This window comes from Vibrio sp. PID23_8 (assembly GCF_003584965.1).
Classification (GTDB): Bacteria; Pseudomonadota; Gammaproteobacteria; order Enterobacterales; family Vibrionaceae; genus Vibrio.
Window position 1 is genome coordinate 115,343 of record NZ_LIXE01000001.1, and the last position, 57,671, is coordinate 173,013.

Below are 57,671 nucleotides of genomic sequence, written 5' to 3' on the forward strand. Positions count from 1 at the left end.
AAAAGGGGCGCACTGATGGAACCCTGCTCGACGAAGTTGAATATAAAAACCTTGGGGAATTTTATTGGCGGAGTGTTTAGTGCGAATTCGATACGGCAAAGGGTTTGAAAAAAGCTTTTCACCCGTTTCATAACTTTGCTTAGCATGTTGGTTAATAGAGGTAACCCCAACAAGAAGCGATACGCCTAGGGTTAAACCAAGCCAAACAAGAATAATTTGTAGTGGGTAGCGACGGTAGTGACCGAGTAGTGCCTTAACTACGGGCCATAACATGTAGCTGCCCTCCTTGAAGACGAATTCGACCTTCCATGTGCTCTGCTACTTTTTCACTGTGTGTGACGAGTAACAGCGTACAATCAAGTTGGCGCGCTAGACTGGTGAGCAAGCGCATTACCGCTTCCGCATTGCGTTCATCAAGACTGCCCGTCGGTTCATCAGCCAATAGAATTTTAGGTTCCATATAAAGCGCACGTGCAATAGCAGCGCGTTGCTGCTGTCCACCAGAGACCTCTTCAGGATAGCGACCTAAAAGCGGCATAAGATCGAGTGCGGATAAAATTTGACGCCACAAACCCTTATCTTCTGGTAAACCTTTGAGTTGACGGCAAAAACGAATATTGTCAGCAATATTCAGAGTAGGTAATAGATTGAACTGTTGGAAGATATTACCAATATTGTTGCGACGGTAGAGTGTTCTTAGGCGTTCTGGTGCACTGTGCATCGCAAAATTGGAGTACTGAATTTCACCGGAATCCGCGGTATCAAGCCCCGCAATCAAATTAAGCAACGTACTTTTTCCGGAGCCACTCTCTCCCATTAACGCAACTTGTTCACCTTGTTGCAATGTCAATTCTGCCCCTTGTAGTACAGGATGAAATTCCCCCCCGTCTACATAGCCTTTACATAGGTCTGACAGTTTTAACATTGATTTTGCCGCTCAAATGGTGTTTAAATTCGGAGTCAGAATCTACACTAAAATACCGTTAGTAGGAAGTATTTTGAATAGTAGATCACACTATGGGACGTCTAATGCAACTTATCCCGCACAACCTATCAATCTTCAATCAAATTCCTCATCCATTTTTTACTTAGCATACGGCTCAAAGACAACCCCCACTTCACAATTTCTTCCGTCAAAAAAAGTAGGTAAACCCACTGCGGTTCAAACCCAAGTTGAATGGCAGCGAACGCCGTAAGCGGAATACTGATAACCCATTGTGCAAAAAGATCTTGATACAAGCAGTACTTTACATCACCACCTGCGCGCAATACACCAACGATCGCCATCATAGGTACAGAGCGAAGGACCACACCAAACGCGAGAATCACAATAAACTGCTCTGCCAATTTTCGTGTTTCATTGGTAAGGGCACTAAATGCATCTAGGATAAGTTGATTAGTGATCAGCAATACCGTCGCAACCACAACAGCAATGAGTACGTTTAAAATCACCGTTGCCCAAGCTTGATAATAGACTTGGGTGAAGTTCTTCGCACCAAGTTGGTTCCCCACAAGTACCGCTGCGGCATTTGACGTCCCTATCATCATTGCCAAAGCTATCGATTCTACCGGTGTCATCACAGACAGTGCCGCCAATCCTTGCACACCAGCCTGTCCCATAATTGCGTGATAAACAAACAAGCCCCCCGCCCAAGCAAGAAAGTTAAAGGTGGTTGGCAAAGATAACTTCAAGAAACGAGCAATCTTATCCAAAACAAGGCTAGCCCTTATATCAACCAAGCCAAAGGCGACGATATGTTTTCTTCGCCAAAGGAAACTAAACAAAAAAATGACTTCAATCGCTGCGCTGATCACCGTTGCAATGGCTGCGCCTATAATCCCCATCGCAGGAAAACCAAATTTACCGAAAATCAGTACCCAATTAAGCAGGATGTTAGAAAAGATACCAATACCACTGAAGAAGGTACTTAGACCTGGTTGATGCATGGCGCGTAAACCTACCGCCATGCTCGCGACACAAGCAACCCCAAACATACTCACCGACGAGATAACTAAGTAGTCCGCGCCTAGACGTATGACTTGCTCTGAGTCTGTCGTGAGCCTCATGATGGGCTTAGGAAAAAGCACAAACATAACCACCGTTAATGCAGCAAATACCATTGAAATCATCCACGTCAGCGACGTACTTTGCCTTACACCAACTTTGTTTCCCGCTCCCCAGTATTGCGCTGTTAACAGTGCGCCACCGGTTGTTACGCCAAGGAGCATAATGGTCGTAACAAAGGTCGCCCTTGCTGCCACACCAACCGCAGCGATTTCAGCTTCTCCAAGTTGCCCTAGCATCAGTACATCCACCAAGCCTCGGCTAGAGAACATCATACTTTGTAAAGTAATGGGAAGAGCAATGACGAACAATCGACGTAAAAACGATTTATCGGCGTGAATAAACAATTGTGAGAAAAAAGACATCCTCGCTCCAACGACAACCTATTGATAGAAATGGAAAAGTGCACCATGATTATACTCTGTGATGAATAATCCACCAGCAATACAAGGATTCAAAATGAAAAAGGTGTTGGTACTTGGCGCTTCAGGGTACATTGGATCTCAACTGCTTCCGTTACTGCTTGATAAAGGTTACACCGTCACGGCAGCGGCGCGTCATATTGATTATTTGAAGGCCAGAACGCAACCGCATCCAAATCTCACGATCACTTACTTTGATTTAGCCGACATAGATACAACACTGTCACTCGTTAACAACTTTGATCTGGTGTATTTTTTAGTTCATGGTATGGCTCAAGGGCATGATTTCGTCGAATATGAAGTGAATCTCGCAGAAAACTTTAAACAAGCACTAGAGAAAAACCATATAGGGCACGTCATTTATTTGAGTGCTATCCAGCCACGAACCGGAAACTCACCACATCTTGCTGCTCGTAAAGCTACGGGAAAAATCATTCGCCAAACGGGCGTACCCATAACGGAATTGCGTGCTGGTGTGATCATCGGGCCAGGATCAGCAGCCTTCGAGATCATGAGAGACTTTGTTTACAACCTTCCAGTGCTGATCACACCAAAATGGGTGGATTCCAAAGCCAACCCAATTGCCCTGCCCAATCTCAATCACTACTTGCTTGAATTAGCGGAAGTCACCCCGACCAAAAGCGAGATCTACGAGGTTGGCGGTCCTGATACATTAAGTTATCGTGAGCAATTTGAAGTCATTTCTAAGATCACCAAGAAACCTTACCGACTTTGGTCAACGCCACTGCTAACACCCAACATGGCCTCATATTGGTTAGCCATTGTGACATCAGTTCCCGCAAGTATTGGTAAAGCGCTACTTGCAGGTTTGGAGCACGATTACATTGCTGATGCCAAACCCATACACGAACGATTCCCACAAAAGCTGATCAGCTATAAACAGTCCGTCACAGACACCATCGCAGCAGAAGGGACTTTTGTCCGCAGTAACGTTTGGGGATTTGAGCCAGCAGCGCTGAATCGTTGGCAACCAGGGTATGGCTACTACCCAAAACAAGCTGGAACAAGTATCAAGACCAAAGCTTCCGCTGCGTCCTTATGGGAAGTCGCGCAAAAGATCGGTAGCAAAGAGAAAGGCTATTACTTTGCCAATGTCTTGTGGCGCACACGTGAATGGCTCGATATCTTTTTTGGTGGAGGAAAACCAATTCGAGTATCGCCTCCCGGGCCGGAGTTGAAAGTCGGTGATTTTATTGATTCCTGGAAAGTTATTCGATGTGAAGAGAATCACTTTCTTTCTTTATTCTTCGGCATGAAAGGTCCTGGCCTTGGTCGTTTAGAAATAACCATCAAAGACGACGGAATCCAGAGGGAATTAGACATCAGAGCCTGGTGGCACCCACAAGGTTTTTTGGGGCTGCTTTATTGGTTTGCCATGATGCCAGCTCACCTATTTATCTTCAAAGGCATGGTGAGAGCGATGGTCAAGGAAGCCGAAAGATCAGCTAGTCTTGAGTAGGAAGCTTATGTGCAATCCCTGCATGGCAATCAATGCACGATTGATTTCTACTTTCCATCATTTCATGCCGACGAGCAACAGTGCGGCTTTGTTTTTCAAAATCCATCCGTTCGATAGAGTGGCAATATCGACATTGCTTTGACTTGTTGCCCACATACTCGGCTGTTACCACCTCAGCTAAACGGGGTCGGTGCTCTTCTTCAAAATTTTCGAGTGTAATATCACCCATCAACTTATGGTAAATATCCGCCGTAGCGCGAATTTTTAACCCAAGCTTCGCCAAAAATTCTCGTGGCACATGGCAGTCGCTGCACGTCGCTGCGACTACCCCCTTTGCATTGTTAAAATGGGATGATTGTTGATACTCCTCTACGATGGTATCCATGCCAATATGGCAGCGATAGCAGAATGCATTGCTATTTGTGTATTGCATACCAACATGGAAACTCATCACTGCCCCAACACCAATCACAAAAGCCAATATGCCCCCTATCGGCACACCTAGCATCCATTTTTTGTTGGGTTTTCGCCATAGACTCATGTCCAGTCATCTCCAACTTAGTTTAACGGAAGCTGGCATAATATTCGGAGAGTGCCCGCAAGTCCTCTGAACTCAAACTCTTAATCGCATCATCCATTTGTTTGTCAACCGAGCGCTTTCCCTGATTAAATTGCTGCAATGTTGTTAAAAGGTAACCTTTTTGCTGACCAGCTAAGATGGAGGCTTCATCGAACGGGTCACTCCCTCCTTCAGCATGGCAATTTTCACAGCTTTTAAGGTGAACAGCTTTCCCTTTTGCCGCGAGCGCTGCGTCAAACGGTTGGTCAGCACGGACAAACTCGATGCTAGAATAATGCTTAGCAATATTCTCTATCTGTGCTTCAGTTAGGGATTTCACAACGCCAACCATGTCACCTTTTTGGCTAGTATCTCCATAAACAAAATTCACTGTGGCAGCTGGCCTACCCTCTAAATATCTCAACATTTGATCAACGTGATTAAACTCTGGTATCCCCGCAATAGAGGGAATATTAGTATTAGAGCTCACACCTTTAGGTCCGTGACAAGATTCACATTGATTTTTAATAATTAAATCTTCGGTAGATGCCCAGCCCCAAGAAATAGACATCAAACTTAAAAGTGATATGGTAAATATATTTAAAAGAAACTTTGAAATGAGAATCATTAATTCATCCCTCCGTAAAACCATCTTTGATAAAGTCTTATCATTAATTCCAACGAAAAATCAGATTTTTATACCCACAGTGACGGTTAATTCCTTGCCGCATGACTAAAGAGGTATTACAGCGCGTACACCACGTTTATATGCTTCCTGACTCTACACATCGTGCAACACACCAGTCAAACCTCTATTCCTGCGAGTATCTTACGGTTGACCGTGCATCGATAGCCGAATCAAAACAATAAAAACATTTGTCATTCCGACAACGTGGGCAGAATAAACTTTATAAAAGTGGTGAGATTCTTTGTTTGTGAATTTTAGCGTAGTTCAAATAAATCTAATTTTTTAGTTTTCACGCTAAACACTCCTTTATAACATTTAAAGGTTAAGTCGCTGTTTTATTTATTCATTGTTACAAAATCAACCATTTACCATAATAAAAGTGCGTATTATTTTTTAACATTTATCTTTACGTCTATACTCATACCAGACCAGTAAGTTTCAATTCCTTGGAAATGAGTGGATATACGGACATCTAAACTCGGTCTCGATAAAGGATAAATAACTTAATCAGTAGGTTATATATAGCAAACTTCATCAAAGCTAACTCAATCCCACTTACTTTAAGGAAGAATCGAGAGAGGCCATGAACTGTTTCAAGTCGACTATTATTGTCATCTTAGGGTCACTACTTATCGCTTGCGGACCAGACAGCAAGAATGACCAAAATACCCCTCCTCCTAACTTGGGTGATTTTCGCGTTAATATCCAACCACCTAGATTAGTTTCTCTTGATAGCGGTGAAACGAAACTCGTCATCGACTTCTCTATATATGATGGCAGTGGGCAGTCGTACCGCTTTGATGAAAATAGAGAATTTCGCATCGCCTTATTAAAAGCGATGCCTTCTCGCGAGAATATTGAAGATACAACCGATCCCGCATTCGCATTTAACGGACGTCATGGCAACACGTATTGGAAGAGCTTTCATCACTCGAGCAACACTCCCACTAATCGCGCAAGCATGGAAAGTGTTTGGGATGGTCATTTGCTAGAAACGGATGAGGGATATCGATACACCTTTGCCATAGCAGATCTGTTTAAAATTCAGGATCCTTATCCTAGCGACTCAGTAAATAACAGTGGTTATATCGCATGGGATGAAGATACGTTACACCGAATTGTTATGGCGTATGGCGACAAAGAACTTGGATTCACTCACACTTACGAGTGGATACCGAGTGGGAACACCAGCCCATCAGTCTCACGAAACGTGATTGAGAAAGGGAAGTGTGAAAGTTGTCATATGGAAGAGCCGCTTTTCCATAGCCCCGGCTATCGCTCCATTGACAATAATATTGCCGTATGTACCGCTTGCCACAATGACAGCAACCCAGGTGCGGCACCAGCCAGACGTCCGTTAGCTGCAATCATTCATCAGTATCATGGCAACGTATTTAAACTTGGTAGCGATAGAGGTGACAGCACCACTTACAAGCAGCCCATCGATGAAAACGATATGCTGGTTACCGATATTAATGGACTCATTGTTGAAGACAATCCGTTCCCTCAAGATGCTCGAAACTGTACCACTTGCCATTCTACTGACATTACACTGGCATCAGATGCGAATAATTGGTTTGAGCACCCTAGCCAAGTGGCCTGTGAAACTTGCCATTTATATCGAGATCGGGGCGCACATGACAACCAAGTTGGTAATGTATGGCTACGCAATGGCGAACCACAAAATACTTGTTCCGGCTGCCATCGCCCTTATGAGCGAGACGACGAGGGCAACCCAATTGTTGGAGAGGATGCGGAGCGGAGTGCAAAAACCGTCCATCTTACTCGTCTAGATAATCTCGCTACCGCAAGAAACTCTTTAGTGATTGATATAAAACACGCCAGGTTCACTGACAATCAGTTTGAAATTGAACTGAAGGTCTCGAAAGATGGTCTTGGAATAACATCAATCGCTGAGCTTTCCCCTTACATCAATGAACCTGGTCACTTAAACCTATTGCTCAACTGGGATAACGGAGATGGTCCCGTACTTGCGAACAACAGTTTAAACCTTGCTGATGATGGTCAAACAGGTGATGGTTGTATTGCCCAAGGTGAAGGATTATTTCTGTGCCATAAGAATTTTAGCGACACACTGTTACAGCCTAATGCCACCTCCATTCTTACTGTCAACATCGCTGACGCTCCACTTTGTGCGGATAGAAAGAGCGGAGAGCTTGCCGACTGCCACATCTTCGAGGGCATCGACCTGATTAACTCGCCTTTTGTTATTGCCTCGAACAATGCAACCGCGTCTTTTGATATCGGAGGCATCGTGAAACAACATAGTATCCCTGTGGGTGCCGAACTCGTATTATGCAATGACTGTCATAAGGAGCTCTCCATTCATTTATTCGGCCAACATCCTCATGCAGCGACGGACTTCCAACAGTGTAAGAACTGCCACAACTCTGAGCGCTCCGCCTTTTTCTCAGGCATGGCAGCCGATCTCAAATACCATGTTCATTCATTCCATGCGTTTGGCTCTCGACGTACAGGGAACGCCCCATACCCTGGTACAATAAACAATTGTGAAGCCTGCCATAGTCAGTCGCAATACAACTTACCAAGCCAGAACAATCCTCGTCCTTCCTTGGCCAGTGGTCAATACTTTAGCCCAGCATTAGTCGCTTGTGGCGCATGTCACCTCGAATCATCACTGGCAAACGCGGACCCTGATACCATCGCAGGAGACTCGGCTTTAAACCATATGCTAAATCATGGAGCCATTTGGGGCGCAGCAACAGCACCTGAGGCCACGGGGACCGAACAATGCGCAACATGCCACGCAATAGGGCAATCACAAGGAGTGGATAAAGTTCACCGTGTTTATGACTACCGCTGATTAAGGCATTGATAATAAAAACGATGTTTAAAATGAAGAAAAGGATTCTTATGAAAACAATGATTCAGCGGTGGTTTTTGGCTGGCATACTTTGCATCGGATTTACCTTTACGGTGTATTCAAACGACACGACAAAATCTGAAACCACAACGTTGAGCCAAGAAGAAATCGAACAGATATTAGATACTAAGTTTTCTGAAGGAAAATACTCTCGTCGTGGGCCAGATGGTTGTTTACGTTGCCATGATGACACATCAGATAAACCAGCCACGGGAATTTTTGACAACATCCATGGTAAGGCTGCCAATATTCATGGCCCAATCAGTGACAAGCAATGTGAAGCTTGTCATGGACCTGCCAACAACCATGAGCGCAATCCACGTAAAGGACAGGCTCGTGAACCCATGATCACATTTGGTCCCGATTCTCCTGTTCCGGCGGAAAAGCAAAATAGCGTTTGTTTGTCATGCCACCAAGATGCAGATCGCACGACTTGGCACAGCAGTGAACATGCTTTCGAAGGGCTCACCTGCTCGAGTTGCCACCAATTGCACCAAAAAGACGACCCCATGATGTTCGCTGAGCTTCAAGCAGAGAAATGTACCGATTGTCATCCAAAAACAAAATCCGATATCCACAAGCGCACGAGCCATCCTATCCTCGATGGTGTGATGACATGTTCCAGCTGCCACAACCCTCACCAAACACTGAACGACTACAGTTTGAAATGGTCATCCATCAATGATTCTTGTTACGAATGTCACGCAGAAAAACGAGGCCCCTTCTTATGGGAGCACGAGCCCGTTGTCGAGGACTGCACGACCTGCCATAAACCTCACGGTTCGATAAACAAAGCGCTTCTTAACAGGCGCTTACCGATGCTGTGCCAAGAGTGTCATCGCATTCCGCACGCGAATGTTTCCATACCTGAAAATGACCTTAGAGTTCGTGGTGGAAGTTGTCTCAACTGTCACAATCAAGTACATGGTTCCAACCATCCACGTGGCCAAGCGCTAAGCTATTAAGGAGGGAAGTATGAGATCAACACAACTCTATGTAGTCATTTCTTGCATTCTCACCTTGCAAGTACAGGCGAATGATTATGCACTTCAAAACAGCATGCCCGCTGACAAAACTCGTTGGAACTGCAGTGAATGCAGCAGCATTGGACAATGGGAAGGCGACGCTAGCATTGGTGCTGGATTTTTAGACAACGGTGGTTCTTCAAGGTTTTATAATTGGATCCCGCCTCTTTACGGAACCACGAACGATAATAGACATTTTAACGCGAGCCTAAACGTTAATATGGCACAGTATCAAGATAATGGTTTCTTCCAACGTTTTATTGTTGAAGATCTTGGCTTACAACGCTTTTTGCTGCAATGGGAGGTCGGGCAATTTGACGGTTTTCAACTGCTTATCAGTTATCGTGAGACCCCCTACTTTTGGAATCGTTCATCTTTAAGTGCCTATAACGGTACTGACAACACACTAATAAGTGGCGAGCTATCTCAGTATGAGAATGAGGTAAAGCGTGAAACTCTTAAGCTAGAGCTCGAATATACGCCACATACGCCATGGAAGCCTTATGTATCGATGAAACATGAACGTAAGGAAGGAACTCTATCGCTCTATTCACCAAACATTCCGAATCTCATCAGTGCCCCTGGTTTTATCCCCAAAACAATCGACAATGAAACGCTAAATACACAAGCCGGTGTCAGCTACATAGAAGATAATTGGCTTATTGATATCGCCTATCGTGGTTCATTCTTTCGTAATGATCAGTCCGCACTCTATTACGGTAGCGCCAATAATCCATATGCAAACCACCTTGCCTATGAACCTGATAATGACTTCCATCAGTTCGCCATATCCGGCAACTATCGAATGGAACAGCACACCATAAGTGGACGTGTACTCTGGTCTCAAGCCACTTCAGAAGGTGGGCTAAACCCTTTCCCTCAATCCCCCGTCAACTCAGATACATTTCATGGTGAGATGAATTCGCTTCTAGTGAACGCGGATTACCATAACAAGCTCTCACGTCAGACCGCATTAGCGTTATCTGCAAATTATCTAGATAAAGACGATAAGTCAGACCGAAATACCCTCATTGGCTTCACGCGTGAAGAATATGACCGCACCAAAACAAAACTAGAGGCCAAACTCGACCATCACTTCAATCCTGATGTCAGTGTGAATGCCGGGTACCGTTATAAACAAGATAAACGCGAATACGCCGACAGAAAACGAACTGATGAGCATCGATTTTCTCTCGGTTCACAGTATCGCCCTGACGCCCCGTGGTATATTGGAGGTCAAATTTCCTATTCTCAGCGAGATGGGTCTGACTGGTTACCTTCTAGTTATGATTCCCCCAACTTACGACAGTACTACTTAGCGGACAGAGAGCGCCTGGAGGTTCGAGGAGGCGGCTATTACGACATAAATGACAATATTCAGCTCGTCGCTGAAGTCTGGTATGCCAATGACGATTATCCTAAGCCTGATATTGGCCTTAGCGAAGGCGAGGATTACGGCTATGACGTCAGCGTCAACTTCTACCTATCCGATGGGGTAAGCGGCCATGTCTTTTACAACCAGCAAACCATCAGTACTGAGCAACAACTCGCTAACTCTGACGTGGTAGGGTGGGACCGTTACACAACTAAGTTGAAAGACGACATTGCCACTATTGGCTTCGGGATCAGCAAAGATCGGCTTCTTGATGAAAAGCTATCACTCTCTTTTGATTACAGTTATAACCAAGGAAAAGGCAAATCTTCAGTCTCATCAGATGGGTATCAATACCCAGATAACGAGTCCACCTCGTACCGATATGAGTTTAGTGGAGACTATGAAATGACAGAGAATCAGAGCGTTGAATTTAACATCCGCTATGAGGATTATTCAGAAGAAGATTATCTCTTCAATGATGAGGCAGCCAATATGAGCGAAGTTCTGCAAAGCTATGAAGGCTTCTACGGCTCTGTATATTGGAAATACCGCTTTTAGCTTCGTCATTGCATAAACAAAACATCAGGCTTAGATATACAAAGTAAGTGACCTCAAGATGCTGAATTCAGTACACCTGAGGTTACTGAATATATCACCTGATGTTTTCAGAACGAGGGAATTAAGCTTGGAAATTCAGAGGAATTTCAGCCAACTGATTACCTTCGTTCCCTGGGTAGATCAGGTACTCACCGTGGTACTTCACTAACGATTTGTAATCCGTCACCTTATGAACCATAAAGCCGGCTTTAGCCGCTTTCTCAACAAAATCCGCATGATTGCCACGAACAAACCAACTCATAGGCTTCACTAAGCGTTCGCCATCAAAGCAGCTGTCACATTGATCAGCGCACAATGCCAATGAGTTTTGACCTTCGGTAAAGATTTGTACCTTACCGAAACCAATCAACGGCTCGGATGTTGACACTTCCCAGCCTTCTTGTTCCATATAATCAAGAAACGCGTCGATTTCTGAATCTTTAATCACCCTCGCCTCTTTTCCCTGAGGGAAGCTCTGGGCGTAGTATGCAGCAATACGTTTGAAGATAAACAACAACCCTGCGTCGTTACCTTTTGAACGACCCGCTTTTTGCCAACGAGTTAAGTCATCAACAACACTGCGATCAAATTGTTGGGATTTCAATGCTTTTGTTACCCAACGAACCAAGTATAGATTGTTCGCTATTGGCGCATTCGCCAGTTTACCCGAACGATGTTCCTGCTCAAGTTCGCTCAGAGCAGCATTAACCAATTTTTGAATTTCTGTGGTGTAATTAGACATTACGCCTTTCTTCCTAAAGTCCAATAAAACAGTGCAGATAGCACTGAACAAGCAAACATTACGATGATCATTGGCCATGCCACGCCATCAGGCAGCGAGGCAACGAATACCCCAATTAGGGATCCCGTCCCAAAGCGCAGCGTCCCCGCTAAAGAAGAAGCTGTCCCCGCCATACTTGGGTAACCACTTAATAATAGCGCCATTGAGTTACTACCAATGGTTGACAGTGTGCCAATAAACATCACGACAAATGGCACCATACCCCATAGGCCTAGATTCAATAGCCAACCTACAAACAGTCCAATGCCTGCGCTCAGTTGCATCAAGAGCCCAAAACGAAGCATAGCGTGTGATCCAACCTTTTTCACCAAGCGACCGTTGATGCTCGTCATGATGATCATCGCAATAATATTTAGGCCAAACAGATAGCCAAAATGGTTAGGTTGAACCCCATATAAATCAATGTAGACAAACGAGCCAGCCGTCAAGAAAGCAAACATCCCGGAGAATGAAAACGCCCCTGATAGCATTAATCCTAATGCCTCTGGGTTTGAGCATAAACGCGCATAGTTACGAATCGTGGTTCCAAATCTAAGCGACTGTCGATTTTCCGGTGTTAATGTCTCTGGAATCCTCCATAGCACTAACAAAATAACAATCACCGCGGAAATCGCGAGTACCCAAAAAATTGAGCGCCACCCAAACCATACCGCAAGGTAGCCGCCAATCATTGGGGCAACAAGTGGGGCAATGGTAATCACTAAAGTGACGAAAGACATCGCACGCGCAAAGTCTTCACGATCAAACATATCACGAACGATCGCTTGAATAATAACTGCCGCTGCGGCCCCTGCAAAACCTTGAGCCATGCGCACATAAGTTAACGCATCAATGCCGTTCGTGGTTGCACTGACAACCGCTGCCAACCCAAAAAAGAACACGCCAAAAATAAGAACTGGGCGTCGACCATAGCTATCAGCCAAGGGGCCATGAATCAGCTGGCCTAACGCAAAACCAGCAGTATAAGCCGTTAACGTAATTTGCACCGCGCCAGCCGCTACCCCCAAATCTTTGGCGATAGTTGGCATTGCTGGCAAATACATGTCGATGGCTAACGGTGTCAACGCACCAATGGCACCGAGTACAAGGAATAATAAAAAGCTAATTTGAGACTGGGGAGTACTAAGGGCTTTCTCGGTCATTGTTTACCTCTTGTTGTGGTCCTCCCACCAATATTCTGCATTGATTGAGACTGATTGCTGCTTTCGCCAAAACCACTGATTAGCCGCTATTTAGACACCGAGCAGTATTGGCAGGAACCACCAGTTTGAGGAGATTCCGACCAAAAATCCAGTTCTTATTCGGAACTAAAACCATTTCCTGTAAAAATGATCATTTCCAAACAGAATCAATTTCTTCTTGCGTCAGGTAACGGTAGTCCCCTGGTTCTAAGGTGTCATCCAATTGTATTGCACCAATCCGTTCACGATGTAATTGCTCAACTTTATTGCCTAAAGCGGCAAACATACGTTTAACTTGATGGTACTTACCTTCCACGATGGTCAGCAGCACTTCGTTTTCTGCTTCGTTAACAATTTCGAGATGCGCAGGCAATGTGGCTTCCCGCTCATTACGCAGTTCAATACCCTCAGCAAACTTTTCTACGTAATCTGGCTGAATCGCGTCAGCGAGCCAAACTCGATAGGTTTTTTCACACTTGTGTTTTGGAGACGTAATGCGGTGAGACCATTGACCATCATCGGTGATTAATACCAAACCTGTCGTGTCCACATCTAAGCGGCCTGCAAAATGCAAATTTTCAACCTTTGGCTCATCAAGCAGCACAAATGCGGTTGGGTTGTAGCCATCTTCGTGTGAACAAACAAAATCCGCAGGTTTGTACAGCATGATGAAACGAGGCCCAGGCATGCCAACTTCACGCCCCTCCCACTCAACCACACTGCCTTCTGACACTTTAAACGCGCCACTTTTTTGTACTTCGCCATCAACGGTGACAAGGCCACTTTTGATGATCTTTGTTGCCTGCTTGCGAGTCGCACCCAGACCATCACACAAATATTTATCTAAACGCATGAATACCTCATTGAATTATACCCAAATGACTTCTTTACCAGCCTATTGAGCCCAAGTCAGCCCGAGAATGGCGCATTCAAAAGTCACTTGGGTATAAAAGTCAGGTATTATAGCCATCCTAATAAAAATAGTTGAGCAATTTCACAGAATTTCATGTACATCCTTCGCCCTTATCAAGCCGACTCTGTAAAAGCGGTCATTCACTATTTTCGTAAGCACTCAACACCCGCAGTGATTGTCTTGCCAACTGGCGCGGGTAAAAGCTTGGTTATCGCAGAACTGGCAAGGCTGGCTAAAGGCCGTGTGCTGGTGCTCGCTCACGTAAAAGAGCTGGTGGAACAAAACCATGCCAAATACGAAGGGTATGGGTTAAAAGGATCGATATTCTCCGCCGGCTTGGGTCGAAAAGAGACCGACCAACAAGTGGTGTTTGCCTCCGTTCAATCTGTGGTGAGAAACTTAGATTCATTTAAAAATCAGTTTTCGTTGCTCGTCATTGATGAATGCCATCGCGTGCCAGATGAAAAAACCAGCAGCTATCAAAAAGTGATCTCTCACCTAAGAGAACTCAACCCAGGCATTAAAGTTTTGGGTTTAACCGCAACGCCCTACCGCTTAGGCATGGGCTGGATATACCAGTATCACACCCGTGGACAAGTTCGGACTGAAGAGTCACGCTTTTTCCGTGACTGTATCTTCGAACTCCCTATTCGTTATTTGCTAGACGAAAACTTCTTAACGCCAGCACGTATGATGGACGCCCCGGTCTTATCTTATGACTTCTCACAATTAAAACCAGCCAATACCGGGCGATACAAAGAAGCCGAAATGGACATGGTGATAGACAAAGCCAAACGTGCCACGCCACAAATCGTTGAGCAAATCATTCAATACGCCAAAGAACGTAAAGGTGTCATGGTATTTGCCGCCACCGTTCGCCATGCGCAAGAAATCCATGGCTTACTGCCTGAAGGCGAAACCGCTATTGTCATTGGTGACACGCCTACACCTGAGCGCGATGCAATCATTCAGTCGTTCAAAAATCGTGAGATAAAATACCTCGTCAACGTGTCTGTTCTTACCACCGGATTCGATGCACCTCATGTGGATTTGATCGCAATTTTGCGCCCAACGGAATCCGTCAGCTTATATCAACAAATTGTTGGCCGTGGCTTACGGTTATCTGAGGGTAAAACAGAGTGTTTGGTGCTTGACTATGCAGGTAACAGCTACGACTTGTACCAGCCAGAGGTCGGCGACCCGAAACCCGACTCGAACAGCGAAATCATCACCATTCCTTGCCCCGCTTGTGGCTTCAATAATAACTTTTGGGGCAAGCTAGACAGTAATGGTTTCTTATTGGAGCACTTTGGCCGACGCTGTCAGGGCTACTTCGAAGACGATGAAACCGGAGAGCGTGAGCATTGTGGTTACCGCTTTCGTGCCAAATACTGCGGTGAATGCGGCGCGGATAACGACATCGCAGCGCGTATTTGCCATGAATGCGACGCGACGCTCGTCGACCCTGATAAAAAACTTAAAGAAGCATTAAACCTTAAAGACGCGCTTATCTTTGAGTGCACAGAAATGGACTTATCGGTATTCAAATCCAGTGATGGTAAATCGCAACTGAAAGTGACGTATTCTGGTGAGACATATCAAGGCGAAGGTAATGCATTAGTGCATGAGTTCTGGTCATTGAATACCAAAAAGCAGAAGCAAACCTTCAAAGACCAGTTCGTCCGCCCTCATCTAGCCGACAAACATCGTCCTTTTGAAGAAGCATCACCAACCAAGGTTGTGGCGAATCAACATCGCTTCCGTTTGCCCCAGTTTGTTATCGCTCGAAAATCAGGACGCTTTTGGAAATTGCGGGATAGGATTTTCGAAGACGAGTTAAAGTAGCCGAGCGCTCATTAATTCACTCTCTGTTCATGTACAGCTCGATATAATCATTACAATTCATTGAAAAAGGCTTTGCTATGTCGACCTCCGCCACTCCGCGTAAACTTTTCGTGCTGCTAAGTTTAGTGCCGCTGTTATTATCAGCGCCAAGCTTCGCGTCTCACCATGACCATCATGACAATAAAGATAGTCATGCCATCGTTTGTGACGTTGAGAAACCGGGAACACGCATTGAATTCGCTGAAGATCAGGATGAAGTCTACCGTGCGGTTCAGAACGGCTATATTCGTCCCTTTTCCGATATGTATACCGCAGTGGAGAATGATCTCTATGGGCGTATTATTAAAGTTGAACTTGAAGAAGATGACGACGAATGGATTTACGAACTGAAAATTTTGTTCAACGATAGTGTCATAAAAGTTGAATACGATGCGGCCACGCTTGAAATGCTCGAAATTAAGGGGCGTAACTTCAACAAAGCATTAAAGCCACAATAACCAGACACAATAAGAAGAATTAGCATGAAAATACTTGTTGTCGAAGATGAACCTCGTCTAGGTGAACAAATCGTTGAAACACTAGAAAACAGCGGATGGGTGCCAGAGCTTTCCCAAGATGGTATCGATGCCCTTTATCGCGCCACTTCTGAAGAGTGGGATGCGATAGTACTCGATCTTGGCCTTCCAAAACTTGATGGTTTAACGGTACTGAAAGGTATACGAGATGAAAACATTAATACCCCTGTCGTTATTCTAAGTGCACGAGACACACTTTCCCAGCGTGTAGAAGGTTTGAATGCAGGCGCAGATGATTATCTGACCAAGCCATTTGAAATGGTTGAGTTGACTGCACGCCTTCGCGCTCAACTACGCCGAGCATCGGGCAATACATCGCCGGTCATGCATGTTGGCGACTTAAGCTTAGATACCCGTTCATCCAAAGTACTATGGCAAGGGCAGCCGATAAGTTTGACAGCACTAGAATACAAAGTCGTGGCGTATTTTATGCACAACCCCGAGAAAGTTATTTCTCGTACTGAACTTGTCGAGCACATTTATAAACAAGATTTCGACCGAGATTCCAACACGATCGAAGTGTTTATTGGCCGCATTCGAAAAAAAATTGCACCCAAAATCATTAAGACCGTCCGTGGTTTAGGATACCAACTTAATGCCGGGTAGGAATAAACTCCCACTGCACACACTTAAGCGACTAAGTATTAAAAGTCGCTTAGTGCTCGCCGCTGTGGTGTGGTTAACCGCGATGATCCTAGCTGCGGGGGTGACTATCCCAACTCAGGTATACCATTACATGGTGGATGAAACTCGCGCGCAGTTGAATATATTCATGGATGAGATAGCCGCACAATTAGAAGTCGACAATGACGGTAAGCTCTCTCTCACTTCTCAGCTGTCCGATCCACGCTTTAACCGCCCTTATAGTGGTTTATATTGGAGTGCATCCACAGAAAGCAGCCTAGAACGTTCACGTTCTCTTTGGGACAAGAAGATTGAATACAAGGGATTGGACAAAGATGCCTTTGGCGCACGAGATGAAAAGCTCATCACGTTGAAGAAGACCCTTTATCTACCCGATTATGACGGTCCCATTGATGTCATCATCGGCATCGACGAAGAGCCAATCGAAGGCACAATTCAATCTTTGACCGGACGACTGTGGATCATATTAGGCTTGCTATTTGCTGGCGTACTTGCGGTTATCTTGCTGCAAATTGCCTGGTCATTAAGTCCGCTTACCAAGCTGCAAAGAGAGCTCGGAGAGCTTAAATCAGGTCACAAAAAAGGCTTAGAAGAAGAATACCCAAAAGAAATTTCACCGCTGATCACTGACCTCAACGCCCTGCTATTTCACTACCAAGAACTCTTAGAGCGAGCTCGAAATCATGCTGGGAATTTATCTCATGCGCTAAAAACGCCGCTCTCGGTTTTGAAAAACGAAGTGCAGAACTTAACGCCTGAAGAGCAAAATCGCTTAAATGCGCCAATTTCCCAGATTCAGCAACACATCGACTATCACTTAGGCCGCGCTCGTATGGCAGGCTCGATGAATATTCTCTCAGTAAAATCAAACCCGTCTGAACGGGTAGATGCCATCTCAATGGCGTTTGATAAAGTCTATGCTCATCGTGAGATCTCTTTGATCAACGAATTAGATTCTGAGTTGAGTGTCGCGGTAGAAAAAACCGACTTAGACGAAATGGTCGGTAATCTACTAGAAAATAGCTACAAATGGGCAAACTGTATTATTCGCGTTCACGCTACGCAAGATAAAAACAACATTTACATCATGATTGAAGACGATGGTCCAGGCATTCCACGGGAGCAACTTAATCAGGTAACGAAAAGAGGCTATAGGCTCGATGAAACCAGCCCAGGTTCTGGCCTTGGGTTAAACATCGTCAGTGAAATGGCACACAGCTATCGCGGTCAATTAAGCCTCGAGGAAAGCAAAATGGGTGGTTTAAAAGCGACGCTGATACTGCAGCGAAGCCGTGCTTAACGGGCAGCAAAAAAGGTTAAAATCAGCACAAAATGAGCAAACTTTCATCCAACTTAAAAAAACAGAAGGTTCCCCCCAAAAGAGTGGCGTTTTTTTATTGGTTTATAGACAATTTTTGTTGCTGAATACAGAACTGGATGCTAGTATCCGCGCTCGCTTGAACAGTTACTGATTCAAGCTTTACCACGAACACAAGGTCGCATTGTGTCGTGAAATTTTATTTTTTACTAATTTGAGAGTAAATACTATGAAATTCGAAGCAGTAGTACGTACTGAACTAGGTAAAGGTGCGAGCCGCCGCCTACGTCACGCTGGCAAATTCCCTGCAGTTGTATACGGCGGTGAAGAAGCAGCAGTTGCTATCGTTCTTAACCACGACGACATCGTTAACCAAATGGACAAGCCAGCGTTCTACGAAAGCATCGTTCTAGTTATCGACGGCGCTGAAGTTAAAGTTAAGCCACAAGACGTTCAACGTCACGCTTACAAGCCAAAAGTTGAGCACATGGACTTCATCCGTATCTAATTCCCTACCAAGGAATTAACGGATAAAATCCAAACCTTTTGCATACAAGATTATCGGACTTACCAGCCGAGATATCTAAAAAATTTCAAAACCCCGGAGACTTACCACCTCCGGGGTTTTACTATTTAAGGCGTTCTGAAATCACTTGTTTAGCCCATCCAAAAGCTTGCAAGCAACTGTAAATCCACGATTACCCCAACTTTAAGCAAGCATGTTGCTTATACTCCTTATCTCTTAACACCGTAGGTAGAAAAATCTTAACCGATTATTTCACTTAAGCGATACGAAACCAAATCGATCAATCCTTCGTCAAACTCGAGTGTAAAGCTCATAAATCAAACACCGACTCACAAGTCAATATACTATTAACCAAACTGATCACGTTTCATATTGAAATGGACTTTGGATAAATTCTAAATACCGTTTTTATTTATCGACATCGCCTGCACGCTTGTCTTTTGCATTTTCAATAATTTTGCAATCAAGGTGTATAAGTTTACAGTTCCAAGCTATAACGCTGGAGGTGGCGATGGTTACCCTAAACTTGATGTCGTTGATACAGGCAACGTAGACGCGGCAGTTCTAAAAGATGACTTAGAATCCTTACAGACCATTGCAGTTGCTAACTATGGGCCTCAAGGTGAGATCGTATACACCAATACGGATGTTCCAAATTTCGGCGGCTGTAAAATCAATACTCCACAATAATATTTTATTGATTAAATAACACTCTTAAGTTCAAACCGGAGCATCAACGCTCCGGTTTTTTGTATTTAAAAATCGCTTATAGATTCACATTTTTAGCATCGGTAAGCTAAATAGCTGAAAATAAACTACCTAAAAAAGGAGGAAAAAAAATATTCATTGGTACTGTTGACGACCTTATGCCGGGCTTCTATGTTTGATAAAGCCTTTCCAACACACAGATGAGTTGCTTGGTGTTTAAGCTTGTATTTTAGCAATTCTACCAGTGATTCAAAGAAAGGTGGTGGCGTTACAAACACTGCTCTGAAACAATTTGTCTTCCAGACTTCAAACAATGGCGATGCACCTCCAAGTGTACGTCGATGAGCAGCTATCTGAGCGCCAATGTGTTCAAACTGCTGCCATCGAGTTCTGGAGGTCAAAAATGAAACGAGCCAGCAAAAGCTACAGACTGCAAATGATTAAGGAAGTGGTTACACGCAGAGAGCGTGAAGCGTGTACTGACCCTATGGCAAAGTATATCCATCAATTGATGGATGAACGCCCCAGCAATAAATTGGATGTTGAACAAAACCACCGATTTGCCGGTTGCCACTTCGACGAACAAGCAGGAGGTTGGGTAAGTGATGACCTTTGGTCAATGAAATAGCAGCTTAAGTCAGCGTTTTCCCGACTTCATTGACATCGCCAATTGAGTCGGGAATCACTCCGTTAATACCGCTCTAATCATCAGACTAAAATAAATCCTGTTGTGGCGAAGACGTTTCTTCAGGTAACACAGGCTTCGTTTTTCCTGCTAATAACTTTCTTCTATATCTTTGTCGGCATAGCTTTATGACATGCAACTGCTGCGCAGAAGTAAGGCTCAGCCAGTTGAAGCGCTCATCTCTATTACGCATGCACCCATGACAATACCCTTTCTCGTCAGAGCTACAAACCCCAACACAAGGGCTTGGGATAGAAAAAAATTCCAGTTGCTCCATGCTAAAACCGTTCTATAGTTAACAAATAAACATTCAACCGATTATCGTTGACTGAGTGTCGGAAATATTGTGCCATATTCAGTCGATATCATTTCGGGGATGAGATCTCTGGTATAAAATACGCCGTGTCAACACGCATACGAAACTATAACCGTATACTGACAAAATTTGTATTTTATCTCCTATACTTATCACGCTTTCTAAAACGGAGTCTATAATATGAAGCTTAGCCTAAAAACGTTAGTTGCAGCAATCTCACTTCCAATTCTAATGACCGCATGCGCTAACAATGGTGATGACTATGTGAAAGAGATTACAGTTCAAGACTTACAGAATCACAACTGGGAATTAGTACAAGTTGATGGCGAGAATATCGCGATTGAAGATGCTGAATTTGCGCCTCGTCTAGAGTTAGGAGAAAACCTAACGGCTAATGGTAATGCCGGCTGTAATGAGTTCTTTGGCCAGGCTGAGTTGAAAGACAATCAACTGCGCATCGAAAAAATGGGCATGACCATGAAGATGTGTATTGACGATCAAATGAATGTCGAGCGAGTGATGACCGACACATTAGCTCAGTGGAGCGACATTACTCTAACTAAAGAAAACCTAGTACTAAAAACGGCTGATCACGAACTGACGTTCGTTCTTAGTGACTGGTTAAACTAAGTCAAATGACGAATTGAAAAAGCAGCTAACCTAGCTGCTTTTTTTATGCTTCAATTAAATGCCCCACTTTTCTAATAAGCGTCGCGACGCTCTCTGCCTCAAGTTTTCTCATGACATTCGAACGATGCACCTCAATTGTGCGTAAAGAGACACACAACTGATTTGCCATCTCTTGGTTTTTCATTCCTTTTACGACCAAATCGAGCACTTCCCTTTCTCGCTTAGTTAAATTTTGTAGCACGTACTTAGCGCGCAACTTATCAAGGTTACCCATTGACTTTGCCATTGCTAACTCGATTGCAGAAACTAGCGCATTGCCATCGACGGGTTTTTGAAAGAAATCTAATGCCCCCCCCTTTAATGCTTCTACCGCCATCGGGATATCCCCGTGCCCCGTTAAGTAAATGACACTGACCGGGCTAAATTGCTCATCCATGATTTGGTGGACATCTTGGCCGCGCATTTCTGGCATGCGACTATCAAGCAATACACAACCAGCAGACGCCAACTCTGCGTCCGCCAAAAAATCCATGCCGTTTGAATAGACTTTTACTTCATAACCATAGCTTTCAAGCATAAATGCCATGGACTCTAATACGGACTCTTCGTCATCAACAATATAGAGTGGACAAAGATTACGACTCATGACAAGCCTCCTGATACGGTAAAACGATGGTCACCTGACAGCCTGTTGGCTCAATTGACCGGAAACGAATACTACCTTGATGGGCATCAATAACATCACGGCAAATTGCCAACCCCAATCCAAGGCCATTTTCTTTGGTGGTATAGAACGCCTGATCAAGGGGGATCTCCTGCCCCTGAATGCCGATACCATTATCAGTAACATCGATAATGACCATTTCGTCACAAAAACTTACGTCTAGGTCAACGAACAAATTTTTGCGTTTTGGCACATGACTGAGGCAAGCATCTTTGGCGTTATTGAGTACATTTAACATCACCTGTTGCAATCCCGTCACATCCGCATAGATTGGCTGTGGCTCGCCCGAATACATCACGCCGAGTTGAATACGGTAGCGTTGAAATTCATAATCCACCAGCTTCATTACATCTTCAATCAGGCACGGAAAATCAACCCAACACTTTTCTATTGGCGTTTTATTAATTAAACCTCGTAAACGTTGAATAATGTCGCTAGCTGAAGTCACTTGCAGCTGAATTTTTTCTAAGATTGGAAACAACTCTTCTGGTTTTGTGCCCCGCTCCATACGCACTTTTACACCTTGGCTATAATTTTTGATCGCTGCCAGTGGTTGATTGATTTCATGCGCCAGGCTGCTACCAAGTTCACCAATGATGGTGATGCGCTGTGCGTGCTCAAGCAAACTACTTTTACGACGCAAATCATTCATTGCGTTTTTTAGTTCTTCACGACTGCGCTGAAACTTACACTGCAACCAAAAGTGATAGCCTGTTAATAGAAACAAAGTAAGTATTGAAGCAAGCGCAACGACTTGGTTCTCGTGTAACCACTCTTTTGCTTTCTCTCCCAAAGGTTTCTGCAAAGGATGCATATCCAGATGTTTGTACACCTTGTCAACATTAATGCTTGGCGCAGGCAGCATCCAGCCCACATTATTTGCAGCAATCGCGGCAGGATGATCTGCTGGCATAGAAAATAGCGTTTGCGCGACCATCTGACCTACATAAGCCGGTGCGCGTTCGGTCATCGCCAACGTCCAGTTAGGATAAAGTGGCGTACTTACTGCACAAACCGAACCTGCGGGACGTGTTTCATTGATAACTCGCAAACCGTTTAACTGAATACGCCCCTCTTTCGCCATATTCTCCAACGTACATGCCGGCACAATCGCTACATCAAGATTGTTATCTATCACGTTTAATATTAATTGATCCGTTGGTGGTCCCGTGAACTGAATCTTTTCAAAAAATGAGGCGTTGAAATAACCTAACTTATCTAACTCGTATTGAAGCGCAATAAAACCACCAAATGCTTTTTCCGATACCGCTGCAACATGCGCCTTACTAATGTCCTTTAACGTCTTATATGGTGACTCCTCACGAACAACGACGACTGACGCAATCGACTTACTAGGAAAGTCGCTATACGCCGTTTTTTGGGTTGCTAACCAGTTAATCGGATACTCGCGAGCAAGTTTGGTCGCCTGCCCTGGACTGGTCAAAATAAAGTCTAATCTGCCGTGCAAAAACACTTCTTCTAACTGGTCAAAATCATAGGTATGTAAGTTAAATTGATAGCCTGGATTCTTTGTTTCCAACCAATTCAATGTCGGCTCCCACGCTTGCCTTGCGTGTGCATACCCTCTCAACGCCAACACCCCGACTTCATAGTCTTTTCTTTGAGTTGTAGGCTCGTTCGCAAATGAAACATAAGAGAACACTGTTGAAATAACAAAAATAAACAGTTTAATTTTTTGAGAATGGTTATTAATCACTTACGAAATAATATTAAAAATTGTCTGTAGCACATTTTACCATCACTTCCCCCAATAACTTTGTTGCTTTAGATCAAGTTGGCTTCATTATTGTGGAAAACCACAATACCTCCTAAGTGTCAATTTACTCAAAATACTTACCCACTAAGGGCTAGATGCAAGTTCACTCATTTAAGAGTGTTAATACGCCATGAACACTTATGAAAAATTACTAAGTTTATGTGTCTTCGTCTTAGCTTCAACCAGATTCTAACTGCCGAGCTAAGTGACTCGTCAGCAAAACTTTAAATTAAAATATGGAAACAACTCATGAAAAAGTCGACTATTGCGTTGGGTGTGCTCGCGGCTGTCGCAGCCGTTGGTTACTCAACTTACAATACGATGTTCTCTGCTGAGGCTGTGACTGTGGATGCGGCTGCACAAGAGCAGAAATTCACAGAATACGCTCACCCAGAACATTTCATTTCAGCTCAACAGCTCAAAGCAATGATGGACGCAGACAAAGATGTGGTCGTGATCGGTGCGCTAAACCCTATCAAACCGGATCGTCCTATTTCTGGTTCTTACACTATGTGGCGCAACGATTACTCTGCAACGGAAGGTGTTTACGACTTTGAGGGCATGAGCAACAGCGTTGAAGAAATGGAAACCATCCTTGGTCGCTTTGGCGCAACAGCAGACAGCACGATCGTGGTTTACGCTGCGAGCTCTCATCACGATGCCGCTCGCCTTTACTGGCAAATCTACAACTTAGGCCACGACGACATTCGTTACCTAGACGGTGGTTTAAATGCTTGGTTGGGTGCAGGTTTCCCTACTGGTTCTGAAAACCCAAGCGTTGCTGCTACCCAATACGACGCACCAAATGCGAAACAAGAAAACAATGCACTAGCAACGCTAGACATGGTTATCGCAGCACAAAACAACCCAGATTGGGTAATCCTAGATACTCGCAGTAATGACGAGTTCAACGGTGAGGTGGCAGTTTCTGGCGCATTCGGCCCTGGTACAATCCCGAGCAGTGTTCATATCAACTGGACAAAAGCGTTAAACGAAGACACCACACTAAAATCAGCAGAAGAACTGCAAGCACTTTACGGTGACATCATTAAAGGCAAGAAAGTCATTGCTTACTGTCAATCCGGCGTACGTTCGGCTCACACAACCATGATTCTGACCGAAGTTCTAGGTGCGGAAGGCGTCTATAACTACGATGGTTCATGGATTGAATACAGCCACGCTCACTACGAGCAAAAGAATCCTGAAGTGAACGTTATCAACGTCAAGAGCTAATTAAAACGGAAATAGCAGTCAATGAACAATGTAATTTTTAGCCAAAAGTTATACGACACCGCCCAGATGATCATCGATGGCTGTATGGGTGATTCTGATCCAGCATGTCAAACCGCATGTCCAATGCACACGGATGTAAAACAATACGTTCGCATGGCGGGTGAAGGTGACTTCCAAGGTGCGTTAGATCTTATCCGCACCAAACTATTCCTACCTCAAACACTTGGCCGCATTTGTGCACACCCTTGTGAAGCGTCTTGCCGTCGTAACACTGAGTTCGGTCAGCCGATCAGTGTTGCAGGTATCAAACGTTTCGTTGCTGAGAAGTTAGATAGCCAAGACCATTGGGATCTTAACATCGCTCCACTAACCAACAAGCACATCGCTATCATTGGTGCCGGCCCTGCTGGTGCTCAAGCAGCAATTGAGCTTCGCCGCCAAGGTCACGAAGTAACGATCTACGAAAAGTTAGACGTATACGGCGGCATGATGCGCGTGGGTATTCCTGAATACCGTCTACCTCGCGATGTGATCGACTTCGAATACAGCTACTTAGGCATGCTAGGTATTAAGACCCGTTTTGGCGTTGAGATCGGTAAAGACATCAGTTTTGAAGCACTACGAAACGAGCACGATGCGGTGATTCTTGCTCACGGTGCACACGTAGGCTCTATCATTCCTCTACCAGGTCACGACAACGACGGCGTGTTCTCTGCGGTTGAATACTTGAAAGAGATCTCTGAAACCCGCCAATTCCCACGTGCCGGTAAACGTGTGATGGTCATCGGTGGTGGTGACGTAGCGATGGACTGTGCGCGCTCTTCTTGGCGCATCGGTGCAAGCGAAGTGTACCAATGTTCTCTGGAGAGCATGGAAAACCTACCTGCTAGCCAAATCGAAATCGACGAATCACTAGAAGAAAACGTCGTGTTCAACGCAGGCTGGGGTCCGGTTGCCATCGAACATGAAAACGGCAAAGTAACGGGTATCACCATTAAGAAAGTGCTATCTATCTTTGACGAGCAAGGCAACTTTGCACCTCAATACAGCGACGAAAGCAAAACCATCGCAGTGGATACGGTGGTATTCGCAACAGGTCAAATCGTCGCTGACATCACTGACGGCGCACTAGAGCAAACTCGTGGCGGTCGTTATGTTGTCGACAAGCAAACACTGGCTTCTAGCCTAGAAGACGTATTCGTAGCCGGTGATGCGTGCGGCGGTAACATCGTGATTGAAGCGATGGCACTAGGCCGTAAAGCCGCAATGAGTGTTGAGCGCTTCCTAACGTCTCGTCCACTGACTGAAGATCGTGACTTCGAGCAAGAATACAGCTACCAATCTCGTCTAGATGTACCACTTCCAAAAGGTACAGTAGATACCCCTCGCCTACACGGTGAACTACGTGACGCTGAAGAGCGCAAGCAAGATTTTGCACAAGTGGATTTAGGCTTCACTGAAGAGCAGATCAAGCAAGAAGCATCTCGCTGTCTGCAATGTAGCTGTAAGCTATGTATGAGCGAATGTATCATGATGAACGACTTCACGGATTGCCCGAAAACGGCATTCTCTGATTTCGTTAATAACAAGACAATGGATCCGCAACTGGCTTACTCATGTAACGCCTGTGACCAATGTACGATCGTTTGTCCAAAAGATTTCCCAATGAAAGAAATCTTCCTTGGCGCTCGTAACGACTTTGTTAAAGCGAACAATGGCGAATCGCCAATCAAAGGTCACAAGGCAATCAATATGCACCAGCTTCTGGGCTTCTCTAAACTCTTCACAATGGCTAAACGCTAGGTAAACACACATGAGCAATAAAGTATTTATGCCAGGATGCAGTCTGCCATCCTACTCTCCTGAAGGTGTAGCGGCAATTGCACAGCACCTAAAAAACGTGTTCCCAGAGATGGGCGCGGTGCAAAAGTGCTGTGGTAAACCAACCGCAGCAATCGGTCAATACGACAAGTTCAAAGAACGTTACGGCGACCTGCAAGCAGACTTCGACAAGTTAGAAGCCCAAGAAGTGATTGTCGCGTGTCAAAGCTGCTACGGCATGATCAAAAAATCTGGCGGTAAACAAAAGCCAGTATCTCTGTGGAAGCTGCTACCAGAAATTGGCCTACCAAAAGAATTGGTTGGCAAAGCGAAACACAGTGATGTGGTGTTCTCTATTCATGACTCTTGTTCAACTCGCTACGAAAAAGAGCTACAGGACGGTATTCGCTGGATCCTAACTGAGCTTGGCTACAAAATTTCTGAGCCTGAGCATACTCGTGAAAACACTCGCTGTTGTGGTTTTGGTGGCATGGTTGTGCCTGCGAATCCAGATGTTGCTAACCGCGTTGCAGTACGCCGTGCAGAAGAGTTTGAAACTGATAATGTGGTGGTTTACTGCTCGGCTTGTCGTGGCTCTATGATGGGCGTTGGCAAGAAAGCTTGGCACATTCTGGATCTGATGTTTGGTCCAGTCATCATGCAAAACGATGAGCCACCAGTAAACGTACTAGCAAGCCCTGTGAAAGCTTGGTTCAACCGCTACAAATCAAAAGCGGGTCTAATCAAGTGTATGAATGTATAACCATCTTTAAGTGAAGTAAAAACAATGAAATTTGTAAAAATTGCTTTATTAATCGCAGTAGTAGCGCTAGCACTATTTGCAGCAAAACAAACTGGCATTCTTGAGATCATCACTGACATCAAGAGCCTACAAGAGTGGATCGCAAGTTTTGGTGTTTGGGGTTACGCAGTATTCGTAGCAGCATTCGTGTTTGCATGTGTGTTCCTACTACCGGGCAGTGCGTTCACCATTGTAGCGGGCATCGTATTTGGTCCTATCAAAGGCGGTGTGTTAGCGCTGTTTTCTGCAACGCTTGGTGCGGTGGTAGCATTCATTGTGGCACGTTTCCTACTACGTAACACAATCATGAAAAAATTTGGTGATAACCCAATCTTCAAAAAGATCGACGACGGCGTTGCTGCAAACGGCACCAGCTTCTTGATCCTAACTCGTCTAGTGCCGGTATTCCCATTCAGTCTGCAGAACTACGCTTACGGTCTAACGAGCCTGAGCCTTGGAACTTACGCGTTAGTATCCCTACTAACCATGGCGCCAGGTGCTTTCATCTTTGCTTACATGGCGGGTGATATCGCGACCAACGGTGTATCAGCGATGCTGCTTGTTAAGTTCGCGGCGGCAGGTCTTATCCTGTTTGGTATGTCACTGATTCCAAAATATATTGCGAAGAAAAAAGGCATCAACATGGAAGAATTGGCGAAGTAATCCGGTCTATCCATATTGAAACGTTAAGAGTGCGGTTTATCAGGAGCCGCACTCTTTTTCATTCATATCGGTCTGGTCATACTTCAAGCCACCTCTGATTAAGTTTACGGCTAAAATGAGGCGTTGATTGGTATAGCTTCACAAGGCGAGTAATTCTCTAAATCTATTATCAAATTCACATTGATAATAGACCAAGATAGATTACTATCCATATAGAGAAAAAGGATCGTCCATACTATTAAGGCCCTATATTAATTGTCAAAATTAAGCGTTTTTCATTGCATAGAAAAACAAAGCACCAAAATAAAGACAAAGATAAAAAACACGGATTACGTATGAAAAAATTACTGAGCACTTTTGGTATTTTAGCCGCCACTTTCGCTACTTCCTCTTTTGCATCTTCTATTCCGGAAAAATGGCAAGCCATTGAACAGCAGGCAGACGGACAGGTCGTGTATTTTCATGCTTGGGGTGGTAGCCAAGAAATCAACCGCTACATTCTGTGGGCCGGAAAAGAGCTAAAGTCTCGCTACAACGTGACCCTTAACCATGTCAAAGTCACCGATATTTCTGAAACCACAACACGTATCATTGCAGAAAAAGCCGCAGGAAAAAACAGTGGCGGCAGTGTAGACATGGTTTGGATCAATGGTGAAAACTTCAAATCAATGAAAGACAACCAACTGTTGTTTGGACCTTTTGTTGACCAACTACCTAGCTGGCAATATGTCGATAAAACGTTACCGGTTGATGTAGACTTTTCTGAACCAACAGATGGCTTAGAAGCACCTTGGGGTGTCGGTCAATTGGTCTTTATCCATGATGAAGACACGCTGAATAATCCACCACGTTCATTCTCTGAAATGCTGAGCTACGCAAAAGCGTTTCCAAATCGTTTAACCTACCCTCGCCCACCCGAGTTTCACGGCACCAGCTTTATTAAATCACTGCTGATTGAAGTGACAAACAATGCGCCAGAGCTACAACAACCAGTAACAAAAGAAACATTTGCTTCGGTAACTCAACCACTTTGGCGCTACTTAGATGAGTTCCATCGTGTGGCGTGGCGTGGTGGTAAGCAATTCCCTGCAGGTACGGCAGAAAGTGTGCAATTACTCGATGATGGCCAAATTGATCTTGCTGTGACATTCAACCCGAACGCAGTGTTTTCTGCACAATCGAGCGGTAATCTAGCGGAAAGTACCAAAGCATACGCGATGGACGCCGGTGCACTGTCTAATATCCACTTCTTAGCCATTCCATGGAACGCAAACGCAATTGCCGGAGCACAAGTTGCGATTAACTTTTTATTGAGTCCTGAAGCACAATCTCGTAAAGGTGACATCAACATCTGGGGTGACCCTTCGGTGCTAAACAGCCAATACTTAACAGGTACGGCTAAAAACACACAACAATTTAAATCTATCGCAGAGCCCCACCCTAGTTGGCAGGCTGCATTAGAAAAAGAATGGTTGAAACGTTACGGGAATTAATACGAGCACATGTTAAGAGCGCTGTATCTAGTTATTATCGCAGTATGTATTTTGCCGACCATCCCTGGATTACTAGGAGTAATCGTTTCTGCGCTCGGTTACGTACCGCCTATCGGTTTGAACCACTTCTCTCTTGATGGCTTCAATGCGGTCTTTGATTGGGAGGGCGTTTGGACGTCAATTAGCCTGACTTTTTATTCTGCTATTTTTAGTAGCTACCTAGCTTGCTTGATCACGTTTGCGATTCTGCAAGCCTCTTGGGGAAGCAAATTCTGGCGTAAAATTGAACTCAGCCTTTCCCCACTTCTCGCTATACCTCACGTGGCTTTCGCGATTGGTTTTGCGTTCCTATTTGCTCCAACAGGCATGGGGATACGTACACTCAATCAATTGTTTGGATATGACCCAAATGCGCAAACCGTTAACGACTTAGCGTTGCTTATTAAAGACCCTTATGCGCTTGGCCTTATCGTTATGCTTGCTTTCAAAGAAGTGCCTTTCCTACTACTGATGAGCATCCCAATTCTTCAGCATTTAAAAGTAGAAAAAATCGAAAAAGTCAGCCATTCCATGGGCTATACCTCTGCACAAGCTTGGTGGAAATGCGTGTTCCCACAATGGTTTGCAAAGCTACGCTTTCCTATGCTCGCCGTCATTGCTTACAGCTTATCGGTTGTTGATGTCGCACTGATTATCGGTCCAACGAATCCTCCGACGTTTGCGGTGCTAGTTTGGCAATGGTTTAATGACCCTGACCTCTCTTTGTTACCAAGAGCCGCGGCAGGCGCTGTCGTTCTTTTTGTCATCGCAACTCTATTAATTGGTTTTGCTCGCTTGGTGGAATGGAGCATCACCAAAGGCGTCAAGCGTTGGCAATACTCAGGTCGCAGCGGCTTCCGTCTACCAGGAAAAACCTTGTTCGCGGTGATTGCCTTGCTCACACTGTTAAAGGTGCCACTCATGGTAGTATGGAGCTTTTCTCAGCGTTGGCGCTTCCCTGATTTACTACCAAGCCGCTACAGTCTACGCTTTTGGGAATACGAATGGCAAAACATTCTTAGTACGCTAGAACAAAGTATGCTGATTGCTGTCATTAGTGCGTTGATCGCCCTTTTACTTTCACTGATTGCTCATGAATACCGACTGCGTTACCGCTGGCAAGTGCCGGGCTACATCATAGCGGTACCAATGTTGATTCCTCAGCTTTCTGTGTTGTTTGGCATGCAAGTAGCGACACTGTACCTCGATAGCAATGCTTATTTCTTCTGGGTATGTTGGGCGCATGTGTTCTTCGCTTTCCCATTTGTCTATCTCTCTCTTGATGGCCCATGGCGCAGCTTTGATAATGGTTTAACGCGAGTAGCGTTAAGTTTGGGGAAATCACCATTACAAGCTTGGTTAAAAGTAAAGCTACCGATTCTCTTACCTGCGATTGCGTTTGCTTGGGCTGTCGGCATTAGTGTTAGCTTGGCTCAGTACTTACCGACTCTTGTACTGGGAGCTGGCCGTATTAGCACTATTACCACCGAAGCGGTTGCTCTATCGAGTGGTTTTGACCGTCGCGTCACTGCTATTTACGCAATTTGGCAAGCCCTATTGCCGTTGATGTTCTTCTCTTTTGCGATTCTACTTAGTCGTTTACACGTTAAGTATCGCCGGTTGTCTATTAAAGGTTTACTGCCTAATGAGTCTTTGTCTCGAAAACCTCGCCATCCGTAAATCCCATGGCGATATACTTTTTTCTTCTTTCAACCTTACCGTAGAGAAAGGTGAAATTGTGACACTAATGGGGCCAAGTGGTTGTGGCAAATCAACGTTGTTAGATGCCATTGCCGGGCACTTATCAGCTGAGTTCGACTATTCAGGCTCGATCACACTGGATAATCAACGCTTAGACGCTCTACCAGCGCACAAACGCCAGGTCGGAATTCTATTTCAGGATGATTTACTATTCCCACACCTAACCGTATGGGAAAATATTGCGTTTGCTCTACCAAACTCAATTAAAGGTGCAGAGCGTAAAGAGCGTGCAATACTGGCACTTAAGCACCTTTCTTTGACTAAGCTCGCAGAGTCTTTTCCTGACCAAATATCTGGCGGTCAGAGAGCGCGTATCGCTCTTACACGTATGCTACTGGCTAAACCTAAAGTTGCGCTACTTGATGAGCCATACAGCAAACTAGATAAAGATCTTCGCGTTCAATTCCGTAACTGGGTTGTAGAACAGCTACAACATGCGAATATCCCAGCCTTAATGGTGACGCATGATAAAGAAGATATCCCACAAGGCAGTCGTTGCCTAAACTGGCCTTGGGAGACGAACAATGCTTGATCGTTTAAGTATCAAAGTTATTCGTTGGCCATTAACGCAAAGTGCAAAACTGCTCGATAATCGCGGCGTGACCGCGAATCAAATCACATTATTTGGATTTGTACTCGGTTGTTTTGCCCTACCCGCATTGGTCACCGAACAATACACGCTCGCTTTACTGTTCATTTTACTCAATCGAGTCTGCGATGGGTTGGATGGCGCATTAGCGAGAATACAAGGCATCACCGATGCCGGTGGTTTCCTCGATATCAGCTTGGATTTCCTATTTTATTCGCTGATCCCATTTGGCTTTGTACTGGCAAACCCAGAGCAAAATGCCGTTGCCGGTGCGTTTTTGATTTTTTCATTCATCGGCACTGGCAGCAGTTTCTTGGCCTTTGCCATCATGGCTAGCAAACGCGGTATCGATAATCCGGTGTACACGAACAAGTCTCTCTACTATATGAGCGGTTTAACGGAAGGTACCGAGACTATTGCCTGCTTTGCGTTGCTCTGCTTGTTCCCACAACATTTTGATGTCATTGCCTACATTTTTGGCACCGCATGCTGGTTTACGACATTTACTCGTATTTATTCGGGCTTCCATACTTTGAACTCAGAATAAAGTCATGGCTCATACCTGAGCCTCCTCGATGTGCGGATTCCATGTAACGCTCTTAAAACTGAAATTAAACCTCCCTTGTATATAAGTTATTGTTTGCCATGACTTACCGCTTTCTCTTTGATATTGCAGCAGAAAGCAAATCTTACTTCTATACTCTTTGAGTAATGCGATCATTTGGAGGTTACATGGTAAGACACAATAGTTTTCATTTAATTCTCATATTTTCCCTAGCTTCATTAGCAGCTGGCTGTACTTCGCCAAACCCATATGGCGACGCCTATGGGTCGCAAGAAACCCGTACCGTACAGCAAGTTTACTATGGCACAATTGAAAAGGTCGCCCCCGTGACGATTGATGCGTCGACCCAAACTAATACCATTGGGACCATTGCAGGTGCAGCCATTGGCGGCATTTTAGGTTCGAAGATTGGTGGTGGCTCAGGCTCTGACATTGCGGCCATTGGTGGCGGCTTACTCGGAGGATATGCGGGTAGTGAAATTGCAGGGGAAGCAGGTAAACGCAACGGTGTAAACCTAACCATTCGTTTGGAAGATGGAAAAGTCATCTCTATCGTTCAAGAGGTGGACCCCAACATGATTTTCCAGCCCGGCCAAGCAGTACAAGTTAACGTAGCCGGTGATAGTGCAAGAGTGGTCCCCCGTTAATACGTATCACACCAAAGATAGTTGCATTCATTAGCTAAACAACACAGGCAAATGCCATTATTGCGTTTGTCTGTGTTGTCATTTTCCAATGTTTCACCACCTTTCCTCTGTCGTCAATGGGACATCAATCACACATGCCTAACGATGTGAAAACAACATCACTCTGTTAGTATTGCCTCATCCACATTTTTTATGAGTATGTTATGCCCCTAGCCTTCGACCAAGTTCTACTGAATATCGCCTTAAACCTCAGCTCAAATCGCTCTCATGAACAGCAATATCAAAATTTAATTGATGGTGTCACTCAGGTGTTCCCTTGCGATGCAAGTTGCCTGTTTATCTTCGACGAAGATGACTTTCTTACGCCCGTCGCAGTCAAGGGGTTATCGCCTGCTGTATTAGGGCGACGCTTCTTTCCCAAAGCACATCCTAGGCTGGAGGCAATAATACAAAGCCGTGAGCCCGTACGTTTTGATGCAGATTGTTCACTCCCCGATCCTTTTGATGGCACCCTACTAGCACAAAACCAGTGTATCGATGTCCACGATTGTATGGGGTGCAGCTTATATGTTGATGGACAACTTGTCGGTGCGCTCACGATGGATGCGCTTGCGATCGGCGCGTTTGATGATATCGACCCCGTCACCATGGAAACTTTTGCCGCTTTAACCGCTGCAACCTTGCGCAATATTTCTCAGTTAAAAGCACTCAAAGCACAGAACCAAAAGCAAAAAAGTGTCACTCAAACACTGATCCAGCAAGCACGCTCACAACATGGCGAAATGGTAGGATTAAGCCCACAAATCAATCAACTGCGTAATAACATTGCCACCGTTGCTCAATCAGATTATGCCGTTTTAATCACAGGAGAAACGGGAACAGGTAAGGAACTAGTGGCGCACTCGGTGCATGCGCAATCTCATCGCAGCGACAAGCCGATGATTTACGTAAACTGTGCAGCACTGCCCGAAGGGCTCGCAGAGAGTGAGTTATTCGGCCACGTCAAAGGGGCGTTTACCGGCGCAAATGGTCACCGAGCAGGTAAGTTTGAACTGGCCGACGGTGGTACGATTTTTCTTGATGAAGTCGGTGAATTACCGTTAATTTTACAAGCAAAACTACTGCGTGTGATTCAGCAAGGCGAACTGCAACGCGTAGGTAGCGATCAACATTTACTGGTCAACGTACGCATTATTGCAGCGACCAATCGGCAATTAGAGAAAGAAGTCGAAGCGGGCACCTTCAGAGCTGACTTATTCCACCGTTTAAACGTATTTCCGATTAAAGTGCCGCCATTACGCAATCGTGATGGTGACATTCCGGTTTTAGCGGGTTACCTGTTGGAAAAAGTCCGTCAACAGTTCAACGCACCAAATCTTCATGTACACCCTAAAGTGTTGAGCCAATTAGAGTCTTTACCTTGGTATGGTAATGTTCGTGAACTCGAACATACATTGACCCGCGCCGCTTTACATTCCATTCAACAAGGCGCAAGTACCATCATGTTGAATCACTTTGATACCTCCACTGCACTTAATGATGTAAAAAACACATCAAGCCATTTCCCCCAAAAAAGTCAACCAATGAGAGAGCTGGTGGAACGCTATCAACGTGATTTAATTGAACATGCTTTAAACCAAACGGGTGGAGTGTGGGCAAAAGCCGCCGAATTTTTACAGATGGATCGTGGTAATTTGTATCGAATGGGTAAAAAACTCGGAATCAATAAATAAGCAGCCCGCAAAGCACGATGTGATTATAACATCACTCATGTTGTATTAATTACATCAACCCCTTATTTGCTAGTAAAGTTTGTTGTTATATTTCAAAAACTTAAAGTCTGGCACGCATTCTGCTATCTAGTGATAAATAAAACGACTATTACGATACTCACTGGAGAACCCAATATGTTCTGTATTCAATGTGAACAGACAATCCAAACCCCAGCTGTAAAAGGCTGTTCTTTCGCACAAGGTATGTGTGGTAAAACGGCAGAGGTTTCTGATCTACAAGACGTGCTTGTTTACGCTCTGCAAGGGGTTTCTTTTTGGGCGTCACGCGCACTTGAATTCAACATCATCAATGATGAAATCAACCAATGGGCACCGCGAGCATTCTTCTCAACCCTAACGAATGTTAACTTCGACCCAGAACGTATTCTAAAACTGACATCAGACGCAGAAGCATACAAGTCTCTACTAAAGACGGAAGTCATGGCCGCTGCAACGTTAGCGAATCAGCCTCTTTCGGACATTCCTGCCGTAGCGAATTTCGAGCTACCAGCCTCAGTCACGGAAATATTAACATTCGCACCACAGGTGGCGGTTAACCGTGGTAAAGACCAAGTACATGAAGACGTGATCGGATTACGCTTGCTTTGTCTATACGGCCTAAAAGGCGCGGCAGCTTACATGGAGCATGCTCGCGTTCTTGATCAAACAAGCAACGACATCTACGCAGAGTACCATGAGATCATGGCGTGGTTAGGTACCGACCCTGAAGATTTAGGTGCACTGCTTGATTGCTCAATGCGCATTGGTCTGATGAACTACAAAGTGATGGAAATGCTAGACCTAGGTGAGACAGCGACCTTTGGTCACCCTGAGCCGACAACCGTTAACGTTAAACCAGTGAAAGGAAAATGTATCCTTGTTTCTGGCCACGATCTGCATGACCTTGAAAAAATTCTTCAACAAACGGAAGGCAAAGGCATCAATGTATATACCAATGGTGAAATGCTCCCTGCACACGGCTACCCAGAACTGAAGAAATACCCTCATTTAGTTGGCAACTACGGCAGCGCATGGCAAAACCAACAGAAGGAATTTGCTAACTTCCCTGGTGCCATTGTGATGACATCTAACTGTCTGCTTAACCCAAATGTAGGTCAATATGCAGATCGTCTATTCACTCGTAGCATTGTTGGCTGGCCAGGTATCGCGCATCTTGAAGGTGACGATTTCAGTGCTGTGATTGAGTGTGCACTTGCACAACCAGGCTTCCAACACGATGAAATCGAGCACAACATCACGGTCGGTTTTGGCCGCAATGCATTAATGAACGCTGCACCTGCTGTTATCGATCAAGTGAAGCAAGGCAACATCAAACACTTCTTCCTAGTCGGTGGGTGTGATGGCGATAAATCAGAACGTAGTTACTACACAGATTTCACTGCCGAAGCACCAGAAGACACGCTTATTCTGACACTTGCGTGTGGTAAATTCCGCTTCAACAAAAACACGTTCGGCGACATCAATGGTATCCCTCGTCTATTAGACGTTGGTCAATGTAACGATGCTTACTCAGCAATCCAACTTGCACTGGCGTTGGCTAAAGAGTTCGACTGTGATATCAACGAGCTGCCGCTAACACTTGTATTATCTTGGTTTGAACAAAAAGCGATTGTTATTCTGCTAACGCTATTCGCGCTAGGCGTAAAAGGCATTTACACAGGCCCTACGGCGCCAGCATTCCTGACGCCTAACTTGATTGCTATCATTCAAGAGAAATTTGACATGCGTAGCATCAGTAACGTTCAGGATGATCTAAAAGCCATTTTAGCGGCGTAATTCTCCCGTCTATAACACGCCCCCTTCGTTGGGGGCCTTTTAATAGAATTAACTGTAGAAAATAGTCATAACCAAAGAGATTTTTATGTTTTTTGAATGGCAAGGCAGTCAACCTGTCACGTTACGCTGTGTTGATAAATACCATGAAACACCGGATGCAGTGAGTTTAAAGCTGGCAGATTTATCTGAGTCACTTCTATTCGAATTTAAACCGGGTCAATTCATTAATCTGGGTGTTGAGATTGACGGAAAAATGGAATTTCGCGCCTACTCGCTTAGCTCTCGTTCTGGTGAAGATTGCCTGCAACTCACGATTAAACGCGTCGAAGGGGGTAAAGTATCCAATTACATTGTCGATAAACTTCTGATTGGCGATACCCTTCAGGCCTTGCCACCGACGGGGGAATTCAACTGTATTGACCATCCACCGGCTTTTCATGATGGGAAAAAGAAAGCATTACTCATCAGTGCAGGCTGTGGCATTACCCCAGTGTTCGCAATGGCAAAGCATTGGCTGAACAATAATGAAGAGGTTGACGTTGAGTTCTTGCATATCGCGCGTTCTCGGCAGGAGACCATCTACTTTGATTTGTTAGAAACCTACCACGCTGCTTACCCCAATTTCCACTTGAAGCTGCTACTTAAACATGGCGGTGAAACCCCATACCCTGAAGGGCGTTTAAATGTCGAGTGGTTATTAAAGCTAGTGCCAGATGTTAAGCAACGCACTGTCTACCTTTGTGGCCCGAACCAGTTCATGCTCGACGTTCAAGGCTATTTAAATGAACTCAGTTTCGATATAGAAAACTTCTATCAAGAGAGCTTTACCCCAGCACGAAATGAAGATACTGAAGTATCTGACGAAAAAGCGACCGTATCCGTGCCTGATTTCGCTCAAAGTATCAATGCGAAAAAAGGCCAGGTGTTAGCGGAGGCGTTAGAAAGTGCGGCGTTGCCTTTGATAGTCGCGTGTCGAAGCGGTATTTGTGGCTCTTGTAAGTGTAAAGTTCATAAAGGTAGCGTTTCTTCCACCAGCCTTGAGACTCTAACACTGGAAGAGATTGAACAAGGCTATGTATTGGCTTGCTCTTCTACGATTGAGTCCGATCTTGAAGTACAAATTAGTTAAGCCCCTATTTCATCGATCAAAAAGCGCCGCGAACGGCGCTTTTGATGGCCAGAGTGCTCCTAGAGATTCCCTAAAAGAAGGGATGACCAACTAAAGAGGCGTTAAACTCAGCTGAACAGCAGCACTTTTAAAGCCGCTTCGCTATCGACATCCATAAACTCGGGTGGATTATCCAAACGTTCACGGAACGTTAGCGCCGGCGCTTCTTCCTTCATACTTTCAATTAAGAAGTCGCTGGTTACCGACGGAGAGTTCACACACGCAAGCACCTGACCACCGTCTGCCAACAAATCAGGCAAACGACGTAGAATTTTTTTGTAGTCTTTCGTCAGAGCAAAGCTGCCTTTTTGGAATGATGGCGGATCAATGATGATCAAATCATATTGTCCTGCTTTCTTGATTTTTCCCCACGATTTGAAGATATCATGGCCCAAAAAACTGACTTGGCTAATGTTGTGGCCATTAAGAAGATGATTTTCACGGCCTTTCGACAATGATGCTCTTGCCATATCCACGTTAACCACTTTATCCGCGCCACCCGCAATAGCAGCGACCGAGAAGCCACAAGTGTAAGCAAACAAATTTAGTACATTCTTATGCTTCGCATGTTCACGCACCCAATCGCGCCCATAGCGCATATCTAAGAACAGGCCAAAATTTTGGTTACGCCCGATATCCAGTTGGTATTTAAGCCCACTCTCTTCCACGATAGGTCGCGAGTTTAGCTCCCCAACTAGCGCTTCTGAAGGAGTCCCATCCGCATAGCGATGCTGAATCACTATTGCGCAACCTTGTTTGTCCGACCACCGTTGGGACTGAGCAAGCGCATGTAGGCCACTTTTCAACTCGGTAAGAAAAATCTCATCCACCGGTTTAAATAAGTTAATGATCAATTGCCCTTGCAACCAATCACAAGTGATTTGTTCTAGGCCTTCAAAACGGCGACCGCGACCATGAAACAGTCGACGAATTTCATTCGGAGCTTGTGCCAGCTCCGCTTCAAGGTGCTGAAAAAACAGCGGAAGTTGTGATGCTTGCATCGAAATCTCTTATCTATCTTATTTCTAAGTTTATTTGATCGTTGGCCAGTTCAATTCCCACGGACACAACCAGCTATCAATGCCCTGAACAACAATCTCAGAGTGCCACTTACTGCCTAGCGCTTGGTAATCACGAGGGTCGCAAACAAAGCGAAATTGTTCATCTTGAAAACTAAAGCATAATGAGAATGCATGTAGGTAACCACGATCAGCTTCATTACCTGCATTATAGATAGCATCACCAACAATGCCTGAACCAACAGACTTTAATGCCACTCGAATTTGGTGTGTTTTACCGGTATGAGGTTTACATAAAAACAGACGTTCACCCGGTTCTGCGGCTAGGGAGAAAAACTGTGTAATAGCAGGATTTAGCTTGCTGTTAACCAGCTTCCAGGACGAACGGCGTGATCGCTCCATATCGCCAATAACTAACCCTTGCTTTTTCTTTGGTTTTTTCGAACTGATCGCCAAATAGTATTTTTCAACTTTGCGCTGAGCAAAGGCTTGAGATAATGCGCTGGCAGCTTTAGCGTTGCGTGCGAGCAGCAAAATACCCGACGTCATCTTATCCAGTCGGTGAACGAGGTAGAGCTGCTCATCCCCACTCTGCTTTGCGACTTCTTGAAGCAACATCGTGTCCCCGTCATCTTTGTGGACCGAGACGTTTGGGTGCTTGTTAATGACAAGAAAATCTGGATGGGTATATAGGATATCGAACATAAAAAACTGGCTCTCCGTTGGAGCCAGAAGTATACCTATTCTAATTGATTAGGCGAACTTAAACTTTCTAGCTCCATCTTTGTGACCGTAAGCTTATCAACAAAAAAGGGCCTCAACAGAGGCCCTCACTTACTTAAAATTTACTCACTATAGCTTCTTCGAGAACACGCCAGCCAATGCAATGATAGCGATACCCAACATCATGATTTCGCCTTTGCCACTGTCGAATCCAGACTTAATTCCCATGAATGCCACAATAGCGATAGCAAAAGGAATAATGTATTTAACTAGGTTGTACCATAGACCAAATAGTGGGAAAGATACTTCACCATCGTTTGTGATTTCCTTCTCTAAGTCTGCACGGTTTAGACGCCAACCTGCAAAGATACACACTAACATACCGCCAACCGCTAGGAAGATCTTATCCGTGAGTAAGTCGAAGATATCGAATGCGCCTGTACCAAACAGTGTCGGACCAACGCCGCCCAGTGATAGCGATGCGAATACACAAAGGGTTGCCATAACCGCACTTGCTGACAGCACCGCTGTTGGGCGCTTCATGCCTTTTTCGTCGATTAGGTAAGAAACCACCACTTCAAGTAACGATACCGAAGAAGTGAGTGCCGCTACCGTTAGACCGACGAAGAACATAAGAGCAAATAGAAGACCAATTACGCCGCCCATTTCAGCAAATAACTGAGGAACAACCACAAAGACTAGACCAGGACCGGCTGCAGGCTCCATCCCGAATGCGAACATTGCTGGGAACATCGCCACACCCGCAAGGATCGCAACGCCAGTATCCATCGCTGTCACCATACCGGTAGTTTGAACCAGGTTCTCTTTCTTCTTAAGGTACGAGCCGTATGTCAGCATACAACCCATACCAAGACTGAGCGAGAAGAATGCTTGGCCAAGTGCTGCAAGAACAACACTGCTGTCTACTTTAGAAAAGTCCGGCATGAACAGGAACTCAAGGCCTGCCATCGCGCCTGGTAGCATCAGACCTTTCACTGATACGACAATCAGGATAAGGAATAGCAGCGGCATCAAAATTTTACCTGCCTTCTCGATCCCCCCAGAAATGCCTTTCATTACAATTAGGATGTTTAGGAAGAGGTAAATACCCATCCACATTAGTGGTTGTAGCGGTGCAGAAATGAAACTACCGAAACTGTCACCAATGGCATCCGGTGTGCTTAGAAGACCGCCAGCCACTTTAAAGATGTAAGCCAACGCCCAGCCACCTACCACAGGATAGAAACCCATGATCAATAGGCCACTAAATACTCCTAGGACACCAGTAAATGTCCAGCGGCGATCAGTTGATTTAAAAGCGCCTACTGCCGAGAGTCCTGTCTTACGACCAATAGCGAATTCAGTGAGCATTACGCTAAAGCCAATAAAAATAACAAAGAGCAAGTAGATAGCAACGAATGCGCCACCGCCACTCTCACCTGCTGTGTAAGGGAATTTCCATATATTGCCTAAACCAACAGCGGAACCCGCTGCTGCCATTACGAAGCCTAGTTTAGACCCCCACGTATCACGTGGTGCTGCTGTATTAGTTGTAGCCACGCTTTTTCTCCGAAAAATGTTTGTTGTGTTTGCAGACTGAATAGGCGTCTAAAATATGTTAGTGTAAAAATAAATGTACACCTTGTGCAAAGTTTGTATGACGCTCTATATATGGCCAGTAAAACAGTTTCAATTTAAAATTGAAACCCCACTTAGCATATTTATCGAAAAAATGTTTCATTATTCAGGTTAAATGCTGAAATTTTGCTCATTTCTTAACATTTTGTTCAAATTGTCATCATTTGATGACACAACATGTCGAAAAATTACTTCACCTATCAACACCAACGGCCCATTTCCTTCATAACGTAATAACAGTTTCCAGAAGCATGATTTACGCTTAATATTCATATTAAGGTTTCTATTTTGAGCATATATGGACAAGTTCTATCACTTTCTTACCCTTGTTGGTATTGCCCTGTACTGGCTCCTCGTCGCTGGTGTCACGATTCGCGTGGTTTTAAAGCGTCGCGCTGTCAGCGTTTCTCTTGCCTGGCTCATGATTATTTACATACTTCCAGTACTTGGCGTCGGCTGCTATTTCCTATTTGGTGAACTTAATCTGGGTCGCAAGCGTGCAGAACGCGCGAAAGAGATGTTCAAACCATTTCAACAATGGTTTACCCAGCTAAACGATTGTAATGCCCATACACCGGAATCCATGGGCCGTCATATTTACCGTATTGACGAACTGTGTAATAACCGTCTTGGTTTACCTGGATTGAGCGGCAACACACTTTCACTTCAGCAATCCCCTGATGAGATTCTGCGTTCTATCATTCATGACATTGAACACGCACAATTCAGCATTCGCATGGTTTTCTACATTTGGCATCCTGGTGGTCTGGCTGACGGGGTTGCATCCGCTTTAATCCAGGCCTCTAAACGTGGCGTCGATGTAAAGCTACTGCTCGATTCCGCTGGTAGCCCTCGTTTCTTCCGCAGTCCTTGGTACAAAATGATGAAGGAAGCTGGAATCGATGTTGTGCAAGCGCTAGAAGTTAAAATGTGGCGTATGTTCTTACGCCGCTTAGATCTAAGGCAACACCGCAAAATCATCGTCATTGATGATGAGATTGCTTATACCGGTTCAATGAACTTAGTCGACCCTGCGTTTTTCAAACAGGACAGTGGCGTTGGTCAATGGATTGATATAATGGTGCGTATCACAGGACCGACGGTAAACGTGTTAAGTGCGATTCATTGCTGGGATTGGGAAGTAGAAACGGGAGAGAGAGCGCTGCCTAAACACCCAGAATGCCGAATTGATAGTGAGGAGTTTCAGCACCCTATCCAAGTTGTGCCATCAGGACCCGGGATGCCTGAGTATCTCATTTATCAGGTATTAACGTTGGCGATTAACCAAGCGAACCATTCCGTAAGGATTACCACACCTTACTTTGTGCCAAGTGCCGACCTGCTAGAAACACTTAAGATGACGGCTCAACGTGGGATTAATGTCGAACTGATTATTCCACATAAAAATGACTCAATGATGGTGCAGTGGGCATCACGCGCGTTTTACAGCGAACTACTTACTGCCGGAGTAAAAATCTACGAATTCTACGGTGGATTACTCCACACCAAATCGGTGGTAATCGACAATCAGTTCTGTCTTGTCGGTACCGTCAATATGGACATGCGCAGTTTGTGGTTAAACTTTGAGGTAACGCTAGCAGTAGATGATGAAGCGTTCACAAAACAGATGTCCACACTTCAAGATCGCTATATCAATCAGTCTCATACGGTTCAGTTAGATGAATGGAAAAAACGCACTATCTTTTCTCACTTCTTAGAGCGCATTTTCTACCTATTTAACCCATTACTTTAGAAACTATCCACTCACTTAGATCATTTCAAAACCGACGGCCACAAGCGGTCGGTTTTGTCTCCTCCCTCCCCCTCGGTTTCATCCACCCAAATCCTCTGACAAGTGACGCAGATTTGACTTTTCCCTTGCCAAGCACAGCGAGTCCATGTTTTAAATAATAAAAATCGTTAATTAGACAGGGAAATTTTATGTCAGAGGGCAAAAAGACGAAATTCGTCACCGCAGGCCGCAATAAGAAATGGACCAACGGGGTGGTAAATCCACCCGTGCAACGTGCGTCTACCGTCGTATTTGATACGGTCGCGGAAAAAAACCAAGCGATGATTAACCGTGCTAACAAAACATTGTTTTACGGCCGTCGCGGCACCCACACACATTTTGCTTTTCAAGATGCCATGGTCGAAATCGAAGGTGGTGCAGGTTGTGCGCTTTACCCTTGTGGTACTGCTGCTATTTCTAATGCCATTCTGTCTTTTGTCGAAACGGGTGATCACATTCTTATGGTAGATACCTGTTACGAACCAACCCGTGATTTCTGTGACACCATTATGAAAAAAATGGGCGTCGAAACCACTTACTTCGACCCAGTGATCGGAGAAGACATTCGAGAACTGATCCAACCAAACACCAAAATACTTTTCTTGGAGTCTCCAGGCTCGATCACCATGGAAGTGATCGATGTCCCGACCCTAGCTGACATTGCCCATGAACAAAACATCATTGTGATGCTCGACAACACGTGGGGAGCAGGCGTGAATTTTGCTCCATTTGAACACGGTGTGGATATTTCAATTCAAGCGGCAACCAAATACATTGTTGGTCACTCAGATGTCATGCTCGGCACGGCGGTAGCCTCAGAAAAGTACTGGCCGCAGCTGCGCGAACAAAGTTACCTAATGGGACAGTGCGTTTCTCCTGATGACGCCTACCTTGGCTTGCGTGGTATTCGTACTCTGGATGTACGTTTACGCCAGCATGCAGAGAGCAGTCTGAAAATAGCTCAGTGGCTAGAAAGCCGCCCTGAAGTGGATCATGTCCGCCACCCTGCTTTGGAGACCTGCCCTGGACATGAACTCTTCAAGCGTGACTTCACTGGTGGGAACGGTCTATTTTCATTCGTGCTTAAGTCCTCTTACCCAAAAGCCACCACCGCTTTACTTGATGGTATGAAACATTTCAGCATGGGTTACTCATGGGGTGGTTTCGAAAGCTTGATTCTCGCCAATGAACCAAAGAGCTTCAACAGTTTGCGTACGGTTGCAAATCCAAACTTTGAAGGCACCTTGATTCGTCTGCATATCGGTCTGGAAGATGTGAATGACTTGATAGCCGATTTAGAAGCGGGCTTTGCTCGATACAACGCTTTAGCGCTAGAGAAAGAAAGGTCCTTATAATCCTATCCATCTAGCAATAATGTCCTCAATGCTTGGGGCGTTATTGCTTTTGGGGACAACCGATAACGTGATCATCCACCATGCCGACTGCCTGCATAAACGCATAACAAATCGTTTCACCAACAAACTTAAAGCCTTTCTTTTTGAGGAACTTGCTCATCGCTTTGGATTGCTCAGTAGATACAGGTACTTCACTCATATCTTGCCAATGATTAATGATTGGCTTCCCATCAACAAACTGCCATAGCGCTTGCGATAAGCTACCATACTCCTCAATTAATTGATTTGCTGCTTTTGCATTACTGAATACTGAATTGATTTTTCCTCGATGCCTCACCACATCAAAGTTCTCAACAATATACTCCGCACGCGCTTCGTCTCGCACAGCCAAGGCATTGAGATCATAGTGCTCAAATGCTTTTCGGTACCCTTCGCGCTTCTTAAGAATGGTTATCCAACTCAACCCTGCCTGAGCGCCTTCAAGGGTAATAAATTCAAATAGTACCTTGTCATCATAAACTGGCACCCCCCACTCTTTATCGTGATACTCTCGCTCAAGGGGGTGATTCATCGCCCATGCACAAGTTTTCTGTTCCATAATTTGCTCCTTATAAAAACGCCCCTAACAGTTAGCCAGAGGCGCTTTGAATATCCTTGCTAATTGGGAGTTTTTACTTTGGCACTGCCACTTTGTGGAAAAGACGATACAACACGGGTACGACAATAAGCGTCAGAACCGTCGCGAAACCTAAACCAAACATGATGGTTACCGCCATGGGTTTGAAGAAAATATCAGGTAGAAGTGGAATCATACCAAGAATTGTCGTGATCGCAGCCATACAAACAGGACGGACACGACTAACTGCTGCGTCGACCACCGCACTGTAAGCTTCTTTTCCTGACTTGATTTCAATCTCAATCTGGTCCAGCAATACAATACCGTTTTTCAACACCATACCAGACAAACTCAAGAAACCAAGTAACGCCATAAAGCCAAATGGTGTGTTCAATGCGAGTAGGCCTATCGTAACACCAATCAGTGCAAGCGGGACCGTTAACCAAACAATCAATGGCTCTTTCAAAGAATTAAATAGGAACACCGTAATCAAGAACATGAATAGGTAGCCCATTGGCATCGTCGTAAATAGCGACGCTTGCGCATCTCCCGAAGACTCGTACTCTCCCCCCCACTCTAGTGAGTAGCCAGGCGGTAACTCGATAGCTTCGATTTGAGTTTGCAAACGCTTCTGTAACGTCGACGCGGTTTCTTCACCCAATAAGTCAGGGTCAGCCATGATTGTGAGTATGCGTTTACGATTCTTACGTACGATAATCGGGTCTTCCCAGCGCATGTCGTAGCCCATAGTCACTTGTTGTAACGGAATGAACTCCGTTTGTGCCGGGCTCCAAATTTTCATACCTTCAATGTTTCGAATATCAATTCGTTCGTCTTCGGGCAAACGAGCGACAATTGGCATCAACGTGGTGCCATCACGATATAGACCGATAGTCATACCAGAGAAAGACATCGACAAGAAGTCGTCAACATCAGACTTAGTAATACCGTAGCGACGCGCCTGACTTTCATTAAACTGAGGTTCCAACACCTGAGTTCGTTCACGCCAATCATGGCGAATATTTGTCGCACCAGGATCGGCATACATGATATCCATCACTTGTGCAGCGATAGTTCGCAATACCGTCGGATCAGAACCAATGATGCGCGCTTCGATTTTTGCACCACCACCAGGTCCCAATTCTATCTGTTTCAACTTGTAATTTATCTCTGGATAATTCGCTTTTATATGCTCTCGAAAACGCTGCATAAGTGGCGCCAACGCTTCATAGTTGTTTACTCGAGTCGTGATCTCACCATAAGCGGCATAACTCTTCTCAGGTGCATAAGTAAGCATGAAACGTTGCAAACCTTTACCAGCGGTGGTGGTGATATGTTCTACGTTATCTTGCTCTGACAACCAGTGTTCGAGCTCTTTAAGCTTATCATTCGTCGCTCGAATATCAGTGCCTTCGGGCAGCCACATATCCAATTGGAAAATTGGCGTAGTAGATGACGGAAAAAACGATTGTTTAACATGAGTAAAGCCATAAACACTCGCGGCCAGACCTGCAACTAAAACCAAAACCGTAATCCATGCACGACGCATGCAAAATTCTAAGAATTTCTTATACATCATGAAGATAATTCCGTTATACGGATCATTATCTTTGCCTTCACTACTTTTTATTTTTTGCCCTTTGAAGAAAATATCAGCAAAGAATGGCGTCAATGAGATCGCAGTAAACCAACTCAGCATTAGAGAGATCAGCAATACTGTAAACAAAGTGCCACAGTATTCACCGGTTGCATCTTCTGATAAGCCGATCGGAGCAAAAGCGGTTACCGCAATCACCGTGGCACCAAGTAGCGGCCACTTAGTTTGCGTCACGATATCGGTCGCGGCTTGCAGCCTCGTTCGCCCTTTTTGGGTACCGATCAGTATCCCTTCCACCACAACGATGGCGTTATCCACCAGCATACCCAAAGCGATAACTAAAGCGCCAAGTGATATTCGTTGTAAATCTATCGCCAAATACTTCATGAAAATGAAAGTACCAAGCACGGTCAATAGCAGAATGAGGCCAATTAGCAGACCAGATCGAAGTCCCATGAAGAACAGCAATACAATGATGACAATCCCAACTGCTTGCGCCAAGCTAACAACGAAGCCGCTGACGGATTTGTCGACCTCTTTGGGTTGACTGTAAATCTCAGAAATTTGTACGCCTACTGGTTGCTGGTATTTGAGTTCAGCTAAGCGGCGATCAAAGGCTTTGCCCACTTCCACCACGTTCACACCTTGGGAAAATGAAACACCGACATTCAGCGCTAGGCTGCCGTTAAAATTAATAATATTGCTCGGTACTTCGACATAACCACGCTTAATATCTGCGACATCTTTAAGGAAGATCAGTCCTTGTGCCCCTGATTCGGTGATTAATAAATCTCCCAACTCATTGACACTCTGAAATTCCCCCGTCGGTTGAATCCGAATGTACTCGTCGCCAATTCGAATCGCACCTGCATTGGAAACTACATTTTGCGTAGACAATAAGTTGAAAACCGTATTTGGAGAAAGACCAATGCTGCTGAGTTTTTTCATTGAAATTTCAATGAAAACTTGCTCTTGCTGCTCACCAGAAACTGATACTTTGCTTACGCCATCAACAAGTTCTAGTTCTCGCCTAAGATAATCAACATAATCCAGTAATTCTTTGTAGCTGTAACCATCGCCAGTGACTGCCAGTAAGATGCCATATACATCACCAAAGTCATCAATCACTTGGGGCGTATTTACCCCCGGAGGCAAGGTGCCTTGTAAGTCGTTCACCTTACGACGCAGCTCATCCCAAATTTGAGGTAAGTCGTTTGGACCATAGTTATTCTTCATCGTTACTGTAATTTGAGACAAACCACGGCTAGATATCGAATTTACCTCGTCAACATAAGTCAGTTGTTGAATCGCCTTCTCGATCGGATAGGTCACTTCCTCCTCTACCTGTTGCGGAGTTGCGCCTGGATAAGACGTTACAATCATCGCATCTTTGATTGTAAAGGCCGGATCTTCTAAGCGACCTAAGCCAAAGAAAGAGGCGACACCCCCAATCAAAAAGATCAGAGCCACCATCCAACTAATGACTCGATTACGAATGAAATACGCGGCGATACCCGTTATGTTTTCGTCATCTTGCGGCGTAGTGTGATTATTTTCACTCATTGGCTTACCTCCTGCTTAACCACGTCTACTTTCATGCCCTCTCTTAAACGAGATATCCCTGCCACGACGACTTTATCATTGAGTTTTAAGCCATCAAGAATCTGAATTGACGTTCTTGATGCTTTGCCTACCAGAACTTGCTTACGGCTAACGGTACTATCATCATTAAGAACCCAAACAAACTTATTTTTACGGCCTAACTCATCTCCGTCAGCGTTAAAAATAGCCTCAATTGGTACGTCAATACCGACGTTCAACTCTAAACCTACGTTTTCATCTTTAGATGTCACCTCAACAGCCATACCATCGAGTATGTATTCTTGCTCAGGCATCGGTAACGAGAGCGTCACGGTAAAAGTACCCGTCGAGGGATCTGGCTCGGTGGTAAATTCTTTTATGCTCGCACTATATTCATTGCCACTTGGAACACGTACCATGGCATTAATTGCAGTGAGCGCCTCTTCTTTTTTGGGTTGCCTTACATAAATTCTGTCAGGAAGCTGAATCAATACTTCTACCCGATTTACGCTATGGATATTTACAATATATTGACCGACTTGTATATTTTCATGCTGCTCCGCATTTACTCGAGAAATAATTCCATCCACTGGCGCTTTGAGCGTAGTAAAAGACAAATGCAATTTTGCTAAGTCAAGCTCTGCCAAGGCAATTTGTCTCTGTGCGGCAATCTCATCAAATTGAGACTTTGCCAATAGTCCTTTTTCGACTAACGGACTTGAGCGGCGATATTGGCTATCAATAACCGAAAACCTTGCCGTGGCATTGTCGACAGCGAGTTGATAATCCGTTGGGTCAAGCGTTGCGATCACGTCCCCTTTTTGTACTCTATCCCCTTCTCTGACCAATACGCGACTGATCTCCCCAGCGACGCGAAAACTCAGGTGAGAACGGTCTGCTGCATTAGCAACGGCAGGAAAGTACAAGTTATCATTCACTTTTTTTCCTTCCAGTGACACCACACGTACGAGGGGGGTATCGAGCGCTCTTTCTGGAGCCGGATCACCACACCCGGCAAGCAATAGAACAGAGCACAGACTTGTTAAAGTAACGGTTCCTTTCATTTTACAATCCTCGTTCTTTAATCCATTCTCGCACTTTGATACCAGGTTCAATCGCGTTGACGCCGGAAATAATGATTTGATCACCGTCCTCTAATCCCTCAATTACTTGCTGTTTCTCGTTTAACGTCACCACTGCTTTCTCAATAAGGCCTTGGTCATTAACGCGCCATACATACGTTTTACCCTCCTGCTCAAATAATGCAGAGTCAGGGATCTTAGTTGCACTCGCATTTGCAGAGACCAGATGTGCAGTACCTGACATACCAGGAAGAATACCAATGTCTTCTGGGCGCGCCATTACCATTGTCACCTTGTAACTTCCGGTTTTAGGATCGGCTTCGGTGTCTATTTCTTGAAAAGTAAGTTCAAAAGCTTGTTCGGGAAACGCATCAAATGTCATGGATGCAGAAGCATCTGCACCTTGAGAAAAACGGGTCAACAAATGGTCAGGCAACTGAAAAATAACTTTCAACACCTGGTTTGTTTGAATGTTCATGACCCCTGCTTTCGCAGCCACATATTCATGATTTTCGGCAGGTAGGTAAGAGATCGTACCATCATAAGGGGCGACTAGTTTGGTGTACCTTAAGTGCGCTTTTGCTTGGTCCCATTGTGCTTTAGCTGAATTATGGTTTGCTTTGGCGCGATCAAAATCTTGTTCAGAAACCACTTTGTCTTTACTGAGTTTCTTATAACGTTTGTATTGAACATCTGCGAGCATGAAATTTGCTCTGGCTTGCCTTTCAAGGAGGGTATATTCGTCGGGATTGAGCGTGGCTAACACATCCCCTTTATTGACGGCTTGCCCAGCGTTTACGTCAATAGATTGAAGTAAACCTGGAACACGGAAAGCCAACACGGCTCGATCTCCAGCTTCTGTTGTAGCAGGAAATTGGCGTTCAAACTGGGCGTTGCCAACAGAGACGGTAAAGAGCTTGGCAGGGCGAGACTCGGGTTCAGGGACCGGAGGGAGCTCTTTACCACATCCAACCAATATCGTGATTGCGGCAATAGGAATGAGCGCTTTTCTCATTTGAATTCATCCATTTATCCTTTATTTATTACCCTAAAGGTAGATGAATTAAATTCATACTTCCATAACAATTGCAGTTAATTTACTTACAAATTAGACATTTGTAAAAAAAAGCAGACCAACGTCTGCTTTATTACAATCAAGATATTAGGGTCTGTTTATCTTTCGCGGTTACATTTTGTTCGGAGGGGGACGCCTAGCTCGAACCCTTTGGGCAGCGTTTGTTGGTTATTTCCACTGCGTTATCGGCCTTTCATGTAGGCTAACTACAGTTTATTAAACTCTCGGTTAACTCGATATGTATCTGATGTCACGTAAGCTTCCATCATACGGATTTTGCTATCGAGCTGTGCGAAATCACTTTCAAGTACGCAGAGAAGCTGATCAGGACTTTGCCCTCTTTGCCAAGGCTTACTTTTCAGAGTGTGCTCTTGCCGAGACTTAATATTCTCTGTGTACGTGACAGGTTCCTTCTCTAGCATGAAGGTCATCGCCACGTAAGCAAGTAATACTAAAAACGTTCCCCCCAACAAAGCCGCAGAAATCACAACAATCCGAATCAACCAAACTTCCGCACCAAAGTAATTTGCAATTCCGGCGCACACGCCAGAAATTTTGCCATTCACTGGATCTCGATACAGCTCTCGTTTACTCATATTTACGTCTCCACGTTGGTGATTCTGCGTCTAAAATACGCTCCAATGTTTCAACTCGAGACTGCATTGAGTCGGCTTTTTCAGACAGTGCCTGAAGGCGATCTAGATCTTGGCTCGACAGCGCACTATCTGCTTTGCGCTTGCTGCGATAGTGTAAGAAGAGCCATAGTGGAGCGACAAAGATTAAAAAGACAATCAATGGTCCAGTAATAAAAAATGTCGACATAAATGGCCCCTCTCCTATTTATCGTTCGATGACATCTGTTCTTTCAGTTTTGCCAACTCTTTTTCAATTTCATCTTGTGCTTGCAGCTCAGCAAACTCTTGATCTAGTGACTTAGCATTACCTGTTTTAGCATACAAATCGGCTTCTGCTTCCATTTCATCAATTTTTCGTGAATATTGATCAAATTTTGCCATCGCTTCACTCGTGCGACTTGCGTGCAAGTGTTTTTGGACATCTCTGCGATTCGATGCGGTTTGATTACGGATAGAAAGTGCTTGTTGTTTTGCACGAGTCTCAGCAATTTTATTCTCTAACTTCCCAATCTCACCTGTCAACTTCGTGATGGTCTCTTCAACTAGAGTTTGCTCAGTGTGGAGGCCTTTAATCACTTGCTCAAGCTTCTGCTTTTCGATCAAGGCTGCGCGTGCCAAGTCTTCGCGTTCTTTTACCAAAGCAAGGCTTGCCTTGTGTCCCCACTCAGTGATTTGGTCTTCCAGTGCTTCAACCTTACGTGCCAACTCTTTTTTGTCTGCAATCGCTTTAGCCGAGTTAGTACGTACTTCTACAAGTGTATCTTCCATTTCTTGAATAATAAGACGGATCATTTTTTCAGGATCTTCCGCCTTGTCTAGCAATGCACTGATGTTTGAGTTAACGATATCTGCAAAACGAGAAAAAATACCCATAACGGAACTCCTCTTTTTTTCCTATTTAAACTCGACAAGGTGGTAATTTACCTTGCGTCTCCCTTTACATATAACAAGTTACGTGCCAACTTTACTTATCTTTTTAAAACAATAACTTAAGTATGTTGTTGTTGTTGTACACCGATATGCTATGATGTTTTTTACCAACAGTTGGTAAATTTCACCAACTTCAATACGGTAACTTATGGCCAGATAGAAAATAAGAAGGACTTTATGAAGCAAAACCTCATTGGTGAATCGCCCGCTTTTCTTGGCGCATTAGATAAAGTATCGCAGCTCGCGCCAATCGAACGCCCGGTGCTTATCATAGGAGAACGAGGAACGGGTAAAGAACTTATCGCACAACGTTTACACTATTTATCAAAACGTTGGGATAAACCACTGCTTTCCCTGAACTGTGCCACATTGAGCGAAGGTTTGATTGATTCAGAACTTTTTGGTCACGAGTCCGGATCCTTCACAGGTTCGAAGGGAAAACACAAAGGACGTTTCGAGCGCGCAGAAGGTGGCACGCTGTTTCTTGATGAATTAGCGACCGCTCCGCTATTGGTCCAAGAAAAATTATTGCGCGTTATTGAATATGGTGAATACGAACGTGTTGGAGGGCACACAGCCCTGACTGCGGATGTGCGTCTGGTCTGTGCAACCAATGCCGATCTGCCACAATTGGCCAAACAAGGAGACTTTCGCGCAGACTTACTTGATCGTTTAGCCTTTGACGTCATTATGCTTCCTCCTTTACGTGAGCGTAAAGAAGACATTCTTTCCCTCGCTCAGCACTACGCGATCAAAATGTGCCGAGAGTTACAATTGGAATACTTTGTTGGCTTTACAGAACGAGCCCAGCAATCACTGCTGGATTACGAATGGCCGGGTAACGTTCGAGAACTAAAGAATGTCGTTGAGCGTGCCATCTATCAACATGGGCTAAACGCAGATCCAATCGATCGTTTAATCTTCAACCCATTTGAAACACATTGGGACAACGCTCTCGGGCACACTGCGGAAAGAGAAGACCTAGAGCAAGAAAGCACACCGCAAATCACGCCTATTTGCTTCCCGTTAGATTACAAACAATGGCAAGAAGAGCAAGACATCAACCTACTCACCCAAGCGCTAGAAGAGGCGAAATTTAACCAACGTCAAGCGGCGGAGCTTCTGGGACTTAGCTATCACCAATTACGAGGTATGGTAAGAAAGTACTGTTTAGTAGGACAGAGTTAACCCATATATTTCCATACTCGCTAAAATGAGAAAAGCTATGCTTCACTTAACACAGAGAAGTAATTAAGGGGCAAATTTGGTCAACGTAGGCAATTGATGCGCTAATTTGATCTAACACCATGCGTCGCAAAGATTTTATGTTTGGAGCGAGTTGCTAAAGATGATAAATTAGCGGGATCATTTTCGCTTGTCACTCCATCGATTTATCTCTGCGGTACAAGCAAGATCCAATGACCATTTCATATTATGAAAGCTTTTATAAGACTATCGCTGAGCCTTATCGGTATTAGCTTACTCACCGCTTGTGGTGAAGAAATCGATCACAATGATATTCGTGAGAATAGATTTGTGTTTTGTGGGCACGGCAAACCAAGTACGTTTAATCCTCAACTGATTGACAGTGGCATTACGGCTGAAGCCCTGAGCCCACAGTTGTACGATACGCTGCTAACGCTCGATCCTGAATCTCATCAACCAACCGCAAATCTTGCCGAAAGCTGGACTGTCAACCAAGCTGGCACTGAGTACACGTTCAAACTAAAGCGCGGCGTGCACTTTCAAACCACGCCTTGGTTTAAGCCAACGCGAACATTAAGCGCCCAAGATGTGGTATTCAGCTTTAAGCGAATCATTGATGTAGACCATCCATTTCATAATGTCGGTGGTGGTTTTTATCCATGGTTTTCCAGCTTGGACTTCCAAACCTTGCTGCTCGATGTTATCGCGATAGATGACAACACAGTGAAGTTTATTCTGGCTCAACCAAATTTCGCATTTTTGTCTAACATCGCCACCAGTCATGCTGTCGTGCTTTCATCGGAATACGGAACGCAACTCATTGCACAAGATGAAAAATCAAAGATTGACCAATTGCCGATAGGTACAGGGCCTTTTAAATTAAAAGAGTATCAAGCGAACGATTTAATTCGTTTAGAGCGCCACTCAGGTTATTGGAAATCAGCTGCGAAAATGAAGCAAGTCGTGTTTGATATATCACACCGTGGTACGGGTACACTTGCAAAATTACTTAGGAATGAGTGCGATGTGTTGACCTCTCCTATCTCTAGTCAGATTCCAATTATTAATGAAAGCGAACAACTTGAGCTAGATGCCACTCCGGCGAATAATGTCTCTTTTATTGCGATTAACACCAGTCACCCAGCCCTTCGGGATGCGCGTGTCCGTCAGGCATTGAATCTGGCCATTAACCGCCAAAATATTCTAGATTCGGTTTACTATGGAACAGGGACCCAAGCTTATACCCTATTGCCACCTAACTCTTGGGCATATCAAAAAGACAGCATAAAAATCCGCTATGATCGTAACTATGCGTTAGCATTGCTGCGAGAAGCTGGCTATGGAAAAGGACTGCAACTCACCATTTGGGTACCATTAGAGCCACGAGCCTTTAATCCAAGTCCTCGTAAAACGGCCGAGTTGATCCAATCAAATTTTGCTGACATTGGTGTTCAACTCCAAATACTTACTGACGACCGTTTCGAGCGAATCCAACTTGAATCAATAAATGATGCTGATTTACTGCTAACGGGGTGGATTGGTGATACTGGCGATCCTGATAACTTTTTCCGTCCGTTACTTTCTTGCGAATCAGAACGCATTGGCTTAAATGTTTCGATGTGGTGCAACGAAGACTTCGACTTTTTGTTGGATCTGGCGTTAGAAACACAAGAACCACGTTATCGTTTAAACCTGTATCGCCAAGCACAAAATATTCTAAATGAGGAATTTCCTGTTATTCCATTAGCTCACGGCGTGCAATTTCGCGTTCACAATAAGTCGTTAAAAGGTTTTAAATCAAGCCCTTTCAATGCACAACCATTTGATAACGTTGAGAGAATACACTGATGTTTGGGTACGCAATTCGACGATTTAATTTATTTTTCATCACCTTATTGATCCTCACTCTAGTGGGGTTCTCTCTCTTACGTTTAGATCCCACCTCTCACTGGGCGAACGTGGCATTTTGGTCTGGTTGGAATAGCTACCTAATAGAGCTTTCTAGACTCAACTTTGGATTGAGTAAAAGTGGCATCCCTATTTATGAAGAACTCGCGCTTGTATTTCCTGCGACATTAGAACTGTGCTTTTTCGCTTTTGTTATCTCACTACTTGTCGGTATCCCACTGGGTACTATTGCAGGGATGAAACAAGGTAAATGGTTAGATACCAGTATTTCATTCGTATCGATGTCGGGTTACTCCGCTCCTATTTTCTGGGTAGCCCTAATGCTGATCATGGTATTTTCCCTGCAATATCACCTATTCCCCGTCGCTGGACGCTACGATCTACTGTACGAAATTGACCACGTAACAGGCTTTGCCATCATTGATGCTTTTATGTCGAAGGGTGAATACCGAGCTCATGCCCTACAAAGTGTTATCGAGCATATGATGCTACCGTGTTTGGTGCTTGCACTCACACCAACAACGCAAGTTATTGGCATGATGCGCGCATCGGTTGCTGAGGTAATGAGTCAAAACTATATTCGTGCTGCACGTATCAAAGGTTTGTCCAACCGAGAAATCGTGATGCAGCATGTACTACGCAACGCGATTCCGCCGATCGTTCCCAAAGTTGGAGTTCAGCTTTCTAGTATGATCACGTTAGCCATCATTACTGAATCAATTTTCAACTGGCCAGGTATTGGTCGTTGGCTTTTAGACGCACTGTCAAATCAAGATTACGCGTCCATCCAAGCTGGTGTTATGGTATTGGCCACGCTCGTATTAACCGCCAACATTCTTTCGGATCTGATTGGTGCCATGATTAATCCGCTAGTAAGAAAGGAATGGTATGCTAACAAATAACATTTATCAGGAAGAGCGCATTCCCACTCAATTCGAGCGATTCTGGCGAAGTTACCGTGTAAACAGTTTGGCTATGTTTGGGCTTTGGTGCCTCATTTTGATTCTTTTCGTCACGATATTTGCCCCCCTACTTGCACCATACGATCCCCAAGCACAATCGGGCGAACTCCTTGTACCGCCATCTTGGGCACCTGCAGGCACGGTTGACTACTTTTTAGGAACTGATGATTTAGGGCGAGATATCCTCTCTCGCTTAATTACAGGCTCACAACTGACTTTTGGTGCGGCAGTGATTATTACTGCGATTGCCGCTTTGATTGGCTGTGTGATTGGTGTCCTAGCAGGTATGACCCGAGGTCTGCTTTCAAGTATTTTAAACCACCTTCTCGATACCGTGATGTCGATACCATCACTATTACTGGCGATCATTTTCGTCGCTTTCCTTGGCTTTAGTGAGTTTAATATCTTGTTGGCAATTTGCTTGGCCTTGATACCCCGGTTTATTCGTTCCGTTTATATTGCTGTACACACTGAGGTAGAAAAAGACTACATAATGGCCGCGCGTTTAGATGGTGCGAACGACTTCTACTTATTGTGGAACTCGATTCTACCCAATATTCTGACGGTCATTGCCGCAGAAATAACCTTGGCTTTATCTATGGCCATTTTGGATATCACTGCGCTTGGCTTCCTCGGCCTAGGCGCTCAAACACCAAGTACTGAGTGGGGCGCAATTTTGGGTGACTCTGTGGAACTCATTTACATTGCCCCTTGGACCGTCACCTTGCCAGGTCTAACCATAATGTTTACTGTCGTTGTCCTAAACTTAGTAGGTGAAGGTGTACGTCAAGCGCTTAATGCGGGGATCGAATAATGCCATTATTAGATATTCGACACTTAACCATTGAAATCGAAACACCACAGGGTTTAGTGAAAGCGGTAGATCGCATGAGCATCACTCTAAACGAAGGTGAGATCCGTGGTTTAGTGGGAGAATCTGGGTCCGGTAAGAGTCTCGTCGCAAAAGCCATTGTCGGCGTTTGCAAAGAAAATTGGAAAGTTAGTGCAGACCGAATGCGTCTTGGTAATATCGATCTCCTTCAGTTAACTCCGAAAGAGCGTCGACGTGTAATTGCGCGCGATATCGCTATGATTTTTCAAGAGCCCTCTACATGTTTAGATCCCTCCGAACAAGTGGGTAAACAGCTAATCGAATCAATCCCTTCGCGCGCTTTTGAAGGCAAATGGTGGGAACGCTTCAAGTGGCGTAAAAAACAAGCTATAGCCCTACTGCATAAAGTTGGGATAAAAGATCATAAACGTTTGATGGCAAGCTACCCTTACGAGCTTACCGATGGAGAGTGCCAAAAGGTAATGATTGCCATGGCGATTGCTACCAAGCCAAAAATCTTGATCGCAGATGAGCCCACCAACGACCTTGATCCGATTACTCAATCACAGATCCTGCGTCTACTTAGCCGAATGAACCAGCTAAACAACA

General features: G+C 44.8%; 51 protein-coding genes and 1 pseudogene (2 of these 52 running past the window's edge). 31 read left to right on the plus strand and 21 right to left on the minus strand.

Features of this window, described 5'->3' with window-relative positions; translation table 11 throughout:
• The 3 genes from AK966_RS00490 to AK966_RS00500 all read right to left on the minus strand — a co-directional run.
• Nucleotides 1–273 carry the 5' end (the start) of an ABC transporter permease gene (locus AK966_RS00490; protein ID WP_119463332.1) on the minus strand. 2,181 nt of this gene lie to the left of the window's left edge, so 273 of the gene's 2,454 nt are visible here — the first part of the coding sequence; the start codon lies at nt 271–273; its stop codon lies beyond the left edge, outside the window.
• Nucleotides 254–925, minus strand: a complete 672-nt coding sequence (locus AK966_RS00495; RefSeq protein ID WP_099078718.1) for an ABC transporter ATP-binding protein — start codon at nt 923–925, stop codon at nt 254–256. The genes AK966_RS00490 and AK966_RS00495 overlap by 20 nt, the downstream gene beginning before the upstream one ends.
• Before the next feature lie 128 nt (nt 926–1,053).
• Nucleotides 1,054–2,430, minus strand: a complete 1,377-nt coding sequence (locus AK966_RS00500; protein ID WP_119463333.1) for an MATE family efflux transporter — start codon at nt 2,428–2,430, stop codon at nt 1,054–1,056.
• 94 nt (nt 2,431–2,524) lie between these two features.
• Here AK966_RS00500 and AK966_RS00505 point away from each other — a divergent pair, with 94 nt between their 5' ends.
• Nucleotides 2,525–3,967: a DUF2867 domain-containing protein gene (locus AK966_RS00505; RefSeq protein WP_119463334.1), complete on the plus strand. Its 1,443-nt coding sequence runs from the start codon at nt 2,525–2,527 to the stop codon at nt 3,965–3,967.
• Here the strand turns inward: AK966_RS00505 and AK966_RS00510 are convergent.
• Nucleotides 3,954–4,508 (minus strand): NapC/NirT family cytochrome c, encoded by a 555-nt coding sequence (locus tag AK966_RS00510; protein ID WP_099078714.1) that lies wholly within the window; start codon nt 4,506–4,508, stop codon nt 3,954–3,956. The two genes, AK966_RS00505 and AK966_RS00510, sit on opposite strands and share 14 nt — an antisense overlap.
• Nucleotides 4,509–4,530: 22 nt before the next feature.
• On the minus strand, nt 4,531–5,154 hold the full coding sequence (locus AK966_RS00515) for a cytochrome c-553 (protein ID WP_172438078.1): 624 nt from the start codon (nt 5,152–5,154) through the stop codon (nt 4,531–4,533).
• A 643-nt stretch (nt 5,155–5,797) separates the two neighbouring features.
• Here AK966_RS00515 and AK966_RS00520 point away from each other — a divergent pair.
• The 3 genes from AK966_RS00520 to AK966_RS00530 are packed head-to-tail and all read left to right on the plus strand — an operon-like array spanning nt 5,798 to nt 11,077.
• A complete protein-coding gene (locus tag AK966_RS00520; RefSeq protein ID WP_119463335.1) occupies nt 5,798–8,059 on the plus strand; it encodes an OmcA/MtrC family decaheme c-type cytochrome in 2,262 nt (753 codons plus the stop codon).
• Between the two features lie 50 nt (nt 8,060–8,109).
• On the plus strand, nt 8,110–9,084 hold the full coding sequence (locus tag AK966_RS00525) for a DmsE family decaheme c-type cytochrome (protein WP_099078712.1): 975 nt from the start codon (nt 8,110–8,112) through the stop codon (nt 9,082–9,084).
• 10 nt (nt 9,085–9,094) lie between these two features.
• Nucleotides 9,095–11,077 carry an MtrB/PioB family decaheme-associated outer membrane protein gene (locus AK966_RS00530; protein ID WP_099078711.1) on the plus strand — a complete coding sequence of 661 codons (1,983 nt, stop codon included), beginning with the start codon at nt 9,095–9,097 and terminating at the stop codon, nt 11,075–11,077.
• A 121-nt stretch (nt 11,078–11,198) separates the two neighbouring features.
• Here the strand turns inward: AK966_RS00530 and AK966_RS00535 are convergent, their stop codons facing one another.
• From AK966_RS00535 to rsuA, 3 genes are all read right to left on the minus strand, one after another.
• A complete protein-coding gene (locus tag AK966_RS00535; protein WP_182852544.1) occupies nt 11,199–11,858 on the minus strand; it encodes a DUF2913 family protein in 660 nt (219 codons plus the stop codon).
• Nucleotides 11,858–13,060, minus strand: a complete 1,203-nt coding sequence (locus AK966_RS00540) for a Bcr/CflA family multidrug efflux MFS transporter (protein ID WP_099078709.1) — start codon at nt 13,058–13,060, stop codon at nt 11,858–11,860. Before AK966_RS00540 ends, AK966_RS00535 begins: the two co-directional genes overlap by 1 nt.
• Nucleotides 13,061–13,250: 190 nt before the next feature.
• On the minus strand, nt 13,251–13,952 hold the full coding sequence (gene rsuA / locus AK966_RS00545; RefSeq protein ID WP_099078708.1) for a 16S rRNA pseudouridine(516) synthase RsuA: 702 nt from the start codon (nt 13,950–13,952) through the stop codon (nt 13,251–13,253).
• A gap of 153 nt (nt 13,953–14,105) precedes the next feature.
• Between rsuA and AK966_RS00550 the strand changes: the two genes are divergently transcribed.
• From AK966_RS00550 to AK966_RS00580, 7 genes and pseudogenes are all read left to right on the plus strand, one after another.
• Nucleotides 14,106–15,857, plus strand: a complete 1,752-nt coding sequence (locus AK966_RS00550) for a DEAD/DEAH box helicase (RefSeq protein ID WP_119463337.1) — start codon at nt 14,106–14,108, stop codon at nt 15,855–15,857.
• 77 nt (nt 15,858–15,934) lie between these two features.
• A complete protein-coding gene (locus AK966_RS00555) occupies nt 15,935–16,354 on the plus strand; it encodes a PepSY domain-containing protein (protein WP_119463338.1) in 420 nt (139 codons plus the stop codon).
• Between the two features lie 24 nt (nt 16,355–16,378).
• A complete protein-coding gene (locus AK966_RS00560) occupies nt 16,379–17,038 on the plus strand; it encodes a response regulator transcription factor (protein ID WP_099078705.1) in 660 nt (219 codons plus the stop codon).
• The gene (locus AK966_RS00565) at nt 17,028–18,377 is read left to right on the plus strand and encodes an ATP-binding protein (RefSeq protein ID WP_119463339.1); all 1,350 of its coding nucleotides are present in this window, start codon (nt 17,028–17,030) and stop codon (nt 18,375–18,377) included. The genes AK966_RS00560 and AK966_RS00565 overlap by 11 nt, the downstream gene beginning before the upstream one ends.
• A gap of 247 nt (nt 18,378–18,624) precedes the next feature.
• Nucleotides 18,625–18,903 carry a 50S ribosomal protein L25 gene (rplY, locus tag AK966_RS00570; protein ID WP_099078703.1) on the plus strand — a complete coding sequence of 93 codons (279 nt, stop codon included), beginning with the start codon at nt 18,625–18,627 and terminating at the stop codon, nt 18,901–18,903.
• A gap of 483 nt (nt 18,904–19,386) precedes the next feature.
• Nucleotides 19,387–19,611 (plus strand): annotated as a pseudogene (gene ushA, locus AK966_RS00575) (bifunctional UDP-sugar hydrolase/5'-nucleotidase); the annotation flags it as partial.
• A gap of 421 nt (nt 19,612–20,032) precedes the next feature.
• Nucleotides 20,033–20,257 carry a hypothetical protein gene (locus AK966_RS00580; RefSeq protein WP_099078701.1) on the plus strand — a complete coding sequence of 75 codons (225 nt, stop codon included), beginning with the start codon at nt 20,033–20,035 and terminating at the stop codon, nt 20,255–20,257.
• Between the two features lie 85 nt (nt 20,258–20,342).
• Here the strand turns inward: AK966_RS00580 and AK966_RS00585 are convergent, their stop codons facing one another.
• On the minus strand, nt 20,343–20,591 hold the full coding sequence (locus tag AK966_RS00585) for a DUF1289 domain-containing protein (protein ID WP_119463341.1): 249 nt from the start codon (nt 20,589–20,591) through the stop codon (nt 20,343–20,345).
• A 219-nt stretch (nt 20,592–20,810) separates the two neighbouring features.
• On the opposite strand from AK966_RS00585, the gene AK966_RS00590 reads away from it, so the two are divergent.
• On the plus strand, nt 20,811–21,260 hold the full coding sequence (locus AK966_RS00590) for an META domain-containing protein (RefSeq protein ID WP_119463342.1): 450 nt from the start codon (nt 20,811–20,813) through the stop codon (nt 21,258–21,260).
• 43 nt (nt 21,261–21,303) lie between these two features.
• On the opposite strand, the gene AK966_RS00595 is transcribed toward AK966_RS00590, so the two are convergent.
• Nucleotides 21,304–21,906 carry a response regulator transcription factor gene (locus tag AK966_RS00595; RefSeq protein ID WP_119463343.1) on the minus strand — a complete coding sequence of 201 codons (603 nt, stop codon included), beginning with the start codon at nt 21,904–21,906 and terminating at the stop codon, nt 21,304–21,306.
• Nucleotides 21,896–23,701: a sensor histidine kinase gene (locus AK966_RS00600; protein WP_182852546.1), complete on the minus strand. Its 1,806-nt coding sequence runs from the start codon at nt 23,699–23,701 to the stop codon at nt 21,896–21,898. The genes AK966_RS00595 and AK966_RS00600 overlap by 11 nt, the downstream gene beginning before the upstream one ends.
• A 309-nt stretch (nt 23,702–24,010) precedes the next feature.
• Here AK966_RS00600 and AK966_RS00605 point away from each other — a divergent pair, with 309 nt between their 5' ends.
• The 12 genes from AK966_RS00605 to AK966_RS00660 all read left to right on the plus strand — a co-directional run bounded on the left by AK966_RS00605 (nt 24,011) and on the right by AK966_RS00660 (nt 38,072).
• Nucleotides 24,011–24,994, plus strand: coding sequence for a sulfurtransferase (locus AK966_RS00605; RefSeq protein WP_099078697.1), 984 nt, complete (start codon nt 24,011–24,013; stop codon nt 24,992–24,994).
• A 21-nt stretch (nt 24,995–25,015) separates the two neighbouring features.
• The gene (locus AK966_RS00610; protein WP_099078696.1) at nt 25,016–26,797 is read left to right on the plus strand and encodes an FAD-dependent oxidoreductase; all 1,782 of its coding nucleotides are present in this window, start codon (nt 25,016–25,018) and stop codon (nt 26,795–26,797) included.
• A gap of 10 nt (nt 26,798–26,807) precedes the next feature.
• The gene (locus tag AK966_RS00615; RefSeq protein ID WP_099078695.1) at nt 26,808–27,578 is read left to right on the plus strand and encodes a (Fe-S)-binding protein; all 771 of its coding nucleotides are present in this window, start codon (nt 26,808–26,810) and stop codon (nt 27,576–27,578) included.
• Between the two features lie 24 nt (nt 27,579–27,602).
• Complete coding sequence (locus AK966_RS00620) at nt 27,603–28,280, plus strand: TVP38/TMEM64 family protein (protein ID WP_099078694.1); 678 nt, start codon at nt 27,603–27,605, stop codon at nt 28,278–28,280.
• 335 nt (nt 28,281–28,615) lie between these two features.
• Entirely contained in the window at nt 28,616–29,773 is a 1,158-nt protein-coding gene (locus AK966_RS00625) for an ABC transporter substrate-binding protein (protein WP_099078693.1), read from the plus strand.
• A gap of 9 nt (nt 29,774–29,782) precedes the next feature.
• On the plus strand, nt 29,783–31,492 hold the full coding sequence (locus tag AK966_RS00630) for an ABC transporter permease (protein WP_099078692.1): 1,710 nt from the start codon (nt 29,783–29,785) through the stop codon (nt 31,490–31,492).
• Nucleotides 31,458–32,105: an ATP-binding cassette domain-containing protein gene (locus AK966_RS00635; RefSeq protein ID WP_099078691.1), complete on the plus strand. Its 648-nt coding sequence runs from the start codon at nt 31,458–31,460 to the stop codon at nt 32,103–32,105. Before AK966_RS00630 ends, AK966_RS00635 begins: the two co-directional genes overlap by 35 nt.
• Nucleotides 32,098–32,709 (plus strand): CDP-alcohol phosphatidyltransferase family protein, encoded by a 612-nt coding sequence (locus AK966_RS00640; RefSeq protein ID WP_099078690.1) that lies wholly within the window; start codon nt 32,098–32,100, stop codon nt 32,707–32,709. The genes AK966_RS00635 and AK966_RS00640 overlap by 8 nt, the downstream gene beginning before the upstream one ends.
• Before the next feature lie 185 nt (nt 32,710–32,894).
• Nucleotides 32,895–33,374, plus strand: a complete 480-nt coding sequence (locus AK966_RS00645) for a glycine zipper 2TM domain-containing protein (protein ID WP_099078689.1) — start codon at nt 32,895–32,897, stop codon at nt 33,372–33,374.
• A 203-nt stretch (nt 33,375–33,577) separates the two neighbouring features.
• On the plus strand, nt 33,578–35,107 hold the full coding sequence (gene norR / locus AK966_RS00650; protein WP_099078688.1) for a nitric oxide reductase transcriptional regulator NorR: 1,530 nt from the start codon (nt 33,578–33,580) through the stop codon (nt 35,105–35,107).
• Between the two features lie 174 nt (nt 35,108–35,281).
• Entirely contained in the window at nt 35,282–36,943 is a 1,662-nt protein-coding gene (hcp, locus tag AK966_RS00655; protein ID WP_099078687.1) for a hydroxylamine reductase, read from the plus strand.
• An 85-nt stretch (nt 36,944–37,028) separates the two neighbouring features.
• Complete coding sequence (locus AK966_RS00660) at nt 37,029–38,072, plus strand: hybrid-cluster NAD(P)-dependent oxidoreductase (RefSeq protein WP_119463344.1); 1,044 nt, start codon at nt 37,029–37,031, stop codon at nt 38,070–38,072.
• 107 nt (nt 38,073–38,179) lie between these two features.
• Here AK966_RS00660 and AK966_RS00665 read toward each other — a convergent pair whose 3' ends face one another.
• The 3 genes from AK966_RS00665 to AK966_RS00675 form a co-directional block, all read right to left on the minus strand.
• The gene (locus AK966_RS00665) at nt 38,180–39,112 is read right to left on the minus strand and encodes a class I SAM-dependent methyltransferase (RefSeq protein WP_119463345.1); all 933 of its coding nucleotides are present in this window, start codon (nt 39,110–39,112) and stop codon (nt 38,180–38,182) included.
• 30 nt (nt 39,113–39,142) lie between these two features.
• Nucleotides 39,143–39,835 carry a TIGR01621 family pseudouridine synthase gene (locus AK966_RS00670; protein WP_119463346.1) on the minus strand — a complete coding sequence of 231 codons (693 nt, stop codon included), beginning with the start codon at nt 39,833–39,835 and terminating at the stop codon, nt 39,143–39,145.
• 147 nt (nt 39,836–39,982) lie between these two features.
• Nucleotides 39,983–41,353, minus strand: coding sequence for a sodium-dependent transporter (locus tag AK966_RS00675; RefSeq protein WP_253252666.1), 1,371 nt, complete (start codon nt 41,351–41,353; stop codon nt 39,983–39,985).
• Between the two features lie 436 nt (nt 41,354–41,789).
• Here AK966_RS00675 and cls point away from each other — a divergent pair, with 436 nt between their 5' ends.
• Nucleotides 41,790–43,244: a cardiolipin synthase gene (gene cls / locus AK966_RS00680; protein WP_099078682.1), complete on the plus strand. Its 1,455-nt coding sequence runs from the start codon at nt 41,790–41,792 to the stop codon at nt 43,242–43,244.
• A gap of 188 nt (nt 43,245–43,432) precedes the next feature.
• Complete coding sequence (locus AK966_RS00685; protein WP_119463347.1) at nt 43,433–44,638, plus strand: cystathionine beta-lyase; 1,206 nt, start codon at nt 43,433–43,435, stop codon at nt 44,636–44,638.
• 40 nt (nt 44,639–44,678) lie between these two features.
• Here the strand turns inward: AK966_RS00685 and AK966_RS00690 are convergent, their stop codons facing one another.
• The 7 genes from AK966_RS00690 to pspA form a co-directional block, all read right to left on the minus strand.
• Entirely contained in the window at nt 44,679–45,236 is a 558-nt protein-coding gene (locus AK966_RS00690) for a DNA-3-methyladenine glycosylase I (protein ID WP_172438075.1), read from the minus strand.
• Nucleotides 45,237–45,309: 73 nt separating this feature from the next.
• On the minus strand, nt 45,310–48,414 hold the full coding sequence (gene vmeI / locus AK966_RS00695) for an efflux RND transporter permease subunit VmeI (RefSeq protein ID WP_119463348.1): 3,105 nt from the start codon (nt 48,412–48,414) through the stop codon (nt 45,310–45,312).
• Nucleotides 48,411–49,496 carry an efflux RND transporter periplasmic adaptor subunit gene (locus AK966_RS00700; RefSeq protein WP_119463349.1) on the minus strand — a complete coding sequence of 362 codons (1,086 nt, stop codon included), beginning with the start codon at nt 49,494–49,496 and terminating at the stop codon, nt 48,411–48,413. The genes vmeI and AK966_RS00700 overlap by 4 nt, the downstream gene beginning before the upstream one ends.
• A 1-nt stretch (nt 49,497) precedes the next feature.
• Entirely contained in the window at nt 49,498–50,529 is a 1,032-nt protein-coding gene (locus tag AK966_RS00705; protein WP_119463350.1) for an efflux RND transporter periplasmic adaptor subunit, read from the minus strand.
• Nucleotides 50,530–50,795: 266 nt separating this feature from the next.
• Complete coding sequence (pspC, locus tag AK966_RS00710; RefSeq protein WP_099080589.1) at nt 50,796–51,185, minus strand: envelope stress response membrane protein PspC; 390 nt, start codon at nt 51,183–51,185, stop codon at nt 50,796–50,798.
• Complete coding sequence (gene pspB / locus AK966_RS00715) at nt 51,178–51,411, minus strand: envelope stress response membrane protein PspB (RefSeq protein ID WP_099080588.1); 234 nt, start codon at nt 51,409–51,411, stop codon at nt 51,178–51,180. The genes pspC and pspB overlap by 8 nt, the downstream gene beginning before the upstream one ends.
• A 14-nt stretch (nt 51,412–51,425) precedes the next feature.
• Nucleotides 51,426–52,097, minus strand: coding sequence for a phage shock protein PspA (gene pspA, locus AK966_RS00720; protein ID WP_099080587.1), 672 nt, complete (start codon nt 52,095–52,097; stop codon nt 51,426–51,428).
• 234 nt (nt 52,098–52,331) lie between these two features.
• Here pspA and pspF point away from each other — a divergent pair, with 234 nt between their 5' ends.
• The 5 genes from pspF to AK966_RS00745 all read left to right on the plus strand — a co-directional run.
• On the plus strand, nt 52,332–53,342 hold the full coding sequence (gene pspF / locus AK966_RS00725; RefSeq protein WP_119463351.1) for a phage shock protein operon transcriptional activator: 1,011 nt from the start codon (nt 52,332–52,334) through the stop codon (nt 53,340–53,342).
• Nucleotides 53,343–53,588: 246 nt separating this feature from the next.
• The gene (locus AK966_RS00730; RefSeq protein ID WP_099080585.1) at nt 53,589–55,208 is read left to right on the plus strand and encodes an ABC transporter substrate-binding protein; all 1,620 of its coding nucleotides are present in this window, start codon (nt 53,589–53,591) and stop codon (nt 55,206–55,208) included.
• Nucleotides 55,208–56,170, plus strand: coding sequence for an ABC transporter permease subunit (locus AK966_RS00735; protein ID WP_099080584.1), 963 nt, complete (start codon nt 55,208–55,210; stop codon nt 56,168–56,170). The genes AK966_RS00730 and AK966_RS00735 overlap by 1 nt, the downstream gene beginning before the upstream one ends.
• Nucleotides 56,157–57,044 (plus strand): putrescine export ABC transporter permease SapC, encoded by an 888-nt coding sequence (sapC, locus tag AK966_RS00740; protein WP_119463352.1) that lies wholly within the window; start codon nt 56,157–56,159, stop codon nt 57,042–57,044. Before AK966_RS00735 ends, sapC begins: the two co-directional genes overlap by 14 nt.
• Nucleotides 57,044–57,671, plus strand: the 5' portion of a protein-coding gene (locus AK966_RS00745) for an oligopeptide/dipeptide ABC transporter ATP-binding protein (protein WP_099080582.1). It continues 368 nt past the right edge of the window; only the first 628 of its 996 coding nucleotides appear in the window; its start codon is at nt 57,044–57,046; the stop codon falls past the right edge of the window. Before sapC ends, AK966_RS00745 begins: the two co-directional genes overlap by 1 nt.

Coding starts and splice junctions, on each gene's coding strand:
- AK966_RS00495 (WP_099078718.1), bottom strand. CDS start 925: ATGTTAAAACTGTCAGACCTATGTAAAGGCTATGTAGACGGGGGGGAA.
- AK966_RS00500 (WP_119463333.1), bottom strand. CDS start 2,430: ATGTCTTTTTTCTCACAATTGTTTATTCACGCCGATAAATCGTTTTTA.
- AK966_RS00505 (WP_119463334.1), top strand. CDS start 2,525: ATGAAAAAGGTGTTGGTACTTGGCGCTTCAGGGTACATTGGATCTCAA.
- AK966_RS00510 (WP_099078714.1), bottom strand. CDS start 4,508: ATGAGTCTATGGCGAAAACCCAACAAAAAATGGATGCTAGGTGTGCCG.
- AK966_RS00515 (WP_172438078.1), bottom strand. CDS start 5,154: ATGATTCTCATTTCAAAGTTTCTTTTAAATATATTTACCATATCACTT.
- AK966_RS00520 (WP_119463335.1), top strand. CDS start 5,798: ATGAACTGTTTCAAGTCGACTATTATTGTCATCTTAGGGTCACTACTT.
- AK966_RS00525 (WP_099078712.1), top strand. CDS start 8,110: ATGAAAACAATGATTCAGCGGTGGTTTTTGGCTGGCATACTTTGCATC.
- AK966_RS00530 (WP_099078711.1), top strand. CDS start 9,095: ATGAGATCAACACAACTCTATGTAGTCATTTCTTGCATTCTCACCTTG.
- AK966_RS00535 (WP_182852544.1), bottom strand. CDS start 11,858: ATGTCTAATTACACCACAGAAATTCAAAAATTGGTTAATGCTGCTCTG.
- AK966_RS00540 (WP_099078709.1), bottom strand. CDS start 13,060: ATGACCGAGAAAGCCCTTAGTACTCCCCAGTCTCAAATTAGCTTTTTA.
- rsuA (WP_099078708.1), bottom strand. CDS start 13,952: ATGCGTTTAGATAAATATTTGTGTGATGGTCTGGGTGCGACTCGCAAG.
- AK966_RS00550 (WP_119463337.1), top strand. CDS start 14,106: ATGTACATCCTTCGCCCTTATCAAGCCGACTCTGTAAAAGCGGTCATT.
- AK966_RS00555 (WP_119463338.1), top strand. CDS start 15,935: ATGTCGACCTCCGCCACTCCGCGTAAACTTTTCGTGCTGCTAAGTTTA.
- AK966_RS00560 (WP_099078705.1), top strand. CDS start 16,379: ATGAAAATACTTGTTGTCGAAGATGAACCTCGTCTAGGTGAACAAATC.
- AK966_RS00565 (WP_119463339.1), top strand. CDS start 17,028: ATGCCGGGTAGGAATAAACTCCCACTGCACACACTTAAGCGACTAAGT.
- rplY (WP_099078703.1), top strand. CDS start 18,625: ATGAAATTCGAAGCAGTAGTACGTACTGAACTAGGTAAAGGTGCGAGC.
- AK966_RS00580 (WP_099078701.1), top strand. CDS start 20,033: ATGAAACGAGCCAGCAAAAGCTACAGACTGCAAATGATTAAGGAAGTG.
- AK966_RS00585 (WP_119463341.1), bottom strand. CDS start 20,591: ATGGAGCAACTGGAATTTTTTTCTATCCCAAGCCCTTGTGTTGGGGTT.
- AK966_RS00590 (WP_119463342.1), top strand. CDS start 20,811: ATGAAGCTTAGCCTAAAAACGTTAGTTGCAGCAATCTCACTTCCAATT.
- AK966_RS00595 (WP_119463343.1), bottom strand. CDS start 21,906: ATGAGTCGTAATCTTTGTCCACTCTATATTGTTGATGACGAAGAGTCC.
- AK966_RS00605 (WP_099078697.1), top strand. CDS start 24,011: ATGAAAAAGTCGACTATTGCGTTGGGTGTGCTCGCGGCTGTCGCAGCC.
- AK966_RS00610 (WP_099078696.1), top strand. CDS start 25,016: ATGAACAATGTAATTTTTAGCCAAAAGTTATACGACACCGCCCAGATG.
- AK966_RS00615 (WP_099078695.1), top strand. CDS start 26,808: ATGAGCAATAAAGTATTTATGCCAGGATGCAGTCTGCCATCCTACTCT.
- AK966_RS00620 (WP_099078694.1), top strand. CDS start 27,603: ATGAAATTTGTAAAAATTGCTTTATTAATCGCAGTAGTAGCGCTAGCA.
- AK966_RS00625 (WP_099078693.1), top strand. CDS start 28,616: ATGAAAAAATTACTGAGCACTTTTGGTATTTTAGCCGCCACTTTCGCT.
- AK966_RS00630 (WP_099078692.1), top strand. CDS start 29,783: ATGTTAAGAGCGCTGTATCTAGTTATTATCGCAGTATGTATTTTGCCG.
- AK966_RS00635 (WP_099078691.1), top strand. CDS start 31,458: ATGAGTCTTTGTCTCGAAAACCTCGCCATCCGTAAATCCCATGGCGAT.
- AK966_RS00640 (WP_099078690.1), top strand. CDS start 32,098: ATGCTTGATCGTTTAAGTATCAAAGTTATTCGTTGGCCATTAACGCAA.
- AK966_RS00645 (WP_099078689.1), top strand. CDS start 32,895: ATGGTAAGACACAATAGTTTTCATTTAATTCTCATATTTTCCCTAGCT.
- norR (WP_099078688.1), top strand. CDS start 33,578: ATGCCCCTAGCCTTCGACCAAGTTCTACTGAATATCGCCTTAAACCTC.
- hcp (WP_099078687.1), top strand. CDS start 35,282: ATGTTCTGTATTCAATGTGAACAGACAATCCAAACCCCAGCTGTAAAA.
- AK966_RS00660 (WP_119463344.1), top strand. CDS start 37,029: ATGTTTTTTGAATGGCAAGGCAGTCAACCTGTCACGTTACGCTGTGTT.
- AK966_RS00665 (WP_119463345.1), bottom strand. CDS start 39,112: ATGCAAGCATCACAACTTCCGCTGTTTTTTCAGCACCTTGAAGCGGAG.
- AK966_RS00670 (WP_119463346.1), bottom strand. CDS start 39,835: ATGTTCGATATCCTATATACCCATCCAGATTTTCTTGTCATTAACAAG.
- AK966_RS00675 (WP_253252666.1), bottom strand. CDS start 41,353: ATGGCAGCAGCGGGTTCCGCTGTTGGTTTAGGCAATATATGGAAATTC.
- cls (WP_099078682.1), top strand. CDS start 41,790: ATGGACAAGTTCTATCACTTTCTTACCCTTGTTGGTATTGCCCTGTAC.
- AK966_RS00685 (WP_119463347.1), top strand. CDS start 43,433: ATGTCAGAGGGCAAAAAGACGAAATTCGTCACCGCAGGCCGCAATAAG.
- AK966_RS00690 (WP_172438075.1), bottom strand. CDS start 45,236: ATGGAACAGAAAACTTGTGCATGGGCGATGAATCACCCCCTTGAGCGA.
- vmeI (WP_119463348.1), bottom strand. CDS start 48,414: ATGAGTGAAAATAATCACACTACGCCGCAAGATGACGAAAACATAACG.
- AK966_RS00700 (WP_119463349.1), bottom strand. CDS start 49,496: ATGAAAGGAACCGTTACTTTAACAAGTCTGTGCTCTGTTCTATTGCTT.
- AK966_RS00705 (WP_119463350.1), bottom strand. CDS start 50,529: ATGAGAAAAGCGCTCATTCCTATTGCCGCAATCACGATATTGGTTGGA.
- pspC (WP_099080589.1), bottom strand. CDS start 51,185: ATGAGTAAACGAGAGCTGTATCGAGATCCAGTGAATGGCAAAATTTCT.
- pspB (WP_099080588.1), bottom strand. CDS start 51,411: ATGTCGACATTTTTTATTACTGGACCATTGATTGTCTTTTTAATCTTT.
- pspA (WP_099080587.1), bottom strand. CDS start 52,097: ATGGGTATTTTTTCTCGTTTTGCAGATATCGTTAACTCAAACATCAGT.
- pspF (WP_119463351.1), top strand. CDS start 52,332: ATGAAGCAAAACCTCATTGGTGAATCGCCCGCTTTTCTTGGCGCATTA.
- AK966_RS00730 (WP_099080585.1), top strand. CDS start 53,589: ATGAAAGCTTTTATAAGACTATCGCTGAGCCTTATCGGTATTAGCTTA.
- AK966_RS00735 (WP_099080584.1), top strand. CDS start 55,208: ATGTTTGGGTACGCAATTCGACGATTTAATTTATTTTTCATCACCTTA.
- sapC (WP_119463352.1), top strand. CDS start 56,157: ATGCTAACAAATAACATTTATCAGGAAGAGCGCATTCCCACTCAATTC.